The sequence below is a fragment of the uncultured Microbacterium sp. genome, assembly GCF_937927635.1.
Lineage (GTDB): Bacteria > Actinomycetota > Actinomycetes > Actinomycetales > Microbacteriaceae > Microbacterium.
The window spans coordinates 55,977-111,630 of sequence record NZ_CALBRW010000011.1 but is presented as its reverse complement, the minus strand read 5'-3'; the positions used below and the strand labels follow the sequence as shown (position 1 = coordinate 111,630).

The 55,654-nt window shown below is 70.1% G+C and carries 58 protein-coding genes and 1 tRNA gene (2 of these 59 only partly in view); 9 read left to right on the top strand and 50 right to left on the bottom strand.

Going from position 1 to position 55,654, the window contains the following annotated elements; genetic code table 11:
• From Q0568_RS03230 to Q0568_RS03160, 15 genes are all read right to left on the bottom strand, one after another.
• On the bottom strand, positions 1-36 hold the beginning of the coding sequence (locus Q0568_RS03230) for a DUF4184 family protein (RefSeq protein ID WP_298862147.1). 792 nt of this gene lie to the left of the window's left edge; the window shows 36 of its 828 coding nt (coding positions 1-36); the start codon lies at positions 34-36; the stop codon falls past the left edge of the window.
• 3 nt (positions 37-39) lie between these two features.
• Positions 40-1,341, bottom strand: a complete 1,302-nt coding sequence (gene tyrS / locus Q0568_RS03225) for a tyrosine--tRNA ligase (RefSeq protein ID WP_298862144.1) — start codon at positions 1,339-1,341, stop codon at positions 40-42.
• Positions 1,342-1,369: 28 nt separating this feature from the next.
• Positions 1,370-2,119, bottom strand: coding sequence for a hypothetical protein (locus Q0568_RS03220; RefSeq protein ID WP_298862143.1), 750 nt, complete (start codon positions 2,117-2,119; stop codon positions 1,370-1,372).
• Positions 2,116-2,760 (bottom strand): SatD family protein, encoded by a 645-nt coding sequence (locus Q0568_RS03215; RefSeq protein WP_298862142.1) that lies wholly within the window; start codon positions 2,758-2,760, stop codon positions 2,116-2,118. The genes Q0568_RS03220 and Q0568_RS03215 overlap by 4 nt, the downstream gene beginning before the upstream one ends.
• Before the next feature lie 73 nt (positions 2,761-2,833).
• Positions 2,834-4,258 carry an argininosuccinate lyase gene (argH, locus tag Q0568_RS03210; RefSeq protein ID WP_298862140.1) on the bottom strand — a complete coding sequence of 475 codons (1,425 nt, stop codon included), beginning with the start codon at positions 4,256-4,258 and terminating at the stop codon, positions 2,834-2,836.
• Positions 4,255-5,190 carry an ornithine carbamoyltransferase gene (gene argF / locus Q0568_RS03205; RefSeq protein WP_298862138.1) on the bottom strand — a complete coding sequence of 312 codons (936 nt, stop codon included), beginning with the start codon at positions 5,188-5,190 and terminating at the stop codon, positions 4,255-4,257. Before argF ends, argH begins: the two co-directional genes overlap by 4 nt.
• A complete protein-coding gene (locus Q0568_RS03200; RefSeq protein ID WP_298862136.1) occupies positions 5,187-6,395 on the bottom strand; it encodes an acetylornithine transaminase in 1,209 nt (402 codons plus the stop codon). Before Q0568_RS03200 ends, argF begins: the two co-directional genes overlap by 4 nt.
• Positions 6,392-7,291 (bottom strand): acetylglutamate kinase, encoded by a 900-nt coding sequence (gene argB, locus Q0568_RS03195; RefSeq protein WP_298862134.1) that lies wholly within the window; start codon positions 7,289-7,291, stop codon positions 6,392-6,394. The genes Q0568_RS03200 and argB overlap by 4 nt, the downstream gene beginning before the upstream one ends.
• Positions 7,288-8,445 carry a bifunctional glutamate N-acetyltransferase/amino-acid acetyltransferase ArgJ gene (gene argJ, locus Q0568_RS03190; RefSeq protein WP_298862132.1) on the bottom strand — a complete coding sequence of 386 codons (1,158 nt, stop codon included), beginning with the start codon at positions 8,443-8,445 and terminating at the stop codon, positions 7,288-7,290. The genes argB and argJ overlap by 4 nt, the downstream gene beginning before the upstream one ends.
• Positions 8,442-9,494 carry an N-acetyl-gamma-glutamyl-phosphate reductase gene (argC, locus tag Q0568_RS03185; RefSeq protein WP_298862130.1) on the bottom strand — a complete coding sequence of 351 codons (1,053 nt, stop codon included), beginning with the start codon at positions 9,492-9,494 and terminating at the stop codon, positions 8,442-8,444. Before argC ends, argJ begins: the two co-directional genes overlap by 4 nt.
• 267 nt (positions 9,495-9,761) lie before the next feature.
• Positions 9,762-10,736 (bottom strand): NAD-dependent epimerase/dehydratase family protein, encoded by a 975-nt coding sequence (locus tag Q0568_RS03180; protein ID WP_366941328.1) that lies wholly within the window; start codon positions 10,734-10,736, stop codon positions 9,762-9,764.
• A 61-nt stretch (positions 10,737-10,797) separates the two neighbouring features.
• Positions 10,798-11,226, bottom strand: a complete 429-nt coding sequence (locus Q0568_RS03175; protein WP_298862127.1) for a cupin domain-containing protein — start codon at positions 11,224-11,226, stop codon at positions 10,798-10,800.
• A 118-nt stretch (positions 11,227-11,344) separates the two neighbouring features.
• Complete coding sequence (gene pheT, locus Q0568_RS03170; protein ID WP_298862123.1) at positions 11,345-13,849, bottom strand: phenylalanine--tRNA ligase subunit beta; 2,505 nt, start codon at positions 13,847-13,849, stop codon at positions 11,345-11,347.
• Positions 13,849-14,898 (bottom strand): phenylalanine--tRNA ligase subunit alpha, encoded by a 1,050-nt coding sequence (gene pheS, locus Q0568_RS03165; RefSeq protein ID WP_298862121.1) that lies wholly within the window; start codon positions 14,896-14,898, stop codon positions 13,849-13,851. Before pheS ends, pheT begins: the two co-directional genes overlap by 1 nt.
• 64 nt (positions 14,899-14,962) lie before the next feature.
• The gene (locus tag Q0568_RS03160; protein ID WP_298862118.1) at positions 14,963-16,369 is read right to left on the bottom strand and encodes a gluconate:H+ symporter; all 1,407 of its coding nucleotides are present in this window, start codon (positions 16,367-16,369) and stop codon (positions 14,963-14,965) included.
• A 110-nt stretch (positions 16,370-16,479) separates the two neighbouring features.
• Here Q0568_RS03160 and Q0568_RS03155 point away from each other — a divergent pair, with 110 nt between their 5' ends.
• Positions 16,480-17,985, top strand: coding sequence for a gluconokinase (locus tag Q0568_RS03155; protein WP_298862116.1), 1,506 nt, complete (start codon positions 16,480-16,482; stop codon positions 17,983-17,985).
• Between the two features lie 69 nt (positions 17,986-18,054).
• Here the strand turns inward: Q0568_RS03155 and Q0568_RS03150 are convergent, their stop codons facing one another.
• The 11 genes from Q0568_RS03150 to infC form a co-directional block, all read right to left on the bottom strand.
• On the bottom strand, positions 18,055-18,981 hold the full coding sequence (locus Q0568_RS03150; protein WP_298862113.1) for an amino acid ABC transporter permease: 927 nt from the start codon (positions 18,979-18,981) through the stop codon (positions 18,055-18,057).
• A complete protein-coding gene (locus Q0568_RS03145; protein ID WP_298862110.1) occupies positions 18,978-19,634 on the bottom strand; it encodes an amino acid ABC transporter permease in 657 nt (218 codons plus the stop codon). Before Q0568_RS03145 ends, Q0568_RS03150 begins: the two co-directional genes overlap by 4 nt.
• Positions 19,635-19,706: 72 nt before the next feature.
• On the bottom strand, positions 19,707-20,618 hold the full coding sequence (locus Q0568_RS03140) for a glutamate ABC transporter substrate-binding protein (protein WP_298862107.1): 912 nt from the start codon (positions 20,616-20,618) through the stop codon (positions 19,707-19,709).
• Between the two features lie 50 nt (positions 20,619-20,668).
• Complete coding sequence (locus Q0568_RS03135) at positions 20,669-21,397, bottom strand: amino acid ABC transporter ATP-binding protein (RefSeq protein ID WP_298862157.1); 729 nt, start codon at positions 21,395-21,397, stop codon at positions 20,669-20,671.
• A gap of 159 nt (positions 21,398-21,556) precedes the next feature.
• The gene (locus tag Q0568_RS03130) at positions 21,557-22,522 is read right to left on the bottom strand and encodes a TAXI family TRAP transporter solute-binding subunit (protein ID WP_298862104.1); all 966 of its coding nucleotides are present in this window, start codon (positions 22,520-22,522) and stop codon (positions 21,557-21,559) included.
• Positions 22,519-23,895 (bottom strand): HAMP domain-containing sensor histidine kinase, encoded by a 1,377-nt coding sequence (locus Q0568_RS03125; RefSeq protein ID WP_298862101.1) that lies wholly within the window; start codon positions 23,893-23,895, stop codon positions 22,519-22,521. Before Q0568_RS03125 ends, Q0568_RS03130 begins: the two co-directional genes overlap by 4 nt.
• A 4-nt stretch (positions 23,896-23,899) precedes the next feature.
• Positions 23,900-24,577: a response regulator transcription factor gene (locus Q0568_RS03120; RefSeq protein WP_298862098.1), complete on the bottom strand. Its 678-nt coding sequence runs from the start codon at positions 24,575-24,577 to the stop codon at positions 23,900-23,902.
• Between the two features lie 4 nt (positions 24,578-24,581).
• Positions 24,582-25,394, bottom strand: a complete 813-nt coding sequence (locus Q0568_RS03115; RefSeq protein ID WP_298862095.1) for an RNA methyltransferase — start codon at positions 25,392-25,394, stop codon at positions 24,582-24,584.
• Between the two features lie 71 nt (positions 25,395-25,465).
• The gene (rplT, locus tag Q0568_RS03110; protein WP_298862090.1) at positions 25,466-25,852 is read right to left on the bottom strand and encodes a 50S ribosomal protein L20; all 387 of its coding nucleotides are present in this window, start codon (positions 25,850-25,852) and stop codon (positions 25,466-25,468) included.
• 33 nt (positions 25,853-25,885) lie between these two features.
• Positions 25,886-26,080 carry a 50S ribosomal protein L35 gene (gene rpmI / locus Q0568_RS03105; protein ID WP_298862087.1) on the bottom strand — a complete coding sequence of 65 codons (195 nt, stop codon included), beginning with the start codon at positions 26,078-26,080 and terminating at the stop codon, positions 25,886-25,888.
• A gap of 73 nt (positions 26,081-26,153) precedes the next feature.
• Complete coding sequence (gene infC, locus Q0568_RS03100) at positions 26,154-26,801, bottom strand: translation initiation factor IF-3 (protein WP_298862084.1); 648 nt, start codon at positions 26,799-26,801, stop codon at positions 26,154-26,156.
• 210 nt (positions 26,802-27,011) lie between these two features.
• Here infC and Q0568_RS03095 point away from each other — a divergent pair, with 210 nt between their 5' ends.
• Entirely contained in the window at positions 27,012-27,398 is a 387-nt protein-coding gene (locus tag Q0568_RS03095) for a DUF1844 domain-containing protein (protein ID WP_298862081.1), read from the top strand.
• Positions 27,399-27,551: 153 nt separating this feature from the next.
• On the opposite strand, the gene Q0568_RS03090 is transcribed toward Q0568_RS03095, so the two are convergent.
• The 6 genes from Q0568_RS03090 to Q0568_RS03065 form a co-directional block, all read right to left on the bottom strand.
• A complete protein-coding gene (locus tag Q0568_RS03090) occupies positions 27,552-28,343 on the bottom strand; it encodes an SseB family protein (protein WP_298862078.1) in 792 nt (263 codons plus the stop codon).
• Positions 28,327-29,073 carry a bifunctional 1-(5-phosphoribosyl)-5-((5-phosphoribosylamino)methylideneamino)imidazole-4-carboxamide isomerase/phosphoribosylanthranilate isomerase PriA gene (priA, locus tag Q0568_RS03085; protein WP_298862076.1) on the bottom strand — a complete coding sequence of 249 codons (747 nt, stop codon included), beginning with the start codon at positions 29,071-29,073 and terminating at the stop codon, positions 28,327-28,329. Before priA ends, Q0568_RS03090 begins: the two co-directional genes overlap by 17 nt.
• 96 nt (positions 29,074-29,169) lie before the next feature.
• Entirely contained in the window at positions 29,170-29,805 is a 636-nt protein-coding gene (gene hisH / locus Q0568_RS03080; RefSeq protein WP_298862073.1) for an imidazole glycerol phosphate synthase subunit HisH, read from the bottom strand.
• On the bottom strand, positions 29,802-30,419 hold the full coding sequence (gene hisB, locus Q0568_RS03075; protein ID WP_298862070.1) for an imidazoleglycerol-phosphate dehydratase HisB: 618 nt from the start codon (positions 30,417-30,419) through the stop codon (positions 29,802-29,804). The genes hisH and hisB overlap by 4 nt, the downstream gene beginning before the upstream one ends.
• A complete protein-coding gene (locus Q0568_RS03070; RefSeq protein WP_298862067.1) occupies positions 30,416-31,507 on the bottom strand; it encodes a histidinol-phosphate transaminase in 1,092 nt (363 codons plus the stop codon). The genes hisB and Q0568_RS03070 overlap by 4 nt, the downstream gene beginning before the upstream one ends.
• 40 nt (positions 31,508-31,547) lie before the next feature.
• Entirely contained in the window at positions 31,548-31,940 is a 393-nt protein-coding gene (locus Q0568_RS03065) for a LysM peptidoglycan-binding domain-containing protein (protein ID WP_298862064.1), read from the bottom strand.
• 303 nt (positions 31,941-32,243) lie between these two features.
• On the opposite strand from Q0568_RS03065, the gene lexA reads away from it, so the two are divergent.
• On the top strand, positions 32,244-32,930 hold the full coding sequence (lexA, locus tag Q0568_RS03060) for a transcriptional repressor LexA (RefSeq protein WP_298862061.1): 687 nt from the start codon (positions 32,244-32,246) through the stop codon (positions 32,928-32,930).
• A gap of 91 nt (positions 32,931-33,021) precedes the next feature.
• Here the strand turns inward: lexA and metE are convergent, their stop codons facing one another.
• Together metE and Q0568_RS03050 are read right to left on the bottom strand one after the other, a co-directional pair.
• A complete protein-coding gene (gene metE / locus Q0568_RS03055; protein ID WP_298862058.1) occupies positions 33,022-35,334 on the bottom strand; it encodes a 5-methyltetrahydropteroyltriglutamate--homocysteine S-methyltransferase in 2,313 nt (770 codons plus the stop codon).
• Positions 35,335-35,345: 11 nt separating this feature from the next.
• Positions 35,346-36,290, bottom strand: coding sequence for a methylenetetrahydrofolate reductase (locus Q0568_RS03050; protein ID WP_298862055.1), 945 nt, complete (start codon positions 36,288-36,290; stop codon positions 35,346-35,348).
• A gap of 113 nt (positions 36,291-36,403) precedes the next feature.
• On the opposite strand from Q0568_RS03050, the gene Q0568_RS03045 reads away from it, so the two are divergent.
• A complete protein-coding gene (locus tag Q0568_RS03045) occupies positions 36,404-38,290 on the top strand; it encodes a prolyl oligopeptidase family serine peptidase (protein WP_298862052.1) in 1,887 nt (628 codons plus the stop codon).
• A 3-nt stretch (positions 38,291-38,293) separates the two neighbouring features.
• On the opposite strand, the gene smpB is transcribed toward Q0568_RS03045, so the two are convergent.
• The 3 genes from smpB to ftsE are packed head-to-tail and all read right to left on the bottom strand — an operon-like array spanning position 38,294 to position 40,709.
• Complete coding sequence (gene smpB, locus Q0568_RS03040) at positions 38,294-38,770, bottom strand: SsrA-binding protein SmpB (protein ID WP_298862049.1); 477 nt, start codon at positions 38,768-38,770, stop codon at positions 38,294-38,296.
• A 53-nt stretch (positions 38,771-38,823) separates the two neighbouring features.
• A complete protein-coding gene (gene ftsX, locus Q0568_RS03035; protein ID WP_298862046.1) occupies positions 38,824-39,738 on the bottom strand; it encodes a permease-like cell division protein FtsX in 915 nt (304 codons plus the stop codon).
• Entirely contained in the window at positions 39,735-40,709 is a 975-nt protein-coding gene (ftsE, locus tag Q0568_RS03030; RefSeq protein ID WP_298862043.1) for a cell division ATP-binding protein FtsE, read from the bottom strand. Before ftsE ends, ftsX begins: the two co-directional genes overlap by 4 nt.
• 82 nt (positions 40,710-40,791) lie before the next feature.
• On the opposite strand from ftsE, the gene Q0568_RS03025 reads away from it, so the two are divergent.
• Positions 40,792-41,775 carry a septum formation family protein gene (locus Q0568_RS03025; protein ID WP_298862040.1) on the top strand — a complete coding sequence of 328 codons (984 nt, stop codon included), beginning with the start codon at positions 40,792-40,794 and terminating at the stop codon, positions 41,773-41,775.
• A 6-nt stretch (positions 41,776-41,781) separates the two neighbouring features.
• Here the strand turns inward: Q0568_RS03025 and prfB are convergent, their stop codons facing one another.
• Complete coding sequence (gene prfB / locus Q0568_RS03020) at positions 41,782-42,891, bottom strand: peptide chain release factor 2 (RefSeq protein ID WP_298862036.1); 1,110 nt, start codon at positions 42,889-42,891, stop codon at positions 41,782-41,784.
• A gap of 102 nt (positions 42,892-42,993) precedes the next feature.
• Here prfB and Q0568_RS03015 point away from each other — a divergent pair, with 102 nt between their 5' ends.
• Entirely contained in the window at positions 42,994-44,229 is a 1,236-nt protein-coding gene (locus Q0568_RS03015) for an MFS transporter (protein WP_298862155.1), read from the top strand.
• Position 44,230: 1 nt separating this feature from the next.
• On the opposite strand, the gene Q0568_RS03010 is transcribed toward Q0568_RS03015, so the two are convergent.
• The 7 genes from Q0568_RS03010 to Q0568_RS02980 are packed head-to-tail and all read right to left on the bottom strand — an operon-like array spanning position 44,231 to position 48,731.
• Positions 44,231-44,662: a pilus assembly protein TadG-related protein gene (locus Q0568_RS03010; protein ID WP_298862033.1), complete on the bottom strand. Its 432-nt coding sequence runs from the start codon at positions 44,660-44,662 to the stop codon at positions 44,231-44,233.
• A gap of 2 nt (positions 44,663-44,664) precedes the next feature.
• A complete protein-coding gene (locus tag Q0568_RS03005) occupies positions 44,665-45,165 on the bottom strand; it encodes a TadE family protein (RefSeq protein WP_298862029.1) in 501 nt (166 codons plus the stop codon).
• Positions 45,158-45,559, bottom strand: a complete 402-nt coding sequence (locus Q0568_RS03000; RefSeq protein ID WP_298862027.1) for a TadE/TadG family type IV pilus assembly protein — start codon at positions 45,557-45,559, stop codon at positions 45,158-45,160. Before Q0568_RS03000 ends, Q0568_RS03005 begins: the two co-directional genes overlap by 8 nt.
• Before the next feature lie 7 nt (positions 45,560-45,566).
• The gene (locus tag Q0568_RS02995; RefSeq protein WP_298862023.1) at positions 45,567-45,752 is read right to left on the bottom strand and encodes a hypothetical protein; all 186 of its coding nucleotides are present in this window, start codon (positions 45,750-45,752) and stop codon (positions 45,567-45,569) included.
• Positions 45,753-45,799: 47 nt separating this feature from the next.
• Complete coding sequence (locus Q0568_RS02990) at positions 45,800-46,738, bottom strand: type II secretion system F family protein (protein ID WP_298862020.1); 939 nt, start codon at positions 46,736-46,738, stop codon at positions 45,800-45,802.
• The gene (locus Q0568_RS02985) at positions 46,735-47,592 is read right to left on the bottom strand and encodes a type II secretion system F family protein (RefSeq protein WP_298862017.1); all 858 of its coding nucleotides are present in this window, start codon (positions 47,590-47,592) and stop codon (positions 46,735-46,737) included. The genes Q0568_RS02990 and Q0568_RS02985 overlap by 4 nt, the downstream gene beginning before the upstream one ends.
• A complete protein-coding gene (locus Q0568_RS02980) occupies positions 47,589-48,731 on the bottom strand; it encodes an ATPase, T2SS/T4P/T4SS family (RefSeq protein ID WP_298862014.1) in 1,143 nt (380 codons plus the stop codon). Before Q0568_RS02980 ends, Q0568_RS02985 begins: the two co-directional genes overlap by 4 nt.
• Before the next feature lie 108 nt (positions 48,732-48,839).
• On the opposite strand from Q0568_RS02980, the gene Q0568_RS02975 reads away from it, so the two are divergent.
• Positions 48,840-48,921, top strand: a tRNA-Leu gene (locus Q0568_RS02975).
• A gap of 46 nt (positions 48,922-48,967) precedes the next feature.
• Complete coding sequence (locus Q0568_RS02970; protein ID WP_298862011.1) at positions 48,968-49,678, top strand: VTT domain-containing protein; 711 nt, start codon at positions 48,968-48,970, stop codon at positions 49,676-49,678.
• Here Q0568_RS02970 and Q0568_RS02965 read toward each other — a convergent pair.
• Entirely contained in the window at positions 49,675-50,484 is an 810-nt protein-coding gene (locus Q0568_RS02965) for a Ku protein (RefSeq protein WP_298862008.1), read from the bottom strand. The genes Q0568_RS02970 and Q0568_RS02965 overlap by 4 nt on opposite strands.
• 67 nt (positions 50,485-50,551) lie before the next feature.
• On the opposite strand from Q0568_RS02965, the gene ligD reads away from it, so the two are divergent.
• The gene (gene ligD, locus Q0568_RS02960) at positions 50,552-52,561 is read left to right on the top strand and encodes a non-homologous end-joining DNA ligase (RefSeq protein WP_298862005.1); all 2,010 of its coding nucleotides are present in this window, start codon (positions 50,552-50,554) and stop codon (positions 52,559-52,561) included.
• 6 nt (positions 52,562-52,567) lie between these two features.
• Here the strand turns inward: ligD and Q0568_RS02955 are convergent, their stop codons facing one another.
• The 4 genes from Q0568_RS02955 to murI all read right to left on the bottom strand — a co-directional run.
• On the bottom strand, positions 52,568-53,488 hold the full coding sequence (locus tag Q0568_RS02955; RefSeq protein ID WP_298862002.1) for a cation diffusion facilitator family transporter: 921 nt from the start codon (positions 53,486-53,488) through the stop codon (positions 52,568-52,570).
• Between the two features lie 78 nt (positions 53,489-53,566).
• A complete protein-coding gene (gene rdgB / locus Q0568_RS02950) occupies positions 53,567-54,160 on the bottom strand; it encodes an RdgB/HAM1 family non-canonical purine NTP pyrophosphatase (RefSeq protein WP_298861999.1) in 594 nt (197 codons plus the stop codon).
• Positions 54,157-54,891: a ribonuclease PH gene (gene rph, locus Q0568_RS02945; protein WP_298861997.1), complete on the bottom strand. Its 735-nt coding sequence runs from the start codon at positions 54,889-54,891 to the stop codon at positions 54,157-54,159. The genes rdgB and rph overlap by 4 nt, the downstream gene beginning before the upstream one ends.
• A 57-nt stretch (positions 54,892-54,948) precedes the next feature.
• Positions 54,949-55,654: the 3' portion of a glutamate racemase gene (murI, locus tag Q0568_RS02940; RefSeq protein WP_298861991.1), read on the bottom strand. 134 nt of this gene lie beyond the right edge of the window; the window shows 706 of its 840 coding nt (coding positions 135-840); the start codon falls outside the window, past its right edge — the gene reads right to left on this strand; the stop codon is at positions 54,949-54,951.

Sequence of the window (55,654 nt, the reverse complement as noted above, 5' to 3'; positions counted from 1 at the left end):
CAGAGCGACGACCGCGTGGCTGGGCGTGAACGGCACGGCTCAGCCGATGAGCACGCCGGCGAGGGTCTTCTTGCCACGACGCAGCACCGAGACCCCGCCGGGCAGCGAGCCCTGCACGGCCGCGGTGTCATCCGACACCCGCTCCCCGTCCAGCATGACCCCGCCCTGCGAGATCGCGCGGCGAGCCTCGGAGACGCTCGAGACCAGCCCGGTCTGCACCAGAGCATCGGTCACCGGCGTGCCCGCGGCGACTGTCGCATGGGGCAGCTCCTCCAGTGCGGTGCGCAGCGTGGCCGCATCCAGCGCGGTCAGGTCGCCCTGGCCGAACAGCGCCTCGGATGCCGCGATGACGGCCGCGGTGGCCTCGGCACCGTGCACGGTCGTGCAGACCTCGAGGGCCAGGCGCTTCTGGGCCGCGCGCCGGAACGGCTCGGACTCCACCAGCGTCGCGTACTCCTCGATCTCGGCCCTGGTGAGGAACGTGAAGATCTTCAGGCGCTCGATGACGTCGGCATCCGCGGTTCCGAGCCAGAACTGGTACATCCGGTACGGGCTGCACATATCGGCATCCAGCCAGATCGCGTTGCCCTCGCTCTTGCCGAACTTGGTGCCGTCGCTGTTGGTGATCAGCGGGGTGCCGATGGCGTGCGCGGAGACGCCCTCCACCCGGTGGATGAGGTCGGTGCCGCTGGTGAGGTTGCCCCACTGGTCGGAGCCGCCGGTCTGCATCACGCAGCCGTACTGTCGGTACAGCTCGAGGAAGTCCATGCCCTGCAGGATCTGGTAGCTGAACTCGGTGTAGCTGATCCCGGCATCCGAATTCAGCCGCGCGCTGACGGCATCCTTCTTCAGCATGGTGCCCACACGGTAGTGCTTGCCGATCTCGCGCAGGAAGTCGATGGCGGAGAGCGGCGCGGTCCAGTCCAGGTTGTTGACCATGCGCGCGGCGTTCTCGCCCTCGAAGCTGAGGAAGCGCTCCACCTGCGCGCGCAGCTTGCCCACCCACTCCTCGACGGTCTCCCGGGTGTTCAGTGTGCGCTCGGCGGTCGGCCGCGGGTCGCCGATCAGCCCGGTGGAACCGCCGACCAGGCCGAGGGGCTTGTGGCCGGCCAGCTGGATGCGGCGCAGCAGCAGGAGCTGGACGAGGTTGCCCAGGTGCAGGCTGGGCGCCGTCGGGTCGAAGCCGCAGTAGTAGGTGATCGGGTCCCCGGCGAGAAGGGCGCGCAGCGCCTCCTGATCGGTGGACACGTGGACGAGTCCGCGCCACTGCAGCTCGTCCCACACGTTCTCGAACGTGGGATCGAGCGCCACGGGGGCGGTCGTCAGAGCGGTATTCGACACGCGCTCCAGGGTATCAGCGGGAATCGGCTCAGCTGCGCGCCGCCCACCACACCAGGAACGCCCCGGCCAGGGCGATCACCCAACTCACCAGGCTGCCGACCAGGAAGTACTCCGCGCGCGCCCCGGTCTCGCCGTCCTTGGAGATCTCCGGGAACCGGACGATGCCCTTCGCAGCCAGCATCGCCGCCAGCAGCGAGTACGCGGATGCCAGTGTCAGCGCGACCACGAGAAGACGCTCCAGCGGGCCGATGAGCCGCCCGCCCTGGAAGCCCGTCGCGGGAGGCTGCGGCTGACGGAGCCGTCCGCCGCGCAGCGATCCGCCGAGGTCGGCGGGACGCCAGGTGCCCTCGCGGTCGAGGGCGGCGCGCACCACGGCGTTGGCGGATTCCGTGACGAACAGCACGACGCCCAGCGCGAGGACGGCGACGTCGAACCCGATGCGGCCGACGGGCGAGGGCAGATGCCACATCTCGCCGATGATCCCGGGATGCGCCCGCGCCGGCATCAGCGCGGTGGTCGCGAAGACGACGCCGGCCAGCAGGACTGCGGGCCAGAACGAGGCCCGCGCCCTGGCGTCCAGCGGCATCGACCAGAGCCACCCGCAGCCGAGGACCACTGCGACGAGCGCGGGGATGAGTGCATCGGAGAAGCCGCCCGTCACGACCAGCACCGCGAGGATCAGGACGATCACGAGGATCCGCACCGCCCTGCGCGGCACGAAGCGTCGGACCAGATCGGATGCCCCGATGCCGGTCAGCGCGAGACCTGCGAGGATCATCGCGCTCCGCCCATCAGCATCGTCAGTCCGTCCAGCAGCGCGGTCGCGCCCGAGGCGTGCAGCGCCTTCGAGACCGCGGGCTGCGTGATGCCCTCCTGCTCGGCGAGCGCCCGCTGGGAGAGCCCGCTGAACCGGCCGTAGGCGAGCCTCCGCTCGCGCCCGCTCATGCGCGTGACGATCGCATCCCGGGCCAGCAGGTACATGTTGGATACGGCGATCTCGGCGTCCATCACCTCAGTCTGACCGGGGGCACCGACGATCCAGGTGCGGGAGCTCGGCACGGCGCGCTGCTGGCGCTCGTGCGCGATCTCGATCGCCTCGCGCGCCGCCCACCAGCCGGGGCCGTCGGAGAGGCTGCGATGCTCGGACTCGACGGGATGGATCTGCCCGATTCCCACGCCGAACCGGAACTCGATGCCGTCGGGCAGCGCCAGCTGCAGCAGCAGCAGCGAGGCCAGTGCGTCCTCGAGCGCGCGGTAGACGCCCTGCTGCTCATCCCCGACGGTGGGTCGCAGACCGCGCTCGGCCAGCGGATGCTCGCCGTCCACCCGCGCGATCGTCTCATCGAACAGCCGCTGGGCTTCAGACCGATCCGGAAGCCGACGCGAGCCGACGATGTCCGCGATCACTGCCACCACCATGCGATAACCGTATCACGAATTATCCGAGTAAATAACTCTATCGGTTATAAATCGAGAATATGCCCCTGCGGTGTCACAGCCCCAGCGCCCGGGCAGCGGCCTGCGTGCGCTCCACCAGCTCCGCGCGCTGCTCCCGCACGCGCACCGGTGCTGTCCCGCCGACACCCGAGCGCGACGCGACGGAGCCCTCGATGGAGAGCACCTCGCGCACCGCCGGCGTCAGGTGCTCAGAGACCGAGCTCAGCAGCTCGTCGTCGGCATCCTCCAGCCCGATCCCGCGCTCCTCGCAGGCACGCACCAGCGAACCCGAGATCTCGTGCGCATCACGGAACGGCACCCGCTGCTTCACCAGCCACTCGGCGACGTCCGTGGCCAGCGAGAAGCCCTGCGGTGCCAGCTCCGCCATCCGCGCGGTGTCGAAGCGCAGCGTGGCTATCATGCCCGCGAACGCGGGCAGCACGACCTCGAGGGTCTGGACCGAGTCGAAGACCGGCTCCTTGTCCTCCTGCAGGTCGCGGTTGTATGCCAGCGGCAGGCCTTTGAGCGTGGCCAGCAGTCCGGTGAGGTTGCCGATCAGGCGACCTGACTTGCCGCGCGTGAGCTCGGCGATGTCGGGGTTCTTCTTCTGCGGCATGATGCTGGAGCCCGTCGAGTACGCGTCGTCGAGGGTGACGTAGCCGAACTCGCGGGTGTTCCAGAGGATGATCTCCTCGGAAAGGCGCGACAGGTCGATGCCGGTCATCGCGGCGATGAAGGCGAACTCCGCCACCACGTCACGGGCCGCCGTGCCGTCGAGAGAGTTCTCCGAGGGGCGGTCCAGCCCCAGTTCGCGGGCCACCAGCGCCGGGTCGAGTCCGAGCGTGGAGCCCGCCAGTGCTCCCCCGCCGTAGGGCGAGACGCCTGCGCGGCGGCGCCAGTCGACCAGCCGCTCCAGCTCGCGCACCAGCGGCCAGGCGTGCGCCTGCAGGTGGTGGGCGAGCAGCACGGGCTGGGCATGCTGCATGTGCGTGCGGCCCGGCAGGATGGCCTCCTGATGCGCCTCGGCCTGCGCGACCAGCGCGTCGATGACGCGCACCAGCTCGCGGGCGATGACCCTGGCGTGGTCGATGAGGTACATCCGCACCAGGGTCGCGATCTGGTCGTTGCGGCTGCGGCCCGCGCGCAGGCGTCCGCCGACATCCGCCCCGACCTCGGCGATGAGCGCCTTCTCCAGCGCGCCGTGCACATCCTCGTCGCCCGGGTCGGGCAGCAGGGTGCCGTCGGCGATCCGGGATGCCAGCGCATCGAGTCCCGCGTGCATGATGCGGGCCTGCTCGGCATCCAGGTAGCCGGCGGCCTCGAGCGCCTTCGCATGCGCGTGCGAGCCCGCCAGGTCGTAGGGGGCGAGGATCCAGTCGAACTGCGTGGAGCGGCTCAGTTCCGCCAGCTCCGGCGAGGGCCCTCCAGCGAAGCGGGCGCCCCAGAGCGCACCCTCATTGGTGCCGTGCTTCTCGGTCACGCAGCCTTCTCCTGCTTGCCCAGCAGCCAGACCAGCAGCGCCTTCTGCGCGTGCAGCCGGTTCTCGGCCTCGTCCCAGACCACGCTCTGCGGGCCGTCGATGACCTCGGAGTCCACCTCGTAGCCGCGATCGGCGGGCAGGCAGTGGATGAAGATGGCCTCGGGGTCGGCGAGCGCCATGATCTCGGTGGTGACCTTGTAGCCGCCCAGGTGGCGCAGCCGCTCGATCTTCTCCTCCTCCTTGCCCATCGAGACCCAGGTGTCGGTGACGATGACGTCGGCGCCCAGCGCCGCCTCACGGGGGTCGGTGAGCAGGGTGACCGAACCGCCGGTCTCCGCCGCGCGCTTCTCGGCGTCGGCGACCACGTCGCGCCGCGGCGAGTACTCGTCGGGTGCGGCGACGCGCACGTGCATGCCCGCCGTGACACCGGCCAGCAGGTAGGAGTGCGCCATGTTGCTGCGGCCGTCGCCGAAGAACGTCAGCGTCAGGCCCGCCAGCGTCCCCTTGTGCTCGCGGATCGTGAGCAGGTCGGCCAGCAGCTGGCACGGGTGGAAGTCGTCGGAGAGCGCGTTGATGACCGGCACGCGCGTGCCGCGGGCCATCTCCTCGAGCCCCGCCTGCGCGTAGGTGCGCCACACGATGGCGGCCACCTGGCGCTCCAGCACGCGAGCCGTGTCGGCGGGCGTCTCCTTGCCGCCGAGCTGGCTGTTGGCGGTGGAGATGATCAGCGGTGATCCACCCAGGTCGGAGATGCCGACATGGAAGGAGACCCGGGTCCGGGTGGAGGACTTGTCGAAGATGACGGCGACGGACTGGGGGCCGGCGAGGGTCTTGTCCGCCCAGCGGTCCTTCTTCAGCTCCACCGCGAGGTCGAGGATCTCGTTCTGCTCGGCGGGGGTCAGGTCGTCATCGCGAAGCAGGTGGCGGGTCATGCGGGGGTCTCCATGGTCTCGGGTGCGGATGCTGCGACGGCGTCGAGCGCCGCCGCGAACAGGGTGAGGAACTCCGCCACCTCGGCATCGCCGATCGTGTAGGCGGGGGCGATGCGGATGACGTCGTCGGTCGGGGCGTTGATGATCAGACCGCGTTCGTGGGCGGCCGCCCTCACCTCTGCGGCGACGGGCTCGGTCAGGAGGATGCCGATCAGCAGCCCCTCCCCGCGAGTGCCCGCCACCAGCGGCAGGCCCTCCACGCCCTCGCGCAGCTGCCCGCCGCGGGCGTTGACGTTGGCCAGCAGATCGTTCTCCTCGATGTAGCCGAGGGTGGCGTTGGCCGCTGCGGATGCCAGCGGGTTGCCGCCGAACGTCGAATTGTGGGTGCCCGGGTAGAACAGGTCGCTGGCTGCTCCGAACGTGATGAGCGCGCCGAGCGGGAAGCCCGCGCCGATGCTCTTGGCGAGCGTGACGGCATCCGGCGTGATCCCGAACCGCTGGAACGCGAACCAGATGCCGGTGCGTCCTGAGCCGGTCTGCACCTCGTCGAGGATCAGCAGCGCGTCGTGCTGCGCTGTCAGCTCCCTGGCACGGGCAAGGAACCCCTTGGGCAGCTCGACGACGCCGGCCTCGCCCTGGATGGGCTCGACGATCATGGCCGCCACTCCCCCGGCGGCGAATGCCGCCTCCAGGCCCTCGAGAGTGCGCGGCACGGTGATCACGTCGGGCACAGCGGGCAGGAACGGGTCGCGGTACTTGGCCTTGGGCGTCAGCGACAGCGTGCCCATGGTGCGGCCGTGGAACGCGCCCTCGACCACCAGGATCTTCGTGCGGCCCGTCGGGTTTCCGTGCAGACGGGCGAGCTTGATGGCCATCTCGTTGGCCTCGGTGCCGGAGTTGGCCAGGAACACCCGACCCGACTCCCCCGTGCCCGCCAGGCGCTTGAGCCGCGACGCCAGCTCGAGCTGGCCGGGGCTGGCGAAGTAGTTCGAGACGTGCGTGAGGGTCGCGGCCTGCTTCGAGACCGCCTCCACGAACACCGGATGCGCGTGCCCGAGGCAGTTCACGGCGATGCCGCCGAGGAAGTCCAGGTAGCGCTTCTCATCGGCATCCCACACCCACGACCCCTCGCCGTGCGTGAGCAGCGCGAGGCGCCCGCCCAGGCTCATCAGATCGCGTGCTGCGTCGTCGTTCCAGTCCGTCATTGTGCGACCACTTCCGTGCCGATTCCCTTGCTGGTGAACAGTTCGACGAGCACCGAGTGCGGCACCCGTCCGTCGATGATGGCGGCGGCGTCCACGCCGCCCTGGACGGCATCCAGGCAGGCGCGCATCTTCGGGATCATCCCCGACTCCAGCGACGGCAGCATCTGCGTGAGCGCGTGGGCGGTGAGGTGCGAGACCAGGGAGTCGCGGTTAGGCCAGTCGGCGTACAGGCCGGGGACGTCGGTGAGGATGACCAGCTTGCGCGCATTCAGCGCGACGGCCAGGGCTGATGCCGCGGCGTCCGCGTTGACGTTCAGCGACTGACCGGGGTGATCCAGATCGGGCGCGATGGAGGAGACCACGGGGATGCGGCCGGCCGCCAGGTGATCCAGCACGGGGGTGGGATCCACCTGCACGACGTCGCCGACGCGCCCCAGGTCCACCTCCTCGCCGTCGATGACGACGCCCCGGCGACGTCCGCCGAAGAGCCCGGCGTCCTCGCCGGACAGGCCCGTCGCGATGGGGCCGTGCGAGTTGATCCGTCCGACCAGCTGCGGGTTGACCTGACCGGTGAGCACCATCCGCACGACGCTGATGGCCTCGGTGTTGGTGACCCGGTAGCCGCCCTTGAACTCGCTGGGGATGTCGAGCCTGTCGAGCATGGTGGAGATCTGCGGGCCGCCGCCGTGCACGACCACGGGCTGCACGCCCACGTAGCGCAGGTAGGCGATGTCCTGCGCGAACGCGTTCTGCAGCTCATCCGAGACCATGGCGTTGCCGCCGAACTTGACCACGACGATCTGGTCGCGGAACCTCTTCAGCCACGGCAGCGACTCGATGAGGGTGGCCGCCTTGTAGGCGGCCTCCTCGGGTGCGGTCTCCTGAAGATCCGTCATGAGGCGTACGCGCTGTTCTCGTGCACGTAGTCGTGCGTGAGGTCGTTGGTGAGGATGGTCGCGGTGGCGTCGCCGACCTTCAGGTCGATGAGCAGGTGCGTGGCGCGCGGGGTGAGGTCGACCTCTTCCCGCGGACGGTCGGGTCCGCCGGCGGTGCACACCCGCACGCCGTTCATGAGCACGTCCACGTCGTAGGGGTCGAACTGCGCACTGGTGGTGCCGATGGCGGCCAGCACCCGCCCCCAGTTCGGGTCGTTGCCGAAGATGGCGGCCTTGAACAGGTTGTTGCGGGCCACCGAGCGACCCACCTCCACGGCCTCCGCCTCGGTGGCGGCGTGCGCGACCTCGATGGTGATGTCGTGGCTGGCGCCCTCGGCATCCCCCTGCAGCTTCTTGGCCAGTTCTCCGCACAGGCCCTTGAGCGCGGCGGTGAAGGCGTCCAGATCCGGGCGGATGCCGCTCGCGCCGCTGACCAGCAGGGAGACCTGGTCGTTGGTGGACATGCAGCCGTCGGAGTCGAGCCGGTCGAAGCTCACGTTCGTGGCGGCGCGCAGCGCGGCATCCGCCTCCGCGGCGTCGAGATCGGCATCCGTCGTGATGACGACCAGCATGGTGGCGAGGCCCGGCGCGAGCATGCCCGCGCCCTTGGCCATGGCGCCGATGGTCCAGCCGTCCTGGCTGACCACGGCGGTCTTCGAGACCGTGTCCGTGGTCATGATGGCCTCGGCTGCGATCTGGCCGCCGTCGGCGCTGAGGCTCGCGATGCCCTTCTCGACGCCGTCCAGCACCTTGCCGCGGAAGACCTCATCCCCGCTGCCGATCAGGCCGGTGGAGCACACCAGGATGTCGGCGGCGCTGACGCCCAGCAGCTCGGCGGCCCTCTCGGCGGTCTGGTGCGTGGTCTGGAACCCGAACGAGCCGGTGAAGCAGTTGGCCCCGCCGGAGTTGAGCACGATGGCCTCGACCGTGTGGTCGGCGATGACCTGCTGCGACCACATGATGGGGTTGGCCTTGGCCCGGTTGCTGGTGAACACCGCCGCGCCGACCTTGCGGGGACCGCGGTTGACGACCACCGCCACGTCGGGCTTCCCGGTGGTCTTGAGTCCTACCGCGACTCCTGCTGCTTCGAATCCCTGGGGCGCGGTGACGGTCACGGCGCGACTCCGTTCACTGTGAGGGCGCGGTCCTCGGGGAGGTCCAGCGCGAGGTTCATGGACTGCACGGCGGCGCCGGCGGTCCCCTTGACGAGATTGTCGACCGCGGTCACCACGATCACGCGGTTCGCCGCGCGATCGATGGCCAGGCCCATCAGGGCCGTGTTGGCGCCCAGCACGTCGGCCGTGCGGGGGAAGCGTCCTTCGGGCAGCAGCTGCACGAAGGTCTCCCCGGAGTAGGCGGACTCCCAGGCGTCGCGGATCTGCGCGTCGGTGGCGCCTGCGGCGATGGGGGCCGAGGAGGTGGCGAGGATGCCGCGCGACATCGGCACGATGACGGGCGTGAACGAGACGCGGATGCCGTCGAGGCCTGTGCCCGCGGCCGCGGCGAGCGCCTGCCGGATCTCGGGGATGTGCCGATGCGTGCCGCCCACCGCGTAGGGGTTGGCGGTGCCCAGCAGCTCGCTGCCCAGCAGGTGCGGCTTCAGGCTCTTGCCCGCTCCCGAGGGCCCGACGGCCAGCACGCTGACGATGTCGGACGGGTTGATGACGCCGGCGGCCACGCCCGGTGCCAGGCTGAGACTCACGGTGGAGGCGTTGCAGCCGGGGGCCGCGATGCGGGTCGCGCCGCGCAGGTTCTCGCGCTGCTTGACGCCGTTCACGATGAGCTCGGGCACGCCGTAGGTCCACGGCTCGTGGAAGTCGCCGCCGTAGAAGGCGTCCCAGGATTCCTCAGACGTGAGGCGATGGTCGGCGCCGGCGTCGATGACCAGCGGCACGCCGCCCAGCGCGTCGGTGTACTGCCCGGACTGGCCGTGCGGCAGCGCGAGGAAGACGATGTCATGCCCGGCGAGGGTCTCGGGGGTGGTGTCCTGCAGGGTCAGGTGCGCGAGCGAGCGCAGGTGCGGCTGGTGGTCGACCAGCGGCTGTCCCGCGTTGGAGTGCGCGGTGACGGTGCGGATCTCGATGTCGGGATGCGCCGCGAGGAGCCGCAGGATCTCGCCTCCCGCATAGCCTGATGCGCCGGAGACGGCGACGGAGTACGTCATGGTTCTACCTTAACGGTCGAGGTGCTCCCGGCCCCATGTGAGTCATGGGTCCCTGAGCCTGAGAAGGACCGGGGCGGCGACTCCCACTCCGGCCTCGAACCAGGGACGGAACGGGCTGCGCGGGGTCGCCTAGAGTCGGCGGCCGTCGCGGCGTCGGCGCACGGAAGCGCTCAGAGTGAGCGGGAGAGATGCGGCCGAGGACATGACGCGACAGTAGCGCCCTGCCGCCGGCATCCGCAAATCCGACCCGTCACATGAGCGGCGTGCTCAGGCCAGCCGCGCGAGCAGTTCGAGTTCGTCCGCGCGGCGCAGGCCCGCGCCGCGCTCCCGGTCCAGGCCGCGGGCGCGCTCGTCGTCGAGCACCGCGCGGACGGTCGCGTCCAACGGCGTGAACGAGCCACCGGATGCCCGGTACGCGTCGTTCTCGCGGCGCATGAAGCCCGGCATGTCGTCGGGCACCCACAGCGGCAGCGACCGCTCCCCCATCCAGTACTGCACGCCCTGCTGCACGAGCCAGTCGTCGTCCACCTCGACGATCTCGCCGGTGTGCCCCGCAGCCGCGCGGACCGCGGCGATGACGTCGGCGAACGCCCGCACGTCGCCGGTGGCGTTGACCGTGCCGTGCCGCAGCTCGGCGGTGACGTACGCCGCGAGGTCGTCGACGTCGATGATCTGCACGAAGCGCCCCTCGGCGATGGGTGTCAGCACCGGCTCGGAGCCCGCCCGTGCGAACGCCGCAGCCCAGTAGCCGAACCTGTCGCTGGGGTCGCCGGCGCCGACGATGAGGCCCGGACGAACGATGAACGCCTGCTCCCCCAGCATCCGCACGGCCTGCTCAGCGGCGACCTTCTGTGCGGCGTACTCGTACTCGTCGCCGTCCTGCGCGGGCTCGTGCAGAGGTGCGGACTCGTCCTGCGCGAGCGTCGTCTCATCGGCGTAGACCGACACCGACGAGACGAACGTGAAGTGGTCCGTGCGCTCGCCGAGCGCGGCGACGGCCCCACGCACCTGCTTCGCGTGTCGGGAGACATCCACCACCTCATCCCAGTGCTGCGCGCGCAACTGCTCGTAGACGTCGGGATCATCGCGGTCTCCCCGCAGCAGCACGGTGCCGTCCGGCGACGGCCTGCCACCGCGGGCCAGGCACGTGACGCGCGCACCGGCATCCCGCCAGTGCAGCGCGATCCGCTCCGAGAGCCATCCTGTTCCGCCCAGCACCAGCACGTCCGTCATGTCGACCATGACAACAGGTCACGACGCGGATCGGAAGGGCTTCCGCTCTCAGCTGATCAGATGACTGCGTTCACCACGGCATCGGCCGCTCGGTGTCGCGGGTGCCGTCGTCGGGATTGTGCGGCAGCGGCTCGCCGCCGGCGCGGATGCACAGCCAGCGCAGCTCGCCGTCGCCGTCGGGGTGCGCGCGCCAGGTGCGCCACACGCCCTGCCCGACCCGCACGACGGTGCCGGCGTGCACGTCGACCACCTCGTCGTCGAGCCCCATCTGCCCGTGCCCCTCGAGGAACACGTACAGCTCCTCCATGCGAGAGTGCGTGTGCCAGTAGCCGGCCTCCTCGCCGGGCTTCAGGGCGTTGGCCGTCATGCCGATGTACTGCATGCTCAGCTCGTGGTCGACCACGCGCCGACCATCCCGGGAGGTCGCCGGCGCGAACCCGCCGTAGAAGTCCCGCCATTGATCCAGCGCCCCGACCTGCGTCACCTGATAGTCGCTCATGATCCCGAGCGTACGCACGCACCCCAGCTGCCGAAACCCCTCCGCAGCGTCGAGACCCCTCCGCAGCCGCGTCGCCCATGAGGGGTCTCGGCGGCCGGGAGGGGTCTCGGCGGAGAGGTCAGTCGCGGATGTGCGCGCTGTAGCGCTCGGCAGCCACGGCCACGCCGGCAAGTTTCGCGTCGGTCGCCTCTGCGGCGGTGAGCGTGCGGTCGGATGCCCGGAAGCGCAGCGCGAAGCTGAGGCTCTTCAGCCCGGCATCCAGACCCTCGCCGCGGTAGTCGTCGACGAGCGTCGCGGACTCCAGCAGGTCGCCCGCGCCGTCGATGAGTGCGGCGCGCACGTCGGCAGCGGGCACCTCGACGGCCACGACCAGCGAGACGTCCTGCGTGGCGGCGGGGAAGGTCGACAGCGAGGCCACCGTCACACGCTCGCCCGCGAGGGTCAGCACGCGGTCCAGATCCAGCTCCAGCACGACGGCGCGGCCCGGCAGATCGGCATCCGCCGACACCTGCGGGTGCAGCTCGCCGACGTACCCGATCTCCTCGCCGGCCACGGTCAGCGAGCCCGCCCGTCCCGGGTGCAGCGCCGCGCGCTGCGTCTGCGTCACCTCGATGTCCACGCCCGCCGCGACCGCGATCACGCGCACGGCGTCCAGGGCGTCGCCCAGGCCGGCGTTCACCGCGGCATGCCCGGGCTGGCGGGGCGTGATGTGCCCGGTCAGCAGGGCCGCGATGTGCCGCGCCTGCGGCGGGATCGACGCATTCAGCTGTGCGAGCACCTCGTCGCTCGGGCGCTGCGCCAGCGGCGGAACGAAATCGGTGCCGTAGGTCACGCCCTCCTCGGGCAGGAACACGACGCCGGTCTCGAAGATCGAGAGGTCCACCAGACCGCGGGCGATGTTGCGGTGCGCGGTCTGCAGCAGTCCAGGCAGCAGCGAGCGCCGCAGGTACGGCACCTGACCGTCGAGTGCGTTGGCCAGGCGGATGCTGGGCACGTGCTCACCGGACGCGGAGCCGTGCAGGTCGTTCTGCTCCTCGCTCGTGAACGGGAAGGCGATGGTCTCCACCAGACCCGCGGCAGCCAGGGCGTCGGCCACGCGCTTGCGGCCCTGCTGCAGCGGCGTGTAGCCGCGGCCGGACGGCGGGGTCGGCAGCACCGACGGGATGCGGTCCAGCCCGTGGATGCGGGCGACCTCCTCGGTGAGCGTCCACTTGTCGGTGAGGTCGGGTCGCCAGCTCGGCGGGATGACGAACCATCCGGCATCCGTCGCCGTGACCTCCGCGCCGATCATCTGCAGCGCGCCGGTGACCTCGTGGTCGGTGTAGTCGACGCCGATCACGCCCTGCGTGAAGCCACGAGGCAGATCGATGCCGGCGATCTCCACCTCGGAGAACAGCGCGCCGCCCTCGTCGGTGAGCTCGCCGCCGGCCAGCTCCACCATCAGGTCTGCCACGCGACGGGCCGCCACGAACGGGATCAGCGGGTCGACGCCGCGCTCGAAGCGCTTGGACGCCTCGCTGGGCAGCTTGTGCCGGCGGGCCGAGCGCGCGATGGTCACCGGGTCGAATGTCGCCGCCTCGATCAGCACGTTGCGCGTGGTGGACGACATCTCGGTGGTACCGCCGCCCATCACCCCTGCCAGGCCGATGGGGCCGGACTCGTCGGTGATCAGCAGATCCTCGCTGTGCAGTGCGCGGTCCTGGCCGTCGAGCGTGGTCATGTGCTCGCCCTCGGCGGCACGGCGCACGGTGATGCCGCCCTGCAGCTTGTCGAGATCGTAGCCGTGCACGGGGTTGCCGAGCTCGAGCATCACGTAGTTGGTGATGTCGATCAGCACGCCCAGCGAGCGCATCCCGGCCAGCACCAGCCGCGCGATCATCCACGGCGGGGTCGGGCGCGACGGGTCGACGTTCCGCACCACGCGCGCGACGAACTCGCGGGCGCCCACGTTGCCGCGGATCGGACTGCGGTCGTCGACCGTGACCGAGAACCCAGTGCCCGGCTGCAGCTCGGCGAAATCGCGCTCGGCGGGGTCGTGGAAGACGCCGCCGGTGGCGTGCGAGTACTCGCGGGCGGCGCCGCGCAGCGAGAACGCGTAACCGCGGTCGGGCGTGACGTTGATGTCGACGGCGAAGTCGTTCAGGTGCAGCAGCTCGATGGCATCCGATCCCACCTCGGGATCCAGCCCCAGCGTCGACAGCACGATGATGCCGTCGTGCTCGTCGCCCAGGCCCAGCTCGCGCGCCGAGGCGATCATGCCGTCGGAGACGTGGCCGTAGGTCTTGCGCGCGGCGATCGGGAACGGCCCGGGCAGCACGGCTCCGGGCAGAGTCACGACGACCTTGTCACCGACTGCGAAGTTGTGCGCGCCGCAGACGATGCCGCGGATGCCGCCGTTCGCCTCGCCGACGTCCACCTGGCACCAGTTGATGGTCTTGCCGTTCTTCTGCGGCTCGGGGACGAACTCGAGCACCCGCCCGACGACGACCGGTCCCGAGATCTCGAAGCGGTGGACGTCCTCCTCCTCGAAGCCGACCGACACGAACGACGCCAGCACATCCTCCGGCGTGACGTCCTCTGCGACCTCGACGTACTCGCGAAGCCAGGAGATCGGAACGCGCATCACACCACCATCCCGAACTGCTCGCTGAATCGGATATCGCCCTCGGCCATGTCGCGCATGTCCTTGACGTCGCTGCGGAACATCAGGGCGCGCTCGACGCCCATGCCGAACGCGAAGCCGCTGTACACCTCGGGGTCGATCCCCGCCGCGCGCAGCACGTTGGGGTTGACCATGCCGCATCCGCCCCACTCGATCCAGCGCGCACCGCCCTTGAAGGTGGGGTGCCACAGGTCGAGCTCCGCGGAGGGCTCGGTGAACGGGAAGTAGTTGGTGCGGAACCGGGTCTTCGCCTCGGGACCGAACATCTGCCGGGCGACGTGGTCCAGCGTGCCCTTCAGGTGCGCCATAGTGATGCCCTTGTCGACGACCAGCCCCTCGAACTGGGTGAACACCGGCAGGTGCGTGGCGTCGAACTCGTCGGTGCGGTAAACCCGGCCCGGGCACAGCACGTAGATGGGCACCTCGCGGTCGAGCATGGAGCGCACCTGCACGGGGCTGGTGTGCGTGCGCATGACGAGATGGCGCGAGGAGGGCGCGACGTAGAACGTGTCCTGCTCCTGGCGGGCCGGGTGATCCTCATCGAAGTTCAGGGCGTCGAAGTTGAACCACTCGTGCTCAAGCTCGGGACCCTCCGCGATCTCCCAGCCCATGCCCACGAAGATGTCGCTGATCTGCTCCTGCATGACGGAAAGCGGATGCCGTGCCCCGACGCGCGTGCGCGAGGCGAAGGCCGTGATGTCCACGCGCTCGGCCTCGAGCCGCGCGGCGGTCTCGGCCTCGGCCAGCTCGGCCTCCTTGGCGGCGAGCGCCTGCGTGACGCGGCCGCGACCCTGCCCGATGAGCTTGCCGAAAGCGGCCTTGTGCTCGGGGGCGACCTGTCGCATCGACGCGTTCAGCACGGCGAGGGGCGAGCCCTCCGCGACGTGCGCGGCGCGCGCGGCCTTCAGCTCGGCGGTGTCGGATGCCGCGCCGATCGCTTCCAGTGCGGCGGCGACGGCGGATTCCACCGCCTCTGGCGTGATCTGGGGGGTTTCGGGAGTGTCGGACACGAGTACAGAGTCTACCGGCGCGGGAGGAGGGCCCCCGCGCTGGTGAACTCCGGGAAGACGGGCGTCAGACGACCAGGCCCAGCAGCAGGACGCCGACGAGCCCCACCACCGAGACCGCGCACTCCATGAGGCTCCAGGTCTTGAAGGTCTGCCCGACGGTCAGGCCGAAGTACTCCTTCACCAGCCAGAAGCCGGCATCGTTCACGTGCGAGAGGAACACGGAGCCGGCGCCGACGGCCAGCACCATCAGCGCGACATGCGTGCTCGACAGGTCGCCGACCAGCGGCGCCATGATGCCCGCGGCGGTGATGGTGGCCACCGTCGCGGAGCCCGTGGCCAGGCGGATGACGACCGCCACCAGCCAGCCGGCCAGCAGCAGTGGCATCCCGGATCCGGCGATGCCGTTGCCGATCACCGCTCCGACACCGGAGTCGACCAGCGTCTGCTTGAAACCGCCGCCGGCGCCCACGATCAGCAGGATGGAGGCGATCGGGCCGAACGCGTCGCCGGTGATCTGGGAGACCTCCTTCATGCTGCGTCCGAGTGCGGTGCCCAGCACGACCATCGCGTACAGCGAGGTGATCAGCAGGGCCTGCAGCGGAGTGCCGATGAACACCAGGATCTGGCCGATCACGGTGTCGCCGATCTTCAGCGTGTCGACGACCGTCATCAGCAGCATGAGCACGACCGGCAGCAGCACGACCGACAGTGCGACGCCGAACGCCGGGCGCTTGCCGTCCTTGTTCTCGCCGCTGGAGACGATCAGAGTGTCTGGCGCCATCACCGGCACCCAGCGGGCCATCGACTTCGCCAGCACCGGACCGGCGATGATGACGGTCGGGATCGCGACCAGAAGGCCCAGGCCGAGCGTGATGCCGAGGTCCGCCTTCAGCGCGTCGATCGCGATCAGCGGGCCGGGGTGCGGCGGCACGAGACCGTGCAGCGCGGACAGGCCCGCCAGCGCCGGGATGCCGATGAGGATGACGGGGAGCTTGGCGCGCTTGGCCACGAGCATGACGATCGGGATCAGCAGCACGACGCCGACCTCGAAGAACAGCGGGATGCCGACGATGAACGCGGCCAGGGCCATGGCCCACGCGAGCTTGGCCGCCGGGGTCTTGGACAGGATCGTGTCGACGATCTCATCGGCTCCGCCGGATTCCGTGAGGAACCTGCCGATCACGGCGCCGAGCACGATCAGGACGCCCACACCGCCGACCGTGGATCCCAGGCCCGCCGAGAACGAGGTGAAGGCCTTGGCGAAGCCCATGTCGGCGGTGACCGCCATGACCGCCGCGCCGAGCATCAGGGCGAAGAACGGGTGCATCTTCACCCAGACGATCAGCACGATGATGAGGGCGATGGAGATGACGGCGGCGATGATCAACTGTGCTGTCCCGGCCGCCGGTGTCACCGGATCAGCGGCGAGCACCCCGTTCAGAAGCGGTGCCGTGTGTGAGAGCAGATGCATTCTCGGACTCCTTCAATGGCGTCGGGGGCGGGGGTCGTCCCGGAGCCAAGCAGACACGTTACTCCCCGGTAGGATCGGCGACGAGGACGACTCAGACCAGAGGTGCGCGCATGACAGACCAGCAGATCCCGACCACCGAGAGCATCCCGCTGGCATCCGCACCCACCCCCTACGTCCTGGCCATCGACATCGGCTCGGGGTCCACCCGCGGCTGCCTGTACGACGCGTACGCGCGACCCGTCAAGAAGCACATGGTCAAGGTCGATCACGCCTTCACCGAGGCCGCCGACGGCACGGCCGAGGTGGATGCCGATCAGATCGTGCGCGAGGTCGGCGAGGTCATCGACGGGGCGCTGAAGGGCGTGGAGCCCGGACTGGTCAAGGCCGTCGTGATGGACACATTCGCCTCGTCGCTGGTGTGCGTGGACGATGCGGGGGACGCGCTCACGCCGTGTTTCACCTACGCGGACTCCCGCTCGGCGCCGCAGCTGGCGAGACTGCGGGAGCAGTTGGACGAGGATGCCGTCCACCAGCGCATCGGCGCGCGACTGCACACCAGCTACCACCCGCCGCGGCTGCTGTGGCTGCGGGACGAGTTCCCCGAGATCTTCGAGAAGACGGCGCAGTTCCTCTCGCTGGGCGAGTACGCGTATGCCAAGCTCGCCGGCATCTCGGGCGCGGCGACCTCCACCATGGCGTGGGCCGGCATCCTGAACCGTCGCACCTGCGAGCTCGACGAGGAGCTGCTGGCCGCCGTCGGCGTGGACCGCAGCCGGTTCGCGCCGATCATCGACCCGTCCGAGCCCCTCACCGACGTCTCTCCCGACCTCGCCCGGCGCTGGCCGGCGCTGGCCGGCGCGGCCTGGTTCCCCGCGGTGCCCGACGGGTACGCCTCCAACCTCGGTGTCGGCGCGGACACTCCCACGACGTCCGCCATGTCGGCGGCCACCTCCGGCGCCATCCGCGTGATCATGGACGACACCCCCGAAGAGCTGCCGTCCGGCCTGTGGGCGTATCGCGTGTCGCGCACGCAGTCGATCGTGGGCGGCGCGCTGAACGACGTGGGCCGGGTGACGCTGTGGCTGCAGAGCACCCTGGCGCCGCTGAGCTACGAGCAGATCGACGAACTGCTGCGCGCGGCGCCTGTCGAGGGCACACCGCTGATGCTGCCGTTCCTCACCGGCGAGCGCGCCACGGGCTGGGCGGGAGACGCGCGAGCCGTCGCCTCCGGGGTCTCCTCGTCCACGGGCCCGCGCGAGCTGTGGCGCGGCGCCGTGGAGGGCATCGCGGTCTCGTACGCGAGAGTCTTCGAGCAGCTGCGGGAGGTGAACCCGGACATCCAGCACGTGGTCGCCTCGGGAGGCGTGACCAGCGCCTACCCCGCATTCATGGACGTCGTCGCCCAGGCGCTGGGCTTCCCCGTGCAGGTGGTGAACGTCAAGCGCGTCACCATGCGGGGGGCCGCGGCCCTGGCACTGCAGGTGCTGCGCCCCGAGCATCCGCTGGCCACCGTTCCGCAGACCGGGCTGACCCAGCCGGATGCCGCGCAGCGGCCGTACTACGACGATCTGCGCCGCAGGTTCGAGGGCCTGTACGACGCGGTGATCGTGCACTGATCCCACGCGGACGGCAGAGGGCGGGCATCCGATGGATGCCCGCCCTCGCTCCCCCTCCGGAGGTTCCGGTCAGAGACTCGGCGCGTTGCCCTGGTCGAACTTCCCCGCACCCCGTTGGGCGGCGATCACCTCCGTGACCGTGGAGCCCTCGTGGATGCGCGGGTCTCCTCCATCCACCGGCGTGTAGCCGGACAGCTTCGGCGAGCGCCTGGTGCGGATCTCCAGCCACTTTGCGACGCCCGACAGGATCAGGCACATCGCGATGTAGATGGCGCCGATGACCATGGCCGACTGCAGGATGGGACGGCTCGGGTGGGCGGTGAGCTGCTTGGCGTAGTACAGCAGCTCGGGATAGGTGATGATGAAGCCCAGCGCGGTGTCCTTGAGCGTGACCACCAGCTGCGCGACGATGACCGGCAGCATGGCGCGCACGGCCTGCGGCAGCAGGATGAGCACCATGACGCCGCTCTTGCGCAGGCCGATCGCGTAGCCGGCCTCCTTCTGCCCCTTCGGCAGCGCCTCGATGCCGGCGCGCAGCGCCTCGGCCAGGACCGAGCCGTTGTAGACCATCAGGCCGATGACCACGGCCCAGTACGGCTCCATCTTCACGCCCAGGTCGGGCAGGCCGTAGTACAGCAGCATCATCATGACCAGCACCGGCACGGCGCGGAACAGCTCGGTGATGACAGCGACGGGCTTGCGCACCCAGGCGTGGTCGGAGAGCCTGCCGATGGCCAGCACGAAGCCGAGGACCAGGCTCAGCACGGCGGCCAGCGCGAACGCGCTGACGGTCTTGCCGAGTGCCTTGGTGATGCCGAGCCACACGTTGGTGAAGGTGAAGACGTACCAGCGGTCGGTGTCGAACTGTCCGGTCGCGGCGAACCGGAAGACGACGAAGCCGATCACGGCCAGCACCGCGACGACGGTGACGACCGCCAGGATGCGGTTGCGGACGATCGCCCGGGGACCGGGGACGTCGTAGAGCACGGAAGTCATCGCGCGATCCTCCACTTCTTCTCCATGTGCTGCTGAGCCCAGCTCAGCAGCATGACGAGGGCGACGAACACCACGGCGACCCACAGCAGCACCTCCATGGAGCTGCCGGGGCGGTCGTGCGAGTCGTAGATGGTCGAGCGCAGGGCCGCGAGCTCGGCGACCGAGAAGCCGGCGGCGACCGTGGTGTTCTTCAGCAGTGCTATGAAGACGCTCATCATGGGCGGCACCACCGAGCGGAACGCCTGCGGCAGCACCACCAGCGTCATGACCTGGCCGAACGGCAGCCCGATGGCGCGTGCCGCCTCGGCCTGTCCGACCGGTACGGTGTTGATGCCGGCGCGCAGCACCTCCGCGACGTAGGTCGCGGTGTAGATGCCGATGGCGATGATGCCCAGCACCGTGTTCGACAGCTGCGGCAGCCCGAGCTGCGGGTAGCCGAACACGAAGAAGAAGAAGATCAGCGTCAGCGGGGTGTTGCGCACGAGGTTGACGTACACCGTGCCGACCCCGCGGGCGATGGGCACCGGCGAGACGCGCATCGCGCCGACGATCGTCCCGAGGACCAGGGCGATCACGCCGCCCACGGCGAACACCAGCAGGGTGTTGCTGATGGCCTGCCCCCACAGGTCGAGGTTGCCGAAGATGACGTCCATGCCATCCTCCCTTCGTGTCGACGGGCGGCCCCGCTGCCGTGGGGCCGCCCGTCAGTGATGGACGAGCTGCGGTCAGTCGACCTTGGGCTGCTCGACCTTGATGCCCGACTTGCCGAGGTTCTTGTCGAAGATCTTCTGCCAGATGTCGTGGCCGTCGGTGAACAGCTTGTTGATGTGGTCCTTCAGGACGGTGTCGCCCTTGGTCAGGCCCACGCCGTAGCGCTCCTCGGTGAACAGCCCGCCGACGATCTTGAGCTTGTCGGGGTGCTGCGCGGCGTAGCCGATCAGGATGGCCTGGTCGGTGGTCACCGCGTCGACCGAGCCGTTGAGCAGGTCCTCGACGCAGCCGGAGTAGATGTCGTACTCCTTGGTCTTGATCTCGGGGTAGTTGGCCTTGATGTTCTGGATCGGCGTGGATCCGGTGGCCGAGCAGACGGTCTTGCCGTTGAAGGCCGAGAGGTCCTTCACGTCGTCGATGCCGCTGTCCTTGCGGACCAGCAGACCCTGGCCGGTGACGAAGTAGGGGCCGGCGAAGTCGACGTCGGCCTTGCGCTTGTCGGTGATCGAGTAGGTGCCGACGTAGTAGTCCACGTCGCCGTTCTTGATGGCCTGCTCGCGGTTCGCCGAGGCGATCGGCTTGTAGGTGATCTGCTTCTCGTCGAAGCCGAGGGATGCCGCGATCCAGCGTGCGATGTCGACGTCGAAGCCGCTGCGCTCACCCGTGGTCGGGTCGAGGTAGCCGAGGCCCGGCTGGTCCTCCTTGACGCCGACGGTGACGCCGCCCGCCTTGGTCATCTTCTCGAACGTGGGGCTGCCGTCGAGCTTGACGTCCTTCGCGACGGTCCAGATCGCGCCGCTGTTGCTCGCGCCGTCTCCTTCGCCGCTGCCGCCGGGTGCCGACGGGCTGCCGCTGTTGCAGCCGGTGAGGGCCATCAGCGCCGCGGCGACGATGCCGATTCCTGCGAGTGCCTTGGTGCGTCGCATGGTGTTCTCCTTCGTGTGCTGTGGGTGCGCGGGATCTCCGCGCGGGAAGGTCAGTGGGTGAGGAGCTTGGACAGGAAGTCCTTGGCGCGCGAGCTCTTCGGGTTCGTGAAGAACTCCTCGGGCGTCGCCTCCTCGACGATCTGCCCGTCGGCCATGAAGACCACGCGGTTCGCGGCCTTGCGGGCGAAGCCCATCTCATGGGTGACGACGATCATGGTCATGCCGTCCTTCGCCAGCCCGATCATCACGTCGAGGACCTCGTTGATCATCTCGGGGTCCAGGGCGCTGGTGGGCTCGTCGAAGAGCATCACCTTGGGGTGCATGGCCAGCGCCCGGGCGATGGCCACGCGCTGCTGCTGGCCGCCGGAGAGCTGGGCGGGGAGCTTGGATGCCTGCTGGGCGACGCCCACTCGCTCCAGGAGCTGCATCGCCTCCTTCTCGGCATCCGCCTTCTTCACGCCGCGCACCCGGATGGGGCCCAACGTGACGTTCTCGAGGATGGTCAGGTGCGCGAAGAGGTTGAACGACTGGAACACCATGCCGACCTCGGCCCGCAGGTTCGCCAGCCCCTTGCCCTCGGCGGGCAGCGGCTTGCCGTCGATGCGGATGGAGCCGGAGGTGATGGTCTCCAGGCGGTTGATCGTGCGGCACAGCGTGGACTTGCCGGAGCCGGACGGTCCGATCACGACGACGACCTCACCCTTGTCGACGGTGAGGTTGATGTCCTTCAGGGCGTGGAACTCGCCGTAGTGCTTCTGGACGTTCTCGACGACGACCAGCGATTCGGCTGTGCTCATGGTGCCTCCTGTGGGACCTTCGGGTCGAGGGGAGCGCACACGGGTTCAGTGGCTCCCCATCGAATCCGCTGACCCGTTCACACTAGGCGCGCGGACTCCCGCGAACCAGTTCCTTGAGTGTTTCTTGAGCGTGCCAGGAGGTCACTGCCGCGAGTCGCGGTAGTACTCGGCAGCCCCCGGATGCAGCGGGATCGGGTCGGTGAAGATCGCCAGCCTCCGATCCAGCAGCGCGGCCGCCGGGATGCTCCTGGCGACCTCCGGACGGGTGTCGAACAGCTCAGCCAGCACGTCGCGCACCAGGGAGTCCGGCACGTCCGCCGAGGTCACCAGGTAATTGGGCACGGTCATCGCCACGGTCGGCTCGACGCTGCCGTAGGCGCCGACGGGGAACTCCGCCGAGCGGTAGACGCCGGCATGCGCGGCATCCGCCCGCTCCACCACATCGGCGCCGATGGACAGCAGCCGGATCGGCAGTCTCGACGCCAGTTTCTGGATGCCGGGCGTCGGCAGGCCGCCGACCCAGAAGAACGCGTCGATGCGACGGTCGGTGAGGGCGGCGATCGCGGCATCCAGTCCCAGCGCCGCATCGTGCACAGCGCCCACCGCGACATCCGACGCCGCCAGTACCCGCCGCGCGACCACGCTCACGCCCGAGCCCGCACCGCCCAGCGACACCGTGTGCCCGCTGAGCTCGGAGATGCTGCGGATGCCGGAGTCCGCCCGCACCACGACGTGCACATACTCGTCGTACAGCCGCGCCGCGGCGCGGATCGGCAGCGGCGTCTCGAAGTCGCCGGTGCCCGCCACCGCATCCGCGACGGCATCGCTCTGCGCGAAGCCCAGCTGCGCCTTCCCCTCGCCGATCAGCCGCAGGTTGTCGACGGAGCCGTTGGTCTGCACGACTTCCGCGTCGACGTGCAGGTCGCGTCGCAGCGCGGACGCCAGGTGCGCGCCGTAGTCGTAGTAGACGCCGGTCACCCCTCCCCCGGCGATCCGCAGCGGATGCTGCGCCCAGGCGGGCTGCTCCGGTGCGCAGCCGGCCAGACCCGCCAGCAGCGCCACGGCGACGACCGCGGCCAGCATCCGCCCGGCCCACCGCACGCTCATCGCTCCCCCGCTGCGGGCAGGAGGAAGCTCACGCGCAGTCCGCCGCCGTCCGGCGAATCCACCTCGAGGCGCCCGCCCACCGATCGCAGCAGGTCCATTGCGATGGCCAGGCCCAGCCCCGATCCGGGGACGTTCTGGTTGCGGGCGCTGCGCCAGAACCTGTCGGCGGCCTGCTCCAGCTCCTCGGGCTCCAGCCCCGGTCCGTGATCGCGCACGGCGATGCGGCATCCGTCGTCGGTCCGCTCCACGGACAGCTCGATCCCCGCCTCATCGGGCGAGAACTTCACGGCGTTGTCGATCACAGCATCCAGCGCGCTCTCCACCACCGCCTCGTCCACGCGAGCCAGCGCGTGCGCTATGCCCGCCGTGCGCAGCGCGATGCTGCGGCGGGCGGCGACCTCGCGCCAGGCCTGCGCGCGGCGCTCGATGAGCGGGCGCAGATCGACGTCCTCGAAGTCGGACTCGTGCACGGCGCCGCGGGCGAAGCCCAGCAGCGTGTCGAGGATGCGCGTCATCCGCTGCCCCTCCTCGCGGATCTTCTCCACGTCGGCGGCACCGGCCTCGCCGAGATCGGCCGCCAGCACCTCCACGCGCAGCAGCAGGGCGTTCAGCGGGTTGCGCAGCTCGTGCGAGGCGTTCAGCGCGAACTCCTGCTGCCGGGCGACGACGCGCTCGATCTCGTCGGCCATCCTGTTGAACATCAGGATCATCCGGTGCAGCTCGGCGGGGCCGGTGTCATCGGCGATGCGGGCGTCCATGTCGCCGCGCTCCATGGCCTCCATGGCGTGATCCAGACGCCGCACGGGACGCAGCACCCAGCCGGCCAGTCGGAACACGATGAACAGGCCCGCCGCGATCACCACGGCCGCGACCGCGACGATCAGCAGCCACTGCCGGCTGATCTCGGCCCGCGGAACCTCCACACTGGCCGACATCACCACCGCGCCGATCACATCGCCGCCGTCGAAGACCGGCTCCACCAGCGACAGGTCGCTGAACTGCCACGGCAGCACGTTCTGCGGCAGCTCGCCGCGACGACCGGACAGCGCCAGCTTGATCTGCGCATCCACCTCGGGGCGCGACAGCTGCGGGGCGGCGACGTCGGGCGTCCACTGGTGCCCCGCGCGATCGACGATCACGACGCGGGTGCCGTAGAGCTCGCGGTAGCGCTGCGCCTCGCCATCGAACACCTCGGTGCTGCCGGAGAGCAGCGCCTGCCTGGCGGTCGTGGTGAAGTAGCTCAGATCGCCCAGCTGCTCGGCGTAGAACTCCTGCTGCACGCTGCGCGCGGTCGACCACGCGTACGCGCCGCCCAGCACGGTCAGCACCAGCACCAGCGGCACGAGGAAGACGATGATCAGCCTGCGGCGCACGGCGTCAGCCCTCCAGGCGGTATCCGACGCCGCGGACGGTCTCGATCAGCGAGGCCCGGCCGATCTTGCGACGGATGCTGGCGACGTGCACCTCCAGCGAGCGGGCGAAGCTCTGCCAGTCGGTGTTCCACACCTCGCGGATCAGCCGCTCCCGAGGCACGGCAACGCCCGGGTAGCGGGCCAGCACGGCGATGATGTCGAACTCCTTGCGAGTGAGCTCGATCGGCGCGCCGTCGACCAGCACCCGACGGGCGACCAGGTCGATGCTCACGCCGTCCACCTCGATGAGCGCCCGGTCCTCGGCATCCGGCGTCAGCGCGTCCAGCGGATGCAGCCGGCGCGTGACTGCCTCGATGCGGGCCAGCAGCTCGCGCACGTCGTAGGGCTTGACGACGAAGTCGTCGGCGCCGGCGCGCAGCCCGCGGATGCGCTCCTGCACGTCGCTGCGGGCGGTGGCGATGATCACCGGCACGCCGCTGCGGGACCGGATGCGGCGGCACACGTCCACGCCGTCCATGTCGGGCAGGCCCAGGTCCAGCAGCACCAGCTCGGTGTCCGATCCCACCAGCTCCAGCGCCTGGGCGCCGTTCGTGGCGCGGGCCGTCGCGTACCCGGAGCGGCTGAGGAAGGCCGCCAGCGCCTCGGCGACGCGATCGTCGTCCTCGACGATCAGGATGCGCATGGTCTCACTCCGGGTCGACCTCGCGCTGCGCGAAGGCGCTCTCGTACAGGCACACGCTGGCCGCGGTGGCGAGGTTCAGCGATTCGGCCTGCCCGTAGATCGGCAGCTTCAGCGCACGGTCGGCACGCTCGAGCATGTCGTCCTCCAGGCCGCGGGCCTCGTTTCCGAACAGCCAGGCGGTGGGCTTGCGCAGCATGCCCTCGGCGCGGGCCGCCAGCAGGTCGTCGCCCTTCACGTCGGCTGCCAGCACCTGCATGCCCGCGGCGTGCGCGCGGGTGATCACGTCGTCCAGGTCTCCGCCCACCGAGAACGGCAGGTGGAACAGCGACCCCGTGGTGGAGCGCACGACCTTGGGGTTGTACGGGTCGACCGTACGGCCGGTCAGCACCACGGCATCCGCTCCTGCCGCATCCGCGGCGCGGATGATGGTGCCGAGGTTGCCGGGATCGCGCACCTCCTCGCAGATGGCGATGAGCTTCGGGGATGCCGCGAAGATGTCGCGCACGGAGGTGGGCGTCTGGCGGGCGGTGGCGATGATGCCCTGCGGGGTGACGGTGTCGGCCATGGCCGAGAGCACGTGCTCGGTGACGTACTCGACCTCGACCTTCTCCTCGATCGCGAGCGCGCGGACGTCGCCGTGCTTCTCCCACGCCGTGGGCGTGGCGAACAGGTCGACGATCGCACCGGGGAGGCATCGGAGAGCCTCTCGCACGGCCTGCGGTCCTTCCAGCAGGAACAGTCCTGCCTCGGCTCGCGCACTGCGCTTGGTGAGCTTGGCCACGGCACGGACTCGGGGAGAGCGGGGATTCTCGAGCACGACCCCAGTCTAGAAGACGAAGACGGGCGCTCCCCTTTCAGGGAGCGCCCGTCTTCTCAGCTCGGCTCGGCTCAGGCAGCGGCCTTCGGAGCGTTCACGTCGGAGGGCAGCGCCTTCTTGGCGACCTCGACCAGCGTGGCGAACGCGGCGGCATCGGTCACGGCCAGGTCGGCCAGCATGCGGCGGTCCACCTGGACGCCGGCGAGGCCCAGGCCCTGGATGAAGCGGTTGTACGTCATGCCGTTCTGGCGAGCGGCGGCGTTGATGCGCTGGATCCACAGCTTGCGGAAGTCGCCCTTGCGCTTGCGACGGTCACGGTACGCGTAGACGAGGGAGTGAGTGACCTGCTCCTTGGCCTTGCGGTACAGACGCGACCGCTGGCCACGGTAGCCCGAGGCGCGATCGAGGATGACGCGACGCTTCTTGTGCGCGTTGACCGCGCGCTTGACTCTTGCCATTTTCCTGGATTCCTATTCGTGTGTGCGGCGCGCTCAGCGACCGAGAAGCTTGTTGGCGACCTTGGCGTCGGCCTTGGAGAGGACCTGGTCCTGGTTCAGGCGACGGGTCTGACGGCTCGACTTGTGCTCGAGGTTGTGGCGCATGCCGGCCTGCTGCTTCTTCAGCTTTCCGCTGCCGGTGATCTTGAAGCGCTTCTTCGCACCCGAATGGGTCTTCTGCTTCGGCATCTTCTCTTCCTTCGTGTGGCGCCCGCTCGGGCGACGGTGGGTTACCCGCTCGCGCGGGAGTTCTGGGGGCGGCTCACGCCGCGGGAGAGTCCTTGCGGGCCGCAGCGGCGTCGCTCTTCGCCTCGCGCGCGGCCTGCTTGTTGGCCGTGCGCACGGCGTTCTGCTCGGCCTTGGCCTCGGACTTGTTCTTCAGGGGAGCGACGACCATGACCATGTTGCGGCCGTCGATCGTGGGGTTCGACTCGACGGTGCCGAACTCGGCGACGTCCTCGGCGAACTTGCGCAGCAGACGCACGCCCTGCTCGGGACGCGACTGCTCGCGACCGCGGAACAGGATCATGGCCTTGACCTTGTCGCCGGAGCGCAGGAAGCCCTCGGCGCGCTTGAGCTTGGTCGTGTAGTCGTGAGCCTCGATCTTCAGGCGGAACCGCACCTCCTTGAGGATGGTGTTCGCCTGGTTGCGGCGGGCTTCCTTCGCCTTCTGCGCGGCCTCGTACTTGAACTTGCCGTAGTCCATGATCTTGACGACGGGCGGCTTGGAATTCGGGGCCACCTCGACGAGATCGAGGTCGGCTTCCTGGGCCAGACGCAGCGCTGCCTCGATGCGGACAACGCCGATCTGCTCACCCGCGGGACCGACGAGGCGGACCTCGGGGACGCGGATGCGCTCATTGGTACGGGGATCGCTGATGCGGAGCTCCTTAGACGTGGTTTCGGCCACCGGGATGCTGTCTGCATTCCGGGCGAAATCGGAGTCTCCCCACCCGCCGGCGCGTCAGACTGCACCGGCTTCGGCACCCTTTCCACCGAAGCCGGCGGGGTGCGGAACCCGGTAGCCTTGAACGGCAAGCGCGGGTGGGAAGTGAATCCTCTTTCGTATCGGAGCGAAAAGCTCCGAAGCCCGCAGAAGTCTACCAGAAAGCAACCCGAAGTGACGATTCCTGCCGAGCACGCCGATGACCGCCACGAGCGCTGGGCGCAGCAGGAGCAAGCCGCTGCCGCCGCCACCCGCGACATCGCCGATGTCCCCGCCGTCGAGGTGATCACCACGACCGCCGTGCACCTGATGAGCGCCGCCGCCGTGAAACTGGGCCTGGCCGATGAGCCCGAGGCGCAGCTGGACCTGGACGAGGCCCGCAAGCTCATCAACGCGCTGGCGGGGCTCATCACCGCAGGCGCCCCCGAGATCAGCGACGCGCACGCCCGCCCGCTGCGCGACGGGCTGCGCTCCCTGCAGCTGGCCTTCCGCGAGGCCTCCCCCATCAAGGACGCCGTCGGCAAGGGGCCGGGCGAGAAGTGGACCGGCTCGGTCATCTGAGCTCTCTGGACTGACGGCCTGCGGAAGGTTCCCTTCGCTCGCAGAGCGGGGGCCCCTCCGCTTCGCTCCTCCCCGATGCTCGCTCCGGGAACCTTCCTCCGGCCTCACGTCTCGGTCAGGCTGACCTCGTGTGAGGGCGTAGGGCGGATGCGGTCAGCCCTCGGAGCGGGTGAGCTTCACGGTGAGGGAGTCGACCAGGACGGCCATGCGATCGTCGGCGGCCCAGCGCTGCGCGAGACGCGCGAGCACGGCATCCAGCGTCTCGCGATCCAGCCCGTCGATGAGCTCGAGGGTGACGATCAGCTCGGGGCCGCGCATCCGGGCATCCGGATCCCCCGCCGCGACAGACACGTCGATGACGGCCAGCTCGTGCGCGACGCTCTCGCGCAGGGCCGTGAAGACCTCGGGTGAGAGGAAGCTGGGCTCCCACGGCTGACTCTGCGCGATCGCCCACACGGCGGGGCGGCGCAGGACGAACTCGGTCTCGGATGCCGGGTCCAGCACAACCAGGTCGGTCTGCTCGTCGGCGGCCGACAGGGCCACGCGGATGGCCTCGACCGGAATCGGTCGGGCCGCAGGATCCCACCGGCGCATGGTGTCCACGGACGAGAACGCCGGCTGCACGCGACGCCCGTCGGGAGCGGCGACGGTGACGATGGAGAGCTCCTGGGTCTTGTCGACCTTCAGCCCGTTGGGCGCGGTGCCCTCGTCGCCCTTCTCGGCGACCAGCGGCACCAGCACGCGGGCGTCGCGGAATGCGTCCACGACCTCGGCCTGGCTGCCCGTGCCGGCGCGGAAGCGCAGCAGCGCATCCAGCAGCGCGGGGTCGGCGGAGCCGTCATCGGCCGCGCGGGTGTTCTCCTGGAAGTGCCGCCCCGCCCAGGGCACGCCGGCGGAGTCGGCGCTGTTCCCGTGATCGCAGGCGTCGTCAGTCGCCCGCGACATCCAGTGCCTCTGCGAGGGTGAACTGCCCGGCGTACAGCGCCTTGCCGACGATGGCGCCCTCCACGCCCAGCGAGACCAGCTCGCGCAGCGCGATGATGTCGTCGAGGCTGGAGACGCCGCCGGAGGCGATCACGGGCTTGGGCGTGCGCGAGGTGATCTCGCGCAGCAGGTCGAGGTTCGGGCCGCGCAACGTGCCGTCCTTGGTGACGTCGGTGACGACGTAGCGACTGCAGCCGGCCTCCTCCAGGCGGTCCAGCACCTCCCAGATGTCGCCGCCGTCCTTGGTCCAGCCGCGTGCCGCCAGCGTGGTGCCGCGCACGTCGAGTCCCACGGCGACGGCCTCGCCGTACCGGCCGATGACGTCGGCCGCCCACTCCGGGTTCTCCAGCGCCGCCGTTCCGAGGTTGATGCGGTTGGCGCCGGACTCCAGGGCCGCCTCCAGGCTGGCGTCGTCGCGGATGCCTCCGGAGAGCTCGACGTTCACCCCGCGGTACTGCTTGATGACCTTGCGCAGGATGCCGGCGTTGCTGCCGCGCCCGAAGGCGGCATCCAGATCCACCAGGTGGATCCACTGGGCTCCCTGGTCGACCCATTCGCCTGCGGCGTCGATCGGGTCGCCGTAGCTGGTCTCCGTGCCTGCCTCACCCTGGGTGAGACGCACGGCCTTCCCTCCCGCCACGTCCACTGCGGGGAGCAGGATCAGCGAGGGGGACTGTGCGAAGTCGTTCATGACGTCCTTGAGTCGGGGAATCCGCGGCGTGCGGACACGAGAGATCAGGATAGTCCGGCCGCAGAGCGGTCTCAAATGATGTGTCCGGCTCTGGGCTCAGACCAGCGACTGCACCCAGTTGCGCAGCAGGCGGATGCCGGCCTCTCCGGACTTCTCGGGATGGAACTGCGTGGCGGCGAGCGGCCCGTTCTCCACGGCGGCGAGGAACCGCTCGCCGTGCGTGGCCCAGGTCAGCGACGGCTGCGGGAACGGCGCCTCGACCTGGATCCCCCAGGTCTTCGCCGCGAACGAGTGCACGAAGTAGAAGCGCTCCTGCTCGACGCCGCGGAACAGCACGCTGCCCTCGCCGGCCTCGACGGTGTTCCAGCCCATGTGCGGCAGCACGGGGGCATCCAGCTCGGCGACGGTCCCAGGCCACTCCCCCAGACCTTCGACGTTCTGACCGCGCTCCACGCCGCGCTCGAACATCACCTGCATGCCGACGCACACGCCCAGCACGGGGCGTCCTCCTGCGAGCCTGCGGTCGATGATCTCGTCGCCGCCGTGCGCGCGGAGCGCGCCGGTGACGGCCGCGAATGCGCCGACGCCGGGGACGAACAGCCCGTCGGCCTCCAGCGCCGCGTCCCGGTCGCCGGTGAGCTCGACATCGGCTCCGGCGGCTGCCAGCGCCTTGACGGCGGAGTGCACGTTGCCGGATTCGTAGTCGTAGACGACGACCCGCGGAGCCGTCACAGCGCGCCCTTGGTGGACGGGACCCCGTGCACCAGCGGATCCAGCGCCTTGGCCTGGCGGAACGCCCGCGCGAACGCCTTGAACTCCGCCTCGGCGATGTGGTGCGGGTCGCGTCCGTTCAGCACGCGCACGTGCACGGTGAGCGCTGCGTTGAAAGCGATGGCCTCGAAGACGTGACGCACCAGCGACCCGGTGAAGTGCCCGCCGATCAGGTGCAGCTCGAAGCCTGCGGGTTCGCCGTCGTGCACGAGGTACGGACGCCCGGAGATGTCGACGACCGCCTGGACGAGCGCCTCGTCCAGCGGCACCAGCGCGTCGCCGTACCGTGAGATGCCCGACTTGTCGCCGAGCGCCGCCCGGATGGCCTGGCCGAGCACGATGGCGATGTCCTCGACGGTGTGGTGCGCGTCGATGTGGGTGTCGCCGGTGGCGCGGACGGTGAGGTCGGTCAGCGAGTGCTTGGCGAACGCCGTGAGCAGGTGGTCGAAGAACGGCACGGAGCTGCTGACGTCGGCCTTGCCGGTGCCGTCGAGGTTCACCTCGACGTCCACCGTCGACTCGGACGTGCTGCGGCTGCGCTGCGCGATGCGGGGCGCGGTGCGGGGGTCGCTCATGAGGCAGATCCTATCGATGCGAGGGCGTCCAGGAAGGCAGTGGTCTCCGCCTCGGTGCCGGCCGAGACGCGCAGGTGGTTCGGGATGCCGACGTCGCGGATCAGCACGCCGCGGTCGTACAGCGCCTGCCACAGCTCCTGCGGCTTCTCCACCCCGCCGAACAGCACGAAGTTCGACCAGGACGGATGCGGCGTGTAGCCCAGCGCCTCGAGCGTCGCCGAGATGCGGTCGCGCTGCTCGACGATCTCGTCGACCATGGCCAGCATGACGTCCGCGCTGCGCAGCGCGGCCGTGGCCGCCGCCTGCGTGAGCGCGCTGAGGTGGTACGGCAGGCGCACGAGGCGCAGGGCATCGATGAAGGCAGGATCGGCTGCCAGATAGCCCACACGGGCGCCGGCGAAGGCGAACGCCTTGCTCATGGTGCGGGAGATCGCCAGCCGCGGGCGCCCCGCGAGCAGAGTCAGAGCGGATGCCGCATCCTTCGGCGCGAACTCCTGATACGCCTCGTCGACGACGACGATGCCTCGAGCGGCCTCGTAGACGGCCTCGACCACATCCAGTCCCAGCGGTGTGCCGGTGGGGTTGTTGGGCGTGCACAGCAGCACGACGTCCGGGTCCGCGGCGGCGACCTGCGCGGCAGCATCCTCGGCCGTGATCGTGTAGTCGTCCTCGCGCGTGCCGGCCACCCAGGTGGCGCCGGTGCCGCGGGTCAGCAGCGGGTACATCGAGTAGGTGGGCCCGAAGCCGAACACCGTGCGGCCGGGGCCGGCGAAGGCCTGCAGGATGTGCTGCAGCACCTCGTTGGAGCCGTTGCCGGCCCAGATCTGCTCGGGTGCGAGCTCGTGGCCGAGGTAGCCCGCGAACGCCTCACGCAATCCGGTGAACTCCCGATCCGGGTAGCGGTTCACATCGCTCAGCGCGAGCGCGACGTCGTCGAGGATGTCGCTGACGACGGCCTCGGGCACCGGATGGGTGTTCTCGTTGACGTTCAGCGCCACCGGCAGCGGCGCCTGCGGAGCGCCGTACGGGGTCAGGCCGCGAAGATCGTCGCGGAGGGGCAGGTCATCGAGGGATGTCACCCTTCCCATGCTAGAGCGCGTGCGGGTATGGGAGACCCCGCGTGACGGGTCAGCGCGCGTACTTCGTCGGGATCGCGATCTCCTCGCCCGCCTGGATGGTGGCGGAGCCGAGGTTGTTCAGCGAGATGATGTCGTCGATGACGTCGCGGGGGTCGACCCCGGGAGCGACCTCTGCGGCGATCCCCCACAGGGTGTCGCCGGGTGCCACGTGCACGGTCTGGAAGGAGACCGTCGCTGAATCCTGTCCGGAGGCCAGTGCCGAGCCGCCGGCCAGCACCGAGAAGGCGATGCCGGCGACCAGGGGCGCAGCCGCCAGGCCCGCCAGCACGCGCCTGCCCCGCATGGTCAGGCGCAGCTTCGTGCGCCGCACCGGGCCTTCTGAGACCGGGCGCCCGGCGGCGACGCGAGGGATCGCGGGGCTCTGGATGCTGATGGTGCTCATGTGGGGCTCCTCCGTGTGGTCCCGCCGTGCGGCGGAAGTGGTGCAGCTTTCGCATCCGGCATCCGACCGGGGACCCCGGATGCGAAGCTACGTTCCGAATGTATCTTCGATATCGAACATCTGTCAAGAGTTCTTCGAAATCCGTCCGGGAATGTCCTCGACACGCTCGAACAGATCTTCCGTTTTCCGGCCTGAGTCGGATACGGTTTCGATATGGACAGCACACCACTGGCCACCGACATTCGAACCGGATGCCCGCGATGACGCGGATCCTCGCCGGCTCGCACGCATGAAGGAGCACCGATGAGCGACAAGTCCGCCCCCGCAGCCGAGGCTCCGCGCACCCGTCGGCGCAAGAGCCTGAGCGCGAAGCAGATGGCCATCCTCGAGGTGATCCAGAACTCCATCGCCCAGCACGGCTACCCGCCCAGCATGCGCGAGATCGGCGACGCCGTCGGGCTGAAGTCGCTCTCCAGCGTCACCCACCAGCTGGGTCAGCTCGAGCTCAGCGGCTACCTGCGCCGCGATCCCGGCAAGACCCGCGCGATGGAGGTGCTGATCGACCTGCCGGGCACCAGCACTGAGAACCCCGCCGACACCACGCCTGCACTCGGCGACGCCGCACTGGTGCCGCTGGTCGGCCGCATCGCCGCCGGCATCCCGATCACCGCCGACCAGCAGGTCGAGGAGATCTTCCCGCTGCCGCGTCAGCTGGTGGGCAAGGGCGACCTGTTCATGCTGAAGGTCAGCGGCGAGTCGATGATCGACGCCGCCATCTGCGACGGCGACTGGGTGGTCGTGCGCACGCAGAACAACGCCGAGAACGGTGAGATCGTGGCGGCCATGATCGACGGCGAGGCCACGGTCAAGACGTTCCGCCGCCGGGACGGCCACACCTGGCTGCTCCCTCGCAACTCCGCGTTCGAGCCCATCCTCGGCGACGAGGCCGTGGTGCTGGGCAAGGTCGTGGCGGTGCTGCGCGCGGTCTGACCCGTCGAGACCCCTCCTGAGCGCCGAGACCCCTCATGATTCGCGTGAATCATGAGGGGTCTCGGCGTTGGATCCGCAACAGGACGGATGCTCAGGCGGGGACGTTCACGTCCTCGCGCACGCGGTGCGTGGCCTCGACGATGTTGCGCAGCGAGGCGACGGTCTCGTCGTAGCCGCGGGTCTTCAGACCGCAGTCCGGGTTGACCCACAGCTGGCGCAGCGGCAGCTCGGAGGTCGCGCGGCGCAGCAGCGACTCGATCTCGGCGACGCTGGGCACGCGCGGCGAGTGGATGTCGTAGACGCCGGGGCCCACACCGTGGTCGAAGCCGTACTTCGCGATGTCGGCGACGACCTCCATGCGGCTGCGGGCGGCCTCGATCGAGGTCACGTCGGCATCCAGCGCGCGGATCGCGTCGATGACCACGCCGAACTCCGAGTAGCAGAGGTGCGTGTGGATCTGCGTGGGCGCCGCTGCACCGCCGGTGGCCAGGCGGAAGGAGTTCACCGACCACTCCAGGTACGCGGCCTGGTCGGCCTTCTTCAGCGGCAGCAGCTCCCGCAGCGCGGGCTCGTCGACCTGGATGATGGCGATGCCGGCGGCCTCGAGATCGGTGATCTCGTCGCGCAGCGCGAGCGCCACCTGGTTGGCGGTCTCGCCCAGCGGCTGGTCGTCGCGCACGAACGACCAGGCGAGGATCGTGACGGGGCCGGTGAGCATGCCCTTGACGTGCTTGGCGCTCAGCGACTGCGCGTATGCCGACCATGAGACCGTGATGGGCGCCGGGCGCGACACGTCGCCCCACAGGATCGAGGGGCGGGTGGCGCGCGAGCCGTAGGACTGCACCCAGCCGTTCTCGGTGACCGCGAACCCGTCGAGGTTCTCGGCGAAGTACTGCACCATGTCGTTGCGCTCGGCCTCGCCGTGCACGAGCACGTCGAGCCCCAGGTCCTCCTGCAGCGCGACGACGCGGTCGATCTCGGTGCGCAGGAACGCCTCGTAGTCGTCCTGGGGCAGCTCACCGCGGGTGAACTGCGCGCGTGCGCGGCGGATGTCGCCGGTCTGCGGGAACGAGCCGATGGTGGTCAGCGGCAGGGCGGGCAGGTCCAGCGCCAACTGGGCGGCCTCGCGCTCCTCGTAGGAGACGCGCGAGAAGTCCGCCTCGGCCAGGGCACGGGCCCGCACGGCGCCGTCGCGCACGCCGGGGGCCGTCTGGCGATCGGCGAGGGCCGCAGTCGCGGCATCCAGCGCATCCGCGACAGCCGCACGGTCCTCGACCAGCCCACGTGCGAGCGCGGTGACCTGCTCGACCTTCTGGTCGGCGAAGGCCAGCCACGACACCAGACGCGCGTCGAGCTTGGACTCGTCGGTCACGTCGTGCGGCACGTGCAGCAGCGAGGTGGAGGTGGAGGCCGAGACGGCGGGAGCACCGAGGGCGCGCAGCGCCTCGAGCTTGTCGAACGCGCCGCGCAGGTCGCCGCGCCAGATGTTGTGGCCGTCGATCACGCCGCCGACGAGCGTCTTTCCGGCGAGGTCGGGCAGCGACTCCGGCACCGCACCGCGCACCAGGTCGATGGCGATCGCCTCGATCGGAGCGGATGCCAGCACCGGCAGCACCTCGCCGAGCGCGGCGTACGGGGCCGCGACGAGGATCTGCGGACGATCGGCGGCGCCGCCGAGCACGACCAGCGCACGCTGCGCGGCATCCGCCAGCTGCACGGTGGTGGCAGGCAGCGACTCGCTGACCAGCGCGGGCTCGTCCAGCTGCACCCAGTCGGCGCCGGCGGCCTTCAGCTTCGCCAGCAGCTCGACGTACACGGCCACGACGTCGTCCAGTCGCGAGAGCGGGTCGAAGCCGTCGGGAGAGGCATCCGAGGCCTTGGCCAGTGCGAGCAGCGTCACGGGGCCGACGATCACCGGACGGGTGCGGAAGCCGGCGGCGACCGCCTCGGCCACCTGGTCCACGAGGCGGGAACTGGAGAGCGAGAACACCGTCTCGGGCCCGATCTCCGGCACCAGGTAGTGGTAGTTGGAGTCGAACCACTTGGTCATCTCCAGCGGGGCGCGGTCGCCCTCGCCGCGGGCAGCGGTGAAGTACGCCGGCAGGCCGATGGTCCCGTCGGCGTCGCGCAGGTCCTCGAAGCGGCTCGGGATGGCGCCGACGGTGAGGGCGGCATCCAGGACCTGGTCGTAGTACGAGAACGACTCCGGGATGGCGGAGTCCTCGCGGCCCAGGCCGAGCTCGGCCAGGCGCTCGCGGGTGGCGGCGCGCAGTCCCGCCGCCGTGGTCTCGAGGGCTGCCTCGTCGATGCGACCTGCCCAGAACGCCTCGACGGCCTTCTTCAGCTCGCGACGACGGCCGATCCGGGGGTAGCCGAGGATCGTCCCGGCGGGGAAAGCGGTCATGGATGTTTCCTTCATTTCGTGGCTGGGGACAGACAGGATTCGGTCAGGATGCCGGCCTGAGCGAGGACGTCGAGCACGGTCTCGTGCTGGTTGAAGGCGTACAGGTGCACGCCGGGCGCGCCGCCCGCGACGACGTCGCGGGCGAGATCGGCAGCCCATTCGATGCCGATCTGCCTGCGGCCCTCGGCGGTGGGCTCCACCTCGAGGGCGATGGACAGCTCGCCCGGCAGCTCCTCGCCGGTGAGCTGCAGCACGCGATTCAGCCGGGCGGGCGAGGTGATCGGCATGATGCCGGGCAGGATCGGGATGGTGACCCCGGCGCGACGAGCGCGCTCGACGAAGGCCAGGTAGTGATCGGGGTGGAAGAACAGCTGCGTGATGGCGAGCGTGGCGCCCGCCGCCTGCTTGGCCAGCAGTGCGTCGACGTGCTGGCTGCTGTACGCGGACCGCGGATGCCCGTTGGGGAACGCCGCCACGGCGATGCTGACCTTCCGCCGCGGCGCCACCCGCACAGCGCCGGGGTTGCCGGGCACCGGCGACTCCTCGTAGGGGGCACGTTCGGCCTGCACGCGATCGATGAGCTGCACCAGCTGCGCGGAGCTCTCCAGGTCGCCCAGGAACGGCTCGCTCTCGTCGTGACCGGCGGGAGGGTCGCCTCGGAGCGCGAGGAAGCTGAGGATGCCGGCATCCAGGAACTCCCTGATCAGTCGTGCCGCCCCCGCGTAGGTGTTCCCCACGCAGGTGAGGTGCGCGAGGGGCTCGACGTCGGTGTGCGCGCGGATGTAGCGCAGCACCTCCAGCGATCGTCCGCCCGTGGAGCCGCCGGCGCCGTAGGTGACCGACAGGAAGTCAGGGCCAGCGGCGGCGAGGCGGTCGATGGTGTCGTGCAGCGCCTGGACGCTGGCGACCGTGCGCGGCGGGTACAGCTCGAAGGAGAACGGCGTACAGCTGGGCAACGGTGCTTCTCCTTCGCGGATCGGGGTGTGAATGCACGGTAGAACGCGGGCACCGCCCGGCGCACACTGTGTGACGCCGTGTGTCGAGTCACGGCCGCGGATAGGGTCGGAGGATGAGCACGCCCTACGGTTCCTGGCCCTCGCCGTTCTCCGCCGCCGACGTGTCGGCATCCGCTCCCCGCATCGACGGCGCGCGGTTCGTGGGCGACGAGATCTGGTGGGGCGAGTCGGTGCCGTCCGAGGGCGGCCGGGTCACCGTGCGCAGCTCGTCGGGCAGGGAGGTGCTTCCCGCGCCGTGGAGCGCCCGCTCGCGCGTGCACGAGTACGGCGGCGGGGCCTGGACGGCGGATGCCGAGGGAACGCTGTACTTCGTCGACGGCGCCTCCCAGCGCGTGCTCCGGATGCCGCGCGGCGGCGCTCCGGAGCCGCTGACGGCGCCCGGTCCGCAGTACGGCGGACTGTCGCTGCAGCAGGGACGGCTGTTCGCGGTGGAGGAGGACCTGCGGCCGGAGCAGCACGTGCGCGGAATCGTGGAGATCCCGCTCAAGGCACCGACGTCCAGCGACGATTCTCGTGTGCGGCACTTCTGGACTTCCGACGGCTTCTTCGCACACCCGGCGCTCTCGCCCGATGGACGCCGACTCGCGTTCGTGGAGTGGGTCGACTCCCACATGCCCTGGGAGCATGCGATAGTCGCGGTCGCACATCTGGAGTCCGGATCACTCATGTCCGTCCCCGCTCGTGCCGCGCTGCAGCCGGAGTGGCTCTCCGATCAGGAGCTGCTGTTCTCCGACGACGCCACCGGGCGCTGGAACCTGTGGCTGGCCCGGATCGCCGAGGACACCTCACCACCCGCTCAGACACCCCCTGCGACCACCGAGTTCTTCGACACCGCCGATGCCGACACCGGCGGTGGCCTGTGGTTGCTCGGCCAGCGCTGGTACGGCGTGCTGGCCGACGGCCGCATCGTGGCGGTGCGCACCAACGGCTCCGACGAGATCGTGCTGATCGACCCGGCATCCGGCGACGTCGAGACGCTGGACGTGCCGATCACCGCCGAGGCGAGCATCTGCGATGTGCACGGCACCCGGGTGCTCATCTCCGGGGCCGGCGGCGACGTGGAGCGCGGGCTGTGGAGCCTGGATGCGGACTCCGGCGAGGTCACGGCGATCCGCGGCGGTGAACGCGTCGATGCGCGCTGGGTCCCGATCGCCCGACCGGTGACGTTCGACGGGCCGCACGGGGAGGTGCACGCCTTCGACTATCCGCCCACGAACCCCGACCCGGTCGCCCCCGCGGGCGAGCTGCCGCCGTACATCGTCATGGTGCACGGCGGTCCCACCGCGCACGTCTCGGGTGCGGCATCCGCCGCCTACGCGTACTGGACCAGCCGCGGCATCGGCGTGCTGGACGTGAACTACGGCGGTTCCACCGGCTACGGCCGGGCCTACCGCGAGCGGCTGGACGGCCAGTGGGGCGTCGTCGACGTCGACGACGTGATCGCCGCAGCACAGGGCCTTGCGGATGCAGGCCTCGCCGATCCCGCGCGCATCGCGATCCGCGGCGGCTCCGCCGGCGGCTGGACGGTGCTCAGCGCACTCGTGCGCGGCGGGGCGTTCGCCGCAGGCATCAGCCGGTACGGCGTCGCCGACCTGCGGATGCTGGCATCCGACACCCACGACTTCGAGAAGCACTACATGGAGGGCCTGGTCGGGCCGCTGCCGGAGGCCGAGGACCTGTACATCCAGCGGTCGCCGCTGACGCATGCGGACCGCATCGACGTGCCGGTGCTGCTGGAGCAGGGCTCGGACGACAGGGTGGTGCCGCCCTCGCAGTCGCAGGTCATCCGCGATGCGCTGGCCGCGCGCGGCATCCCGCACGAGTACCTGGAGTTCGAGGGCGAAGGCCACGGCTTCCGCCGTGCGGAGACCATCATCGCGTCCCTGGAGGCCGAGCTGGCGTTCCTGGGGCGGACGTTCGGGTTCACGACAGCAGAGTAGCGGCTACTCCCCCAGGCGGTTCCGGGTGCGCATGGCGCGCTCGGCGTCACGGGTGTCCTGACGCTCGCGCAGCGTCTGGCGCTTGTCGTACTCGCGCTTGCCCTTGGCGAGGGCGATCTCGACCTTGGCACGGCCATCGGAGAAGTACAGCCGGGTGGGAATCAGCGTGTAGCCGCCCGCCGAGACGGCATGCTCGAGCTTGCGGATCTCGTCGCGGTGCAGCAGCAGCTTGCGGATGCGCTTGGCGGCGTGGTTGGTCCAGTGCCCCTGCGAGTACTCCGGGATGTGCACGGCGTCGAGGAACGCCTCGCCGCCCTTGATGTACGCGTAGCCGTCGCTGAGGTTGGCTCGCCCCTGGCGCAGCGACTTGACCTCGGTGCCGGTGAGCACGAGACCGGCTTCGTACGACTTCTCGAGGTTGTAGTCGTGACGCGCGCGACGGTTGGTCGCGATGACCTTCTCACCGCGTTCCCTGGGCATGTTGTTCTCCTGACTCGCCGGTCCGATCCGGACCAGCCGATCAGTCTATCGGGTCAGGTGCGCAGCCAGCGACGGATCGCGAATCCTGCCGACAGCGCGGAGAGCAGGATGCCGATGCCGATCAGCACGGGCACGACGAACATCGCGTCCTGCATGCCCACCAGCGGGCGCATGAACGGCACCCGGTCGGCCAGGTATCCCTCCACGCCGAAGTGCACCCCGGCGAGCACCGCCGCACTGGCGAGCACCGACCCGAGGAAGGCGGCGAACACGCCCTCCAGCACGAACGGCGTCTGAATGGAGCTGTTGGAGGCGCCCACCAGGCGCATGATGCCGATCTCCTTGCGCCGGGCGTAGGCGGAGAGCCGGATGGTGGTGGAGATCAGCAGCACGGCGGCGATGAGCATGAGCGCCGCGACGCCCACGGCGATGTAGGTGGCGACGGTGAGCGCTGAGAACAGCGGATCCAGCAGTTTGCGCTGATCCTTCACGGCATCCACCCCGGCCTGACCGGAGAACGCCTCGGTGATCACCTCGGACTGCTGCGGGTCCTTCATGGTCACGCGGAAGTCCACCGAGGTGTTCTCCACGCCGATCACGTCGGCCTGCTCGGCACCGAGCTGGGCGACGATGTCCTTGAAGGCCTCCTCCTTGGACTGCTTGCGCATCTGGCTGATCAGCGGCGCCAGGGCATCGCCCTTCAGCGCCTGCTCGACCTGGTCGATCTGCTCCTCGGTGGCCTCGCCGCCCACGCAGGTGGGGCTGGTCGACAGCGGCGAGCACATGTAGACCGTGACCTCGGCCTTCTCGCCCCAGTAGCCGCGCATGGTGCTGATCTGGGACTGCATGAGCACGGCCGCGCCCACGAAGGTGAGTGAGACGAAGGTGACCAGCACCACCGAGATGACCATGGAGAGGTTCCGGCGCAGACCCAGCAGGGCCTCGCCGATGATGAGTCCGAGATTCATGAGGTCGGGCCCACTTCCTCGTCGTCGTCGGAGAGACCGAGGCGATCGGCGACTCCGAGCTCGTCGACCTTCACGTCGGGGAGGATGATCGGGTTCGTCCTGGGGCCTGCGGCCTGGGCATCCGTCTCCTGCGCCGGAGGCTCCACGGGCGGAGGCGGGGGCTGGACGGCATCCGGGGCCACGACGGGCACCGCCGTGGTCTGGCGCTGCACCTCCTGCACGGCCGTGAGGGCCGCCGCTGCCGCGGCGCCGGGTACGGCCTCCGGCTGCAGGCGGGGGATGCCGGAGGTGTCGCCGTACCCGCCGCCGACCTCGTCGCGCACCATCACGCCCTCCTTGAGCTCGATGACGCGGCGCTGCATCTGGTTCACGAAGGCGGCCTCGTGCGTGGCCATGACCACGGTCGTGCCGCCCGCGTTGATCCGCGTCAGCAGCTGCATGATGTCCACCGAGGTCGCGGGGTCGAGGTTTCCGGTGGGCTCGTCGGCCAGCAGCACCTTGGGCCGGTTGACGATGGCGCGGGCGATGGCCACGCGCTGCTGCTCGCCGCCGGACAGCTCGTGCGGCATCCGCTTGGCCTTGCCGTCGAGTCCGACCAGCGCCAGTGCCTCGGGCACGGCCTGCTGGATGAATCCGCGCGAGGTGCCGATGACCTGCAGCGAGAAGGCGACGTTCTGGTAGACGGTCTTCGACGGCAGCAGCCGGAAGTCCTGGAAGACCGAGCCGACGTGGCGACGGAAGTACGGCACCTTGCGGTTGGCCAGCGAGCGCAGATCGCGCCCGAGCACGGCCACGCGGCCGGTCGTGGGCACGTCCTCGCGGAGGATGAGTCGCAGGCAGCTCGACTTGCCGGAGCCCGATGCCCCGACGAGGAACACGAACTCACCGGCCTCGACGTTGAAGTCGACGTCGGAGAGGGCGGGTCGCTTGGTGCCGCGATAGCGTTTGGTGACGTTCTCGAACCGGATCATGGCCATTCGAGCCTAAGTGCGCCCCGCCGAGGTGCGTTCAGCGACACTCGCCTGAGATCATCCGCCCGTGCCATGATGAGCCATGAGCTTCCCCGCGGGCTGGTACGACGACGGATCCGGACGTCAGCGCTGGTGGGACGGCACCCGGTGGACCGAGCATGTCGCACCCCCGCAGCCGTTCAACCCGCCCACTCAGACGTTCGCCTCGCCCGCTCAGACGTTCGCGCCGCCCGCTCAGGGATTCGCGCCTCCCACTCCGGGATTCGCGCCGCCGTCGAGTTTCGCACCGCCGTCGCCTGCTGCTCCGGCGCCATGGGCCGCGAACAACGCGTACGGCCCGCCCGCAGCATCCGGCTATCCCCTCTCCGCCCCTCCCACCGCCTCAGGAGTCTCCCCGCTGGGGTGGGCGGCGCTTGCGGCGTCCGTCGTGGGCGCCCTGCTGGCGCTCCTCCCGCCGCTCATCTCGTTCGCAGTCCTCGTGCTGGTGGCGGGGATCGTGCTGTCGATCGTCGCGCTGGTGCGACCGGGCGCGAAGTGGCCGGGCATCACGGGCCTGATCGTCTCGGTGCTGGGGCTGATCATCGCGGGCATCGTGCTGTTCGTCTCCTTCGTCAGCGCGACGCTGACGGGGATCAGCGAAGGCGTCGCCAACGAGTGGCCCGATCCGGTGGACTCCCCCCGCTCCGCGCCCGTCGACGGTCAGACCGTGGACTGGTGGGAGGTCGAGGTGGGCGACTGCCTCGCGAGCGACCAGCCATACTACGAGGAGGACGGCCGAGTGGTGCTGGTCCCCTGCGACACCCCGCACGGCGAGGAGGTCTACTACCAGTACGACATGACCCAGCGGGAGTTCCCCGGCGACGGTGACACGGAGGCAGAGGCCGAAGGCGCCTGCCGCGCCGCGTTCGCCGACTTCGTCGGCGTCCCGTATGAGGAGTCCGCGCTGAACTTCGCGGGCTACTGGCCCAGCCAGGAGAGCTGGGACTCCGGGGACCGCATGGTGCAGTGCACGGTCTACGACGACTGGTCCGAGGTCACCGGCACGCTGGCCGGTGCGAGGCGCTGAGCGCGCTCAGTCCTCTTCCTTGCGCTTGCGCCAGCGGATGCCGGCCGAGATGAAGTCGTCGAGGTCGCCGTCGAACACCCGGTCGGGGTTTCCGGACTCGTGGCCGGTGCGCAGGTCCTTGACCAACTGCTGGCCGTAGAGGAAGTAGGAGCGCATCTGGTCGCCCCAGCTGGCGGTGATGTTGCCCGCGAGCTCCTTCTTCTTGGCGGCCTCCTCCTCCTTCTGCAGCAGCAGCAGGCGGGTCTGCAGCACGCGCATGGCGGCCGCACGGTTCTGGATCTGCGACTTCTCGTTCTGCATCGAGACGACGATGCCGGTCGGGAGGTGCGTGATGCGCACGGCGGAGTCGGTGGTGTTGACCGACTGGCCACCGGGGCCCGAGGAGCGGAACACGTCGACGCGGATGTCGCCCTCGGGGATGTCCACCTCGGTGGCCTCCTCCATCAGCGGGATGACCTCGACGGCCGCGAAGGAGGTCTGCCGCTTGTCGGCCGAGCCGAACGGGCTGATGCGCGCCAGGCGGTGCGTGCCGGCCTCGACCGACAGGGTGCCGAACGCGTAGGGCGCGGTGACCTCGAAAGTCGCGGACTTGATGCCCGCGCCCTCGGCGTAGGAGGTGTCCATCACCTTCACCGGGTAGCCGTGCTGCTCGGCCCAGCGCAGGTACATGCGCATGAGCATCTCGGCGAAGTCGGTGGCGTCGTCGCCGCCGGCACCGGAGCGGATGGTGATGATGGCGTTGCGCTCGTCGTACTCGCCGTCCATCAGGGTCTGCACTTCGAGCTGGTTGATGGTGTCCGTCAGCGCGGCCAGCTCGCGACGCGCCTCGTCGGCCGAGTCGTCGTCCTGCATCTCGTTGGCGAGCTCGATGAGCACCTCGAGGTCGTCGAGGCGGCGCTCGACGTCGGTGACGCGCTTGAGGTCGGCCTGCTTGTGGCTGAGCGCGCTGGTGACCTTCTGCGCCTTCTCGGGGTCGTCCCAGAGGTCGGGCGCGCCCGCCTCCTGGCTGAGGCGCGCGATGTCCGCGTGCAGGGAGTCGACGTCGACGACCTCGCGGATGTCGCCGAAGGTGTGTCGAAGCGCCTGGATGTCGGCGGAGAGATCGAGTTCGAACATGGCAGTCCAGCCTATCGCGCCGTGCGAGCGGTTCCGCGCGCCGCGGGCTAGCGTGAAGGTGTGAGCGACAGCGCGGGCAGGATCATCAGGCAGTTCGGGCCGATGGTGTACATCCCCACGGTGCTCTTCGCGCTCGGCGAAGGTGCGGTCATCCCGCTGATCCCGGTGTTCGCCACCCACCTCGGCGCCGACGTGCCGCTGGCTGCGTTGGTGACGGCGATGCTCGTGGTCGGCCAGCTGTGCGGCAACCTGCCGGCCGGGTGGCTGGTCACGAAGATCGGCGAGCGCTTCACCATGGTCTACGCGGGTCTGGCGGCGATCCTCGCCGGTGTCGGGATGCTGCTCGCGCCGTCGCTGGCGTGGCTGACGCTCGCCGTGTTCCTGCTGGGGTTCTGCGCCGCGTCGTTCGGCCTGGCCAGGCACGCGTTCATGACCACGCGCGTGCCGATCCGGTTCCGCGCGCGGCTCCTGTCCCTGTTGGGCGGATGCTTCCGCTTCGGCGTCTTCGTGGGTCCGTTCGTGGCCGCGGGGCTGATCCAGCTGACGGATGCCGAGCACTCCACCATCTGGTTCCTGCTGGGCTGCGTGGCGGTGCTCGTGGTGCTGGTGCTGTTCGGACCCGACCCCGAGCGCATGGCGCCCGCGCTGCTGAAGCCCACCGGGGCCGCCGTGGCCGAGGACTCCGGTGAGGTGGTGACCGGCTCCATCCCGGTGGCCGACCAGCGCGGGGTGTTCCGCACCATGTGGGAGTACCGCGCAGTGCTGTCGAGACTGGGCGTCGCGGCGGCGTGCCTGTCGGCCGTGCGCTCGGCCCGCCAGGTGATCCTGCCGCTGTGGGGCGTCTCGCTGGGGCTGGACGCGACGACCATCTCGCTGGTGGTGGGCGTCTCCGGAGCCATCGACTTCGCGCTGTTCTACGCCAGCGGCCAGGTGATGGACCGCTTCGGGCGCATCTGGGCCGCCATGCCGGCGCTGCTGCTGATGGGCCTGGGCTTCGGCGCGCTGGCGTTCACGCACGACCTGGATTCGGCGCTGCTCTGGTACGGGCTCCTCGCCGCGGTCCTGGGCGTGGGCAACGGCCTCTCCAGCGGCATCCTGATGACCTTCGGCGCCGATCTCGCCCCGCAGCGGGATCCGGCGACGTTCCTGGGGTCGTGGCGAACGCTGACGGATGCCGGCGGCGCGATCGCCCCGGTGCTGGTCTCGGCCATCACGGCCCTGGTCTCGCTGTCGCTGGCGACCGGGCTGATGGGCATCGTCGCGGTCGTGGGAGCCGCCGGGTTCATGCGCTGGACGCCGAAGTACCTGCCCCGTGTGGCCGCCAAGGTGCGCGACTGACTCAGTGCAGCGCCGTGCGGGTCGTCGCGGTGGACTCCAGCGGCACGCCGTCGGGCACGAACGGCGAGATCAGCGGCGGATGCCACACCGTGGCGACCGTGACACGGGCCGAGAGCCCGTCGGGGGTGATGGCCGAGACCAGGCGGGCATCGTGCGCGACAGCGCTGACCACGGCATCCGCCTGCTCGTGCACCTTCTCGTCGGTGAGCTCGGCGCGCACGCCGCCGTCCTGAACCTGAAGGCTGAAGCCGTCGGCACCCGCCAGGGATGCGGCGTCGGCCAGGGAATCCAGGCGCTTCTGCGCGATGTACAGATCCGTTGCGCACACGCACACGAAGATGACCGCGATGGCCAGCAGCAGATAGCCGAGGATCAGCGGCAGCACGCTGCCGTCCTCGTCGGCGGCGAGCGCGCGCAGGCGTCGAGGGCTCATCATCAGCGCCCCCACAGCCGGGAGACCTTCTGCGCGGCATCCGCCTGCACGGGAATCGCGGCGACCCGGTCCAGTCCGAACAGCGGCGGCATGAACGGCAGGCTCACCCGCGTGGCGACCGTGACGATCACGGTGCTGCCCGCCGACGGGCACGTTGCCGCGGCCGGACGGCAGGTGATGCTGACGTCCACGGCATCCGGGTCCATGCCGTACTCGCGGATCACGCTCTGCAGCACGGCATCTCCCCGCGCCGCGGCGGTTCCGGCATCCGGAGCCTGGCCGATCACCCGGGCGGTGTGGCGGGCCGCGGCCTCCGCCCCCAGCGTCTGCTCCTGCACGGCGCCGAGCGTGAGCACCAGGTATACCAGCGGCACGAGCAGCAGCACGCCGACGGTGACGAACTCCAGCACCGCCGTGCCGTCCTCGTCATCCCACAGGCCGCGCAGGCGGTCGGTGCGGCGCCGCTCAGGTCGGCGCTGCTCAGGACGCCGCCGCTCAGTCATCGCCGAAGGATTCCACGGGCGCACGCGCCTCCACCTCCATCCCGTACGGCACGCCGACCAGCCCCAGCACCGGCAGGCTGGTGCGCACGCGCACCACGACGCTCTCGTGCCCGAGGCTGCGATCCTGCCCCACCGACACGTCCTGCGAGTACGTACTGCCGACCGCCCGGTCGATGACCGCACGAGTGCGCTCGGCGCCCTCGCCCAGCGTGGTGTCCGCCAACGCCGCGTACTGCGCGCCCTCGACCGCGGCGTCATGCACGACGTTGCGCACGTACATGGCCAGCGCCAGCTGCAGCACGGCCAGCACCAGCGCGGTCAGCATCGCCCCGACGAGCACGAACTCGACGGGACTGGAGCCGCGCTCATCGGCAGACAGTGCGGGGCGGGGCATGCCGTGATCAGATTCCGGAGACCCGCGAGATCGCCTGCTCGAACAGCCCCACCAGCGCGGGACCGGCGACCGCCCAGATCACGACGACCAGGGCGGCCGTCATGAGCGTGACCAGGACCCATCCGGGCACGTCTCCGCGCTCGTCGTCGGCGAGCTCTCGTCCTGAGGCGAACCATCTTCTCAACGTTGTCATGCGCATATCCGTCCGTGTCGATTTCCTGTGTCGTTCCCTGTTGCTGCTCAGCCGAGACCGAGCCTGAGGATGAAGAGTCCTGGGTACACCGCGAAGAGCACACTCATCGGGAGGAGCAGGAAGACGACCGGCAGGAGCATGTAGATCTCCTTCCGCCCGGCCTGCTCGATGAGCACCCGCTTGGCCTCGTCCCTGGCATCCGCGGCCTGCGAGTGCAGCACGCCCGCCAGCGGTGCGCCGTGCTCGAGCGCCGCGATGATCTGATCCACCGCTCGCGAGAGCCCAGGCAGTTGCAGCTTCGTCGCGGTCTCCCCCAGCGCATCCGCCAACGGCGACCCGGTGTGCACGGCCAGCACGGCCTGGCGCAGCTCCTCGGTGAGCTCGCCGGTGCCGACGCCCGACACCCGTCGCAGCGCGTCCAGCAGGGATTCCCCCGCCGACAGGCACAGCGCGAGGAACTCCAGAGTCGTGGGCAACTCATCGGCCAGCCGTGCGCGCCTCGCCTTGGCGCGCGCCGTGAGCAGCATGTCGCAGGCGATGACCGCACCCGCGGCGAGCAGCACCGGGAGCAGCACGACAGGCGGCGTCATCCGGTCGGCCACGGCCACCACGACCACCAGCAGCGCCCCGGCGACCAGTCCCACGACCGCCCACGCCAGCTGTCGGCCTCGGAACGAGGCCGGCGTGCGGGACGATCCTGCCTGCGCCAGCCGCAGGGCCAGCGCATCCCCGCCGCCCAGCATCCGCTCGAACACAGCCCGCACGCGCTCCCACAGCGACCGCCCGTGCACGGGCAGCACGCCGATGCGAGGGAGGATGCCGGTGGGCAGGGCTTCGTCGGGAACGACGTCACGCAGGTACGGGGCGATACGACGCTCCAGAGGCAGCGCACCCCACCGCGGAAGTGCGGAGAGGACACCCAGCACGCCCAGCGCGAAGGTTCCGCCCAGCAGCACCGCCAGGGCGGCATCGGTGACGGAGATCATCCGAACCACCTCTCCGGTTCGGGCAGGCGGCCGATGCGCAGCATGACCCGGTACGCGATCAGTGAGACCACCGCGCCGACCATGATGACGATCACGCCCTCCGGGCTGGCGTACGCTTCGCGTCCCTCCGGTCGCATCACCAGCAGGCCCAGGATCACCCATGGCGCGACGGCGCCCAGCACGGCGGCGCCGCGGATCCAGGACTGCCTGGCCTCCACCTCGCCGCGCAGCGCGGCATCCGCCCGCACCGACGAGGAGAGAGCCCGCAGCACACCGGTCAGCTCGGTGCCGCCGACCTGCCTGGCCATCCGCAGCGTCTCGATGATCCGATCGGCGATGGGGTCGGCGAGCGCGTCCTTCAGCCGGTCCAGGCTGGTCTCGAAGCGCCCGGTGGAGTGCAGGTCACGGGCGAAGACGGCGAACGCCGGGCGCACGGACTGCGGTGCGGATTCGGCAAGCCCCGCCACGGCGTCCGGCAGCGACAGGCCCACGCGGATGGCCGCCACCAGCAGGTCGCACACGTCGGGCCAGAGCTGCCGACGCGCCTTGCGCAGGCGCAGTCGACGACCGCGCAGGTACAGCACCGGCGCCCACGACGCAGCCCCTGCGGCGAGCACGGCCAGCACCGGCAGCCCCGTCACCAGCCAGGCCACGGATGCGGCGACTGCGGCCAGCGCGATCATGGTCACGACCAGCGTGCGAGTGGACGCCCGCGCGTGCCCGGCCTCCTCCAGCAGCCGACGCAGCCTGCCGCGATGCGGGGTGCGCACGGGCTTCTCCCGCGACGGCCACAGCCACGGCGACGCGCACAGCAGCAGGCCCGCACCCAGCAGCGCCCCGATCAGCAATGTCATGCGTCACCACCGACCCGGTAGACCGGCGAGCTGAGGATGCGCCCCGCCGCCACTTCGCCGGTGGGCGCGATCACCTCGACGATGCGCCGCGAGCCGTCGACCTCCCGACGGCAGTGCACGACATAGGTGATCGAGGTCGCCAACGCCGGCGCGATGAATGCGCGATCGATGTTCCTGCCCGCCAGCAGCGGCAGCAGGGCGAGCTTCTCCAGCGCCTCGGCCGCCGAGTTCGCATGCACGGTGCCGGCACCGGGGACACCGGTATTGAGCGCCAGCACCAGGTCCAGCGCCTCGGCGTCGCGCACCTCGCCCACGACGATCCTGTCCGGCCGCATGCGCAGCGCCTCCTTGACCAGCCGCCGCAGCGTGATCTCGCCCGTCCCTTCCATGCCCGCCTGCCGCCCCTGCAGCGCCACCACGTCGGGGCCGGTGACCGCCAGTTCGAACGTCTCCTCCACGGTGATGATCCGCTGACTGTCGGCGACGGATGCCAGCAGGGCGCCCAGCAGCGTGGTCTTGCCCGCATGCGTGGCGCCTGAGACGATCACGCTGCCACCGGACTGCAGCGAAGCGCGCAGCAGATCCGCGATGTGCGCGGGCACGGAACCCTGTGCGACCAGCGACTCCAGAGTGCGGTGCTGCGGCAGGAACTTCCTGATGTTCACGGCCCAGGAGCCCCTGACCACATCGGCGATGGCGACGTGCAGGCGCGACCCGTCGGGCAGGGAGGCGTCCACGAAGGGCTGGCTGATGTCCACCCGGCGGCCGGTGGACTGCAGCATCCGCTCCACGAGATCCCGCACGATGGCATCCGTCAGCCGAAGATCCACCCGCTCGGTGGTGCCACCACGCGCGACGAAGATGCGATCCGGGCCGTTCAGCCAGATCTCCTCGATCTCGGGATCGTCGAGGAAGGGCTGCAGCGCGCCGAAGCCGGACACCGAGGCCAGCACGTCGCGGATCAGCGCGGCCTCGTCGTCGATGATGGCCTCACCGCGCGCCAGCGCCTGATCGTTGTGCCGCCGCACCTCGGTCTGCGCGATGTGCCGTGCCTCGTCGGGATGCGAGGAGGGATCGGTGTGCTCGAGGCGCAGACGGCGCCGCACCCTCTCGGCGACGACGATGGACGGATGACTCACGCGGGAATCATGTCAGAACCCCGCGATCCGCCGTCAGAGTTATCCACAGGGCGATGTTGGGCAGATGTACGGGTTCCCGTAACCGCCGATCAGTAGACTTGCTGACGCGCGGGAGTGGTGGAATCGGTAGACACGCAGGATTTAGGTTCCTGTGCCCCTGGGCGTGTGGGTTCAAGTCCCATCTCCCGCACGCATCCCCTTCACCATCCGCCGCATCACGACCGACGGGAACGCTCTTGCTTCACACGCTCATCCAGGCACCGACCGCGCTCATCCCGTGGCTGGATCCGCACACGATCATCAGTGCTGCCGGCCCGTGGGCCCTGCTGGTGGTGTGCCTGGTCATCTTCGCCGAGACCGGCCTGCTGATCGGCTTCCTGTTCCCCGGGGACACGCTGCTGGTCATCTCCGGCCTGCTGTCGCACCCGATCGCCGGATCCGAGCACGGGGTGTTCGGGCTGAGCGTCTGGGTCGTGGCGCTGCTGATCGGCGTGGCCGCGTTCGTGGGCGGTGAAGTCGGGTACTTCATCGGGCACAAGGGCGGGCCCGCGGTCTTCGAGCGCAAGGAGTCCGGGCTGTTCAGCCGCAAGAACGTCGAGCGCACCAACGCCTTCTTCGAGCGCTTCGGCGGCCTCACCGTCATCCTCGCGCGCTTCGTCCCGATCGTGCGCACCTTCGCCCCGGTGGCGGCGGGCGTGGGCCACATGCCGTGGAAGCGGTACTCGCTGTACAACCTCATCGGCGCCGTGCTGTGGGGCTTCGGCCTGACGATGTTCGGCTACCTGATCGGCTACATCCCTCCCGTCGCGCGCTTCGTGGAGAACTACATCGACCTGATCCTGCTCGCCGCCGTCGCCGGCAGCGCCCTGCTGACGCTGTGGCACTACCTCAGCGAGCGCCACAAGGTCGGCAAGGAGGCGGCGAGCGCCGGGAGCGACGCCTCCTAGCCCGCGTCCTTCGCGCGCGCGGCCTTGGAGCGCTCCACGCTGGCGCGCAGCGCCTCCATCAGATCGATGACCTCGCCGACGGTGCCTTCGCCCTCCTCGGCGAAGGTCTCCGACACGTCGAAGGTCTCGCCGGCGGAGATCTTCGCGTCGATGAGGGTGCTCAGTTCCCTCTGGTACTCGTCCACGTACGACTCCGGCTCGAAGTCCGACGAGTAGCTCTCGACAAGGGATGCCGACAGCTCCAGCTCCTTGGCGCTGATCTTCACCTCCTCGTCCAGCGAGGGAAAGGCCGCCTCGCGCACCTCGTCGGCCCACAGCAGTGTCTGCAGCACCAGCACGTCACCGCGCACGCGCAGCGCCGCCAGCCGGGTCTTCTGCCGCAGCGTGAACCGCACGATGGCCGTGCGGTCGGTCTGCTCGAGGGTCCGTCGCAGCAGCACGTACGCCTTTGGCGAGGTCGAGTCCGGCTCCAGGTAATAGGCCCGGTCGAGGGTGAGCAGGTCGATCTGGTCGCTGGGCACGAACTCCACCACGTCGATCTCCCTGCTCTTCTCGGCCGGGAGTGCGGCCAGGTCCTTCTTGGTGAGCACGACGGTCTGCCCGTCGTCGTCGACATACGCGCGGTCGATGTCGGCGTAGGCGACGGTCTTGCCGTCGAGCTCGCAGACCCGCTGGTAGCGGATGCGCCCGCCGTCCTCGTCGTGGACCTGATGCAGGGGGACGTCGTGGTCCTCGGTCGCCGAGTACACCTTGACCGGAACGTTCACCAGGCCGAAGGTCACCGCGCCCTTCCAGATGCTCCTCATCACACAAGTATCACCAGTCACAGTGGTTCCGGCCAGGGGCTTGTGCCCGCCCGGCTACTCTGTCCCCATGGCAGCGAGCGGGCAGGTCGTGCAGGTCGACGGCCGCCGCCTGCGCGTGACCAATCTCGACAAGGTCGTCTACCCCGAGACCGGCACGACCAAGGGCGAGATCCTCGCCTACGCCTCACGGATCGCACCCGTCATGCTGCCGCACCTGCGCGGTCGCCCCATCACGCGCAAGCGCTGGGTGGACGGGGTGGGAACCGCGGATGCTCCCTCTTCGAGCTTCTTCACGAAGCAGCTCGAGCAGGGCGCGCCGGACTGGATCAGGCGGATGCCGATCGAGCACTCCGGCGGGGCGAAGGAGTATCCGCAGGCCGATGATGCCGCGGCCCTGGTGTGGTTCGCGCAGATCGCGGCGCTGGAACTGCACGTGCCGCAGTGGCGGTTCACGCACTCCGGCGAGCGCGGGCGACCGGACCGGCTGGTGCTCGACCTCGATCCCGGTCCCGGCACGGGGCTGGCGGAGTGCGCCGAGGTGGCGCGCATCGCCCGCGGCATCCTGAGCGGCATGGGACTCGACCCGATTCCGGTGACCAGCGGCAGCAAGGGCATCCATCTGTATGCGCGCCTGCCGACCGATGACGAGGGCGCGGGCCTGCAGACCAGCGACGACGTCTCGGCGGTCGCGAAGGAGCTGGCCCGGCTCATCGAGGCGAATCATCCCGACCTGGTCACGCGGACGATGGCGAAGTCCGCGCGCGGCGGGAAGGTGTTCATCGACTGGAGTCAGAACAACGCCGCCAAGACCACCATCGCGCCGTACTCGCTGCGCGGCCGGGCGCGGCCGTGGGTGGCGGCGCCGCGCACCTGGGACGAGCTGGAGGATCCCGAGCTGGGGCAGCTGGAGTTCGACGAGGTGCTGGAGCGGGTGGATGCCGGGATCGACCCGCTCGCCGCACTCGCGCTGATCCGCACCGGCGGCGAGGGCGAGAAGTCGCAGTGGCTGCTGCACCGCATGAAGGATGCTGTTCCGCATCCGGTGGACGCGCCTGTGCCCGCCGCACCCGCTCCTCTCGCCGCGTCGGCGATGCCCGACGCACCGGCCGCGCCCGACGCCGCCTCCATCCGCCCCATGCTCTCCGAATCCGGCTCCCCCGGCCTCGCCCGCGATTACGACTGGGCGGAGATCAAGTGGGACGGCGTCCGCGCGATCGGCACCTGGGCGGACGGACGGTTCACGCTGCGCGCCCGCAGCGGCACCGACATCACGGTGCGGTACCCGGAGCTCACGGCCGACGGGGCGCCGCACCTGCCGGCATCCGACGCCGTGGTCGACGGCGAGATCGTCGCCTTCGACGCGCGCGGGCTGCCGAGCTTCAGCCGGCTGCAGGACCGCATGCACCTGACCCGCGGTCGCGAGATCGAGCGCGAGGTGGTGCGCACGCCCGTCGTGTACCTGCTGTTCGACCTGATGCGGCTCGACGGCCACGACCTCACCCGGATGCCTCTGCGGCAGCGCCGCGAGCTGCTGGAGCAGCTGGCATCCGGCCTCGATGCGCCGGTGCAGGTGCCGCCGGTGTTCGACGACCTCGACGCAGCCCTGCGCATGAGCGCGCAGTACGGTCTGGAGGGCGTGGTGGCCAAGGATCCGGCATCCGCCTACCGACCCGGTGCACGATCGCCGTCATGGCTGAAGATCAAGCACACCCGCACGCAGGAGGCGGTGATCGTCGGCATCCGCCCGGGTCAGGGCAACCGGCGCGGCGGCATCGGATCGCTGCTGCTGGCGGTGGGCGGGCCGGACGGCTCGCTCGAGTACGTCGGCCGCGTCGGCACCGGATTCACCGACCGGATGCTGCGCGACCTGGCGGCGCGGCTGGAGCCGCTGCGCGTGCCGGATCCTCCGCTGGAGGGCGTGCCGGCTGCCGACGCGTCGGACGCCCTGTGGGTGCGGCCGGAGCTGGTCGGCGAGGTCGAGTTCGCGAACTGGTCGCCGGGCGGCATCCTGCGCCATTCGCGCTGGCGCGGGCTGCGCGCGGACAAGTCCCCCGAAGAGGTGCGGCGCGAATCCTGAGCCAGGTCAGGCGTGCGTGGATTCGCAGTCGTCGTGGCCGGCGGGCTCGAGCTGGAAGGTGGAGTGCTCCACGTCGAAGTGCTCGGCCAGGCAGGACTGCAGCTCGGCCAGCAGCTCCGCGGAGCGGTCGGCGGTGTACACCGCGGGCGCGACGATCACGTGCGCTGTGAACACGGGCGCGCCTCGGGTGAGCTGCCACACGTGCACATCATGCACGTCGACCACGCCCCGGTAGCCCTTCAGGTGTGTGCGGATCTCGTCCACCGACATGCCCTGGGGCGCGGACTCGGCCAGCACCGAGACCACCTCGCGCAGCAGCGAGATGGCGCGGGGGACGATCATCGCGGCGATCAGCAGGGAGGCGATGGCATCTGCCGGCATCCATCCCGTCGTGACGATGACGATGGCGGCCACGATCACCATGACCGATCCCAGCAGGTCGCCCATCACCTCGAGGTACGCGCCGCGCACATTGATGCTGGTGGCCTGGGCACGGCTGAGCAGCCACAGGGATGCGGCGTTGGCGAGCATGCCGATCACGGCCACGGTCAGCATGACCGGCCCCGCCACCTCGACATCACCGGGGTTCAGCAGGCGCTGGACGCCGCCGATCGCGACGCTCACGGTCAGCACGATGAGGATGATCGCGTTGATGAGCGCGGCGAACACCTCGGCGCGCTGGTAGCCGAAGGTGCGGCGGGCATCGGCAGGGCGCGCGGCGACGGCCGTGGCGATCAGCGCGATCACCAGAGCCGACGAGTCCGTGAACATGTGCGCGGCGTCGGCCAGCAGCGCCAGGGAACCCGACAGGATCGCGCCCACGATCTGCACGACCATCACTGTCGCCGTCAGGCCCAGCGAGATGGCCAGCAGGCGCCGGTGTCCGGCGTCGCGGAGGCCGCCGGGGGCGGGAGCGTGATCGTGCATGCTTCCAGGCTAGGCCGGGAACACGCCGGTCAGCGCCGTTTCCGCGCAGTCGGGAACGGTAACGGTTCTCAGTAGCGCCTAGAGCTCCGCCAGCAGCGGGATCAGCGCCTGGAACGCTCGAGCACGGTGCGACTGGGCCTGCTTCTCGGCATCCGTGAACTCGCCGACGGTGCGCTCGGCGCCGGCATCCTGCCCGTCCGGGATGAAGATCGGGTCGTAGCCGAACCCGCCGGGGCCGGCCGGCCGGTGTGCGAGACGACCGGGCCAGACGCCCTGCACGGTGTGCTCGGCGCCGCCGGGCACGACCAGCGCGATGGTGGCGTGGAACTGCGCGGCGCGGTGCGGGTCGGCGATGTCGCGCAACTGATCCAGCAGCAGCTCGAGGTTGGCGGTGGCATCCTTCTTCTGCCCCGCCCAGTACGCCGAGAACACGCCGGGCGACCCGCCCAGCACGTCCACGCAGATGCCGGAGTCGTCTGCGAGCGCCGGCAGTCCGGTGTGCTCCGCCGCCGCGCGGGCCTTGATGAGCGCGTTCTGCGCGAACGTCACGCCGTCCTCGACGGGCTCGGGCCCGTCGTAGGCGACGATCTCGAGGTCGGGGCGGGTGGCTGCGACGATCTGCTGGAACTCCGCGACCTTGTGCGGGTTGTGGGTGGCCAGGACGACCTTCACGCGCCCAGCACCTGCAGTTGGTGCGCCTTCAGGTCGGCGCAGCCGTTCACGCCCAGCTCCAGCAGGGCGTCCAGCTCGCGCTTGTCGAAGGGGGCGCCCTCGGCGGTGCCCTGCACCTCGACGAACAGCCCGCGACCGGTCACGACCACGTTCATGTCGGTCTCCGCGCGCACGTCCTCGACATATGCCAGGTCGAGCATGGGCTCGCCGTCGATGATGCCGACGGACACCGCGGCGACCGAGTCCAGCAGCGGAGTGGAGTTCTTGCCGATGAACTTCTTCTCGCGACCCCACTCGATGGCGTCGGCCAGAGCCACGTAGGCCCCGGTGATGGCCGCGGTGCGGGTGCCGCCGTCCGCCTGCAGCACGTCGCAGTCGATCACGATGGTGTTCTCGCCCAGGGCCTTGGTGTCCACCACGGCGCGCAGCGCGCGGCCGATCAGGCGGGAGATCTCGTGCGTGCGTCCGCCGATGCGCCCCTTCACGCTCTCACGGTCGTTGCGCGAGTTGGTCGCCCGCGGCAGCATGGCGTACTCGGCGGTGACCCAGCCCTTGCCCTTGCCGGTCAGCCAGCGCGGGACGCCGTTGGTGAAGGATGCCGTGCACAGCACGCGCGTGCCGCCGAAGCTGATCAGCGCCGAGCCCTCCGCGTTGGCGGACCAGCCGCGTTCAATGGTGATCTCTCGGAGCTGGTCGGTGCGGCGCCCATCGGCGCGGACGGTGTCTGACATGGTGTCCTCTCGGGGGTTCGGAGACTCAGGGGTTCGCGGAGCGATGTCGGGTCGGGGTCAGAGCATCTCGGCGCCGGACAGGTCCGGCAGGGTGATGACACCGGTCTGCACGAGCTGCACATCGCGCACCTCATGGCCCATCAGCCGGTTGGCCAGCGCAGTGAAGTCGTCGGCGGAGGAGCCGGTGGCCTCATAGGTGTACGACGCCACAGCATCCGACGGTGCGAGCAGGTCGCCGCGCACCAGCTGACGGTACACGTCGGCGGCGGTCTCGTCGTCGCTGGAGACCAGGGAGACGCCGTCGCCCATCACGTAGCTGATGGCGCCGCGCAGGAACGGGTAGTGCGTGCATCCCAGCACGAGGGTGTCGACGTCGGCATCCCGGAGCGGCGCGAGGTAGTCCTCGGCGACGGCCAGCACCTCGGGTGTGCCGGTGATGCCGGCCTCGACGAACTCCACGAACCGCGGGCAGGCGGCGGTGAACACCTGCAGGCGCTCGTCGACCTCCAGCATGTCCTGGTACGCCCGCGAGCCGATGGTGCCGACCGTGCCGATCACGCCCACGCGGCCGTTGCGTGTGGTGGAGACGGCGCGGCGCACAGCGGGTCCGATGACCTCGACGACGGGCACGTCGTAGCGCTCGCGCGCATCGCGGAGCATGGCCGCGGATGCCGTGTTGCAGGCGATCACGAGCATCTTCACGCCCTGATCCACCAGGGTGTCGAGCACCTCGAGGCTGTACCGCCGCACGTCGGCGATGGGC

Coding starts and splice junctions, on each gene's coding strand:
- Q0568_RS03175 (WP_298862127.1), bottom strand. CDS start 11,226: ATGAGCGACTATCAGGTGACGCAGGTCGGGGCGCTGGATCAATGGCGG.
- Q0568_RS03160 (WP_298862118.1), bottom strand. CDS start 16,369: ATGCATCTGCTCTCACACACGGCACCGCTTCTGAACGGGGTGCTCGCC.
- Q0568_RS03070 (WP_298862067.1), bottom strand. CDS start 31,507: ATGGGAAGGGTGACATCCCTCGATGACCTGCCCCTCCGCGACGATCTT.
- Q0568_RS03120 (WP_298862098.1), bottom strand. CDS start 24,577: ATGCGCATCCTGATCGTCGAGGACGACGATCGCGTCGCCGAGGCGCTG.
- lexA (WP_298862061.1), top strand. CDS start 32,244: ATGAGCGACAAGTCCGCCCCCGCAGCCGAGGCTCCGCGCACCCGTCGG.
- Q0568_RS03145 (WP_298862110.1), bottom strand. CDS start 19,634: ATGGACGTCATCTTCGGCAACCTCGACCTGTGGGGGCAGGCCATCAGC.
- Q0568_RS03180 (WP_366941328.1), bottom strand. CDS start 10,736: ATGGTCGACATGACGGACGTGCTGGTGCTGGGCGGAACAGGATGGCTC.
- ftsE (WP_298862043.1), bottom strand. CDS start 40,709: ATGATCCGGTTCGAGAACGTCACCAAACGCTATCGCGGCACCAAGCGA.
- Q0568_RS03065 (WP_298862064.1), bottom strand. CDS start 31,940: ATGAGCACCATCAGCATCCAGAGCCCCGCGATCCCTCGCGTCGCCGCC.
- argC (WP_298862130.1), bottom strand. CDS start 9,494: ATGACGTACTCCGTCGCCGTCTCCGGCGCATCAGGCTATGCGGGAGGC.
- Q0568_RS03140 (WP_298862107.1), bottom strand. CDS start 20,618: ATGCGACGCACCAAGGCACTCGCAGGAATCGGCATCGTCGCCGCGGCG.
- Q0568_RS03015 (WP_298862155.1), top strand. CDS start 42,994: ATGGTGTACATCCCCACGGTGCTCTTCGCGCTCGGCGAAGGTGCGGTC.
- Q0568_RS03000 (WP_298862027.1), bottom strand. CDS start 45,559: ATGCCCCGCCCCGCACTGTCTGCCGATGAGCGCGGCTCCAGTCCCGTC.
- Q0568_RS03130 (WP_298862104.1), bottom strand. CDS start 22,522: ATGAGCGTGCGGTGGGCCGGGCGGATGCTGGCCGCGGTCGTCGCCGTG.
- ftsX (WP_298862046.1), bottom strand. CDS start 39,738: ATGAATCTCGGACTCATCATCGGCGAGGCCCTGCTGGGTCTGCGCCGG.
- pheT (WP_298862123.1), bottom strand. CDS start 13,849: ATGCGCGTTCCGATCTCCTGGCTTCGCGAGTACGTCGAGGTCGCAGAG.
- Q0568_RS02985 (WP_298862017.1), bottom strand. CDS start 47,592: ATGACATTGCTGATCGGGGCGCTGCTGGGTGCGGGCCTGCTGCTGTGC.
- rph (WP_298861997.1), bottom strand. CDS start 54,891: ATGTCAGACACCGTCCGCGCCGATGGGCGCCGCACCGACCAGCTCCGA.
- Q0568_RS02990 (WP_298862020.1), bottom strand. CDS start 46,738: ATGATCTCCGTCACCGATGCCGCCCTGGCGGTGCTGCTGGGCGGAACC.
- Q0568_RS03155 (WP_298862116.1), top strand. CDS start 16,480: ATGACAGACCAGCAGATCCCGACCACCGAGAGCATCCCGCTGGCATCC.
- priA (WP_298862076.1), bottom strand. CDS start 29,073: ATGAACGACTTCGCACAGTCCCCCTCGCTGATCCTGCTCCCCGCAGTG.
- Q0568_RS03090 (WP_298862078.1), bottom strand. CDS start 28,343: ATGTCGCGGGCGACTGACGACGCCTGCGATCACGGGAACAGCGCCGAC.
- hisB (WP_298862070.1), bottom strand. CDS start 30,419: ATGAGCGACCCCCGCACCGCGCCCCGCATCGCGCAGCGCAGCCGCAGC.
- Q0568_RS03045 (WP_298862052.1), top strand. CDS start 36,404: ATGAGCACGCCCTACGGTTCCTGGCCCTCGCCGTTCTCCGCCGCCGAC.
- ligD (WP_298862005.1), top strand. CDS start 50,552: ATGGCAGCGAGCGGGCAGGTCGTGCAGGTCGACGGCCGCCGCCTGCGC.
- Q0568_RS03150 (WP_298862113.1), bottom strand. CDS start 18,981: ATGACTTCCGTGCTCTACGACGTCCCCGGTCCCCGGGCGATCGTCCGC.
- rplT (WP_298862090.1), bottom strand. CDS start 25,852: ATGGCAAGAGTCAAGCGCGCGGTCAACGCGCACAAGAAGCGTCGCGTC.
- Q0568_RS02965 (WP_298862008.1), bottom strand. CDS start 50,484: ATGAGGAGCATCTGGAAGGGCGCGGTGACCTTCGGCCTGGTGAACGTT.
- argB (WP_298862134.1), bottom strand. CDS start 7,291: ATGACGGATCTTCAGGAGACCGCACCCGAGGAGGCCGCCTACAAGGCG.
- prfB (WP_298862036.1), bottom strand. CDS start 42,891: ATGTTCGAACTCGATCTCTCCGCCGACATCCAGGCGCTTCGACACACC.
- Q0568_RS03005 (WP_298862029.1), bottom strand. CDS start 45,165: ATGACTGAGCGGCGGCGTCCTGAGCAGCGCCGACCTGAGCGGCGCCGC.
- metE (WP_298862058.1), bottom strand. CDS start 35,334: ATGACCGCTTTCCCCGCCGGGACGATCCTCGGCTACCCCCGGATCGGC.
- Q0568_RS03025 (WP_298862040.1), top strand. CDS start 40,792: ATGAGCTTCCCCGCGGGCTGGTACGACGACGGATCCGGACGTCAGCGC.
- rpmI (WP_298862087.1), bottom strand. CDS start 26,080: ATGCCGAAGCAGAAGACCCATTCGGGTGCGAAGAAGCGCTTCAAGATC.
- smpB (WP_298862049.1), bottom strand. CDS start 38,770: ATGCCCAGGGAACGCGGTGAGAAGGTCATCGCGACCAACCGTCGCGCG.
- argF (WP_298862138.1), bottom strand. CDS start 5,190: ATGACCCGCCACCTGCTTCGCGATGACGACCTGACCCCCGCCGAGCAG.
- Q0568_RS03215 (WP_298862142.1), bottom strand. CDS start 2,760: ATGGTGGTGGCAGTGATCGCGGACATCGTCGGCTCGCGTCGGCTTCCG.
- Q0568_RS03200 (WP_298862136.1), bottom strand. CDS start 6,395: ATGACGGACTGGAACGACGACGCAGCACGCGATCTGATGAGCCTGGGC.
- Q0568_RS03010 (WP_298862033.1), bottom strand. CDS start 44,662: ATGAGCCCTCGACGCCTGCGCGCGCTCGCCGCCGACGAGGACGGCAGC.
- Q0568_RS02995 (WP_298862023.1), bottom strand. CDS start 45,752: ATGACAACGTTGAGAAGATGGTTCGCCTCAGGACGAGAGCTCGCCGAC.
- Q0568_RS02955 (WP_298862002.1), bottom strand. CDS start 53,488: ATGCACGATCACGCTCCCGCCCCCGGCGGCCTCCGCGACGCCGGACAC.
- Q0568_RS03220 (WP_298862143.1), bottom strand. CDS start 2,119: ATGATCCTCGCAGGTCTCGCGCTGACCGGCATCGGGGCATCCGATCTG.